Genomic DNA, 57,671 nt, shown 5'->3' with positions numbered 1-57,671 from the left:
GGAACATTGTTTTCTCCAGATGGGGCTTCAATACTTTTGGCTTTTGTATAAGTAGCATCGCTGTCAAAATATAACCAATTTGTTAATTGATATCTAAGACCTAAATCGATACCATACCGTTGTGTTTCTCCTGAAGGCTCTACAATACCTGCATCTCCAACATATACCAATTCATCTTCTGAAAGCAAATACCATACTGCTGAATTTATAGCTATTTTTGAAGTAGGTTTCCAAACTGTTCCTAAATCAACACCGTAGGCTCTAGGCAAAGTTTTTTTATTAGGTTGTGTTGCCACTACCCTAGTATCATTTGAGTGAAACCCTATTCCTGATTTTAAAAACCATTGAATTTTTTGGTTTGGAGTATAGGTTAGATTAATTTTAGGATTGACAACCACTTGCGATTCCGAAAATGTTTTATACTCTTGTAATAAATAATCATTGTAGTTAAATTTTAGATAGTCTAAGCGTAACGCTGGTGCCACCATAAATTTCCCAAACTCAAATTCACTATTTACAAAAGCGTAATAGTTGGTTTGGTTTACCTTTCCTAATTGAATTTGGTCTAATACTTCTTTTCTTTGTAGCGTATGTGATAGCTCTAAATTATCTACGATATCAGCGCGTAACCCTGTTCCAAAAGTTAGTTCTACAGGTGTATTTGACACGTATGTCTTCTTTTTAAACTGTGTATTGAACCCAAAAATATCTCTATTTTCAGTTTGCTTTATTTGATCTCCGTTTACAGGATCGTCTAAAAAGAAAGTAAAGTTTGAAAATAAATTGAAATTATAGTTCGAATAAAAAACATTTGACGTTACGCTAATATCATTCTTTAAAACTTTTGAGTGTTCTAAATTTATGTTTGTTCTCGAGGTTGTTCCTCCTTCAGTATCATCTATTGAACCAAAACGAGTAATATTTCCATTATCAACTTCTCTTTGTGGTATTTGCCCAGAAGCGTCCCATTTACTCGTAAAATGTGAAGCTGATAATGATAAACTACTATTGTCTTTTAAAAAAGTTCTATATTTCGTAAAAATATTAATTCGGCTAAAATTCTGAGGAGACTCTACAAAACCATCTGTTGCTAAATATTCAATAGCTACATAGGCATTATCAGTACTATTTTTGTCTAATAAATTAAACATTCCTAAAGTTCTAAAAGTATTGAACTGCCCTATACCAACTTCAATTTCGCTATTTTCTAAATATGTTTTTGTTTTAAAATCTACATATCCAGCGGTATTAAAATCACCTTTACTAGCGTAGTAAGGCCCTTTTCCGAAGTTTATTTTTTCAATCGTTTCAGGAATAATAAAGTGTAAATCACTATACCCTTGTCCATGTGCATGAGAAACCATATTTACTGGTGTTCCATCTACCGACAATGCTATATCAGTACCATGATCGATATCAAAACCTCTTAAAAATATTTGTTCTGCTTTTCCTCCACCCGCATGTTGACCTATAAAAAGCCCTGGTACTCGTTGTAATATTTGTTGAGATGAACTTACTGGTTTTTTATCTAAATCAACTCTAACAATTGTTTGTAATGGATCTCTTTTATTAGACAGTACCATTTCATCTAATAAAAAACTTTTCATTTCTAAGACAATTACTTTAGATGATCTTAAATCATCACGATCTAATTGTAGCTTGATTTTTTTATATCCTAAAATTCCAAATTCAATAATATCTCCTACTTTTGAATTATCTAAGATAAAATCTCCATTAACTTTCGTGTGTGTATGACTATTACTGGTAGTGTTGTATACGTACACATTTTCTAAAGGCTTTTTATTAGTATTAAATACCTTTCCCTTAAATTGTTGCGAAAATACATGACAACTACCTAGCAATAATGCTAAAAATAAAATATTTGCTTTCAAAATACTGGGGTTTAACTATATACTTAAAATTTTTTCTGTCATCAACGGACCTAATTCAAAAGAGCTTTCTAGCAACTCATCTTTTAAAGCCATAGCTTTATCATTAATTCCATTTGCTTTGTAAATTTCAGCTATATGATATTGTATTTCGGGCTCGAAAGTTTTATCTACTACATGTGTATTAATTACTTCTAAAGCTTTTTTAAACTCTTTATTTTTGTAATAATACCAAGCTAGTAAATCGTATGATTGTGGCGTAGGCCTGCTCTCAATTTCTTTTTCTATGTACGATAATGCGTTAGCTGTATCGTTAAATTCTTCTAGATATAACTTCGCTAAATGCTGATGATACATTACACCATACAAGCTATTTTTCACAGCCGATAAATATACCTCTATATTACTTTCTTTCATTGTTAAATTATTCTTAAACTCAGCTATTTCTGCCTTTAACAAATAGTAATCTGGTGAGGAATGTTCGTCACTTATGATATCTAAAATTCGTAGTGCTTCATCTGCATTTTTATCATGAGAATATACAATCCAAGCAATGCCTTTTTTTGCATACGCATTACTGTTATCTAGTTCTAATGCTTTTAAGTATAAATTATAAGAATCCTTTATTTGACCGTTATGCCCATAAAAGTCAGCTAAATTAGTATAGCTCCAAGCTTTTAATTCCTTGTTATTTGCCTCTTCAGCTTTTTTCATCGCCTTTTCCATAAAACGAATTGCAGAAGACAAATCTCCTTTATAATCATGCCATTTAGAAACTCTAATTAAGTAGTCAAAGTCGGCATAATCCTCAATTTTGGCTAAATATTCTGAAGCTTTGTTAGGTTCTCCTAACTCTAAATAAACATCAAATAGCATTTTTTGAGTCGCTTTTAAATTCTCTCCATTTATTGCTGCTTTTTTTAGCAATTCTAACGATTCTTTAAATCGGTGTTGAGAAATATAGTTTCTTGCTAATGATCGTAAATATGAAGCTTTGTTATAATTTGTTTTTTGATTAATTTGTAACAGCTTTTTCTCCGCTTCTATCAAGTAAGAAATAGTTCCTTTTTCTGAGAAAAGTAACGTATTAGCCTTTGCTATTTTGCTTAAATACGGATATTGTGTTGGCTGATTATTAAGTTTTTTCTGCCAAAAGTTTAGTTCTTTTTGCGCTAACGACTCTGAAGCAGTCATCGTATTCTCTAAGTACTTATTATACTCTTCTTGGTTAGCTACCTTTGTTGTTTTTGAAGTGGTACAACTCACTATGGCGCTACTTAAAATAGCACATATAATTAGGTTAATAGTTTTCATTTTAGAAGGATTTTTAGTTTGTAATTTGTTTAAAAATTGGTTGCTAAAAAGCAACCAATTTCACCCCTAGGAGGGTTAGTCATCCCGTTCTACCAAGGACTTGCCAAATATGGAAAAGAACTTAAGAAGTCTTTATCATTTCCATCTACATGATCATCTGACAATGTTGGGTTTTCGGAAAAATCTTCCCCTCCAAAAATCAATAATAATTCAACTGTAATTACGTCGTCTGCTAAAGCTCTCCCTGTTAACACATTAGTACCGTCATAAAAAGTTGTTGTACCATCTAATGAAACAGTTAGCACGTCAGTTGCTAAAACGCTGGCAAAAGTGGCAGCATCTAAACCTAATGCATTTGCATCACCATCATTTGCGTAGGCTGGACTTAATGCTTTTAAATTCGCTTCAAACATGGCAGCGAAGTTTGCTCCTTGTTCAGACGGTATTGTAACGTTAAACGCATCTTTCATATCACTATTTACAAAAACTGTGTTCACTGCTGGTCTACCCATTTGGTCTTTTTGCATATAACTTCCTGAAAAATCAATAGAAGCCATTGGCGGTACATTGTTATCGTCGTCACTACAACTTGCTAAAGCAAAAGTTGATAGGATTAAAATTGCTAAAATTTTTATATTGTTAAGTTTCATGTCTTTTATTTTTAAAGTTGATTGATTTTTACTGCTTCATTTTAGTTTCTACCCAAGTATTGATGGTTCCTGAACCTCCAATCATAGATTTTGGTACCTCTACTACTACCGATAATACATTTGTACCAGCAAAAGTATCCGCCCCAGGATCGTTAAAACCGCCTGCATTTCCTGCGATGATTTCACCGTATTGAGCAAAATCCATAAAGAAAGGATCGTCTCTAGGTCCTGCAAAAAATTGCATTCCTCCTTTACTTCCAATAATAGCACTAGATCCGTAAGGTGTTATAGACACCCCGTATTCTGAACCATCTTGTGGTAACGTACTACTTAAACCTGTTGTTGATGGACTATAGGGACCAAAAAAGTACATTTTCCCATCTCTTGGAATTGCCTGAATTACCAAGTCTTCAACTTTATCGTCATTGTTGTCAATATTGAACTCTATCAATACATTTTCATCAAAGCTCGCTGATGCTGTAGCAGATGGACTTAACAATCCTTGGATATTTGCTACAAATACAAGATTGCTTGTATTTTCTCCTTGGAAGGCGTAATAGTCTGTAATATCACTTGAACCTCCTGTTACGTTTGGAGCGTCAATGTGATCGGCTGCCAATAAAACTAGTCCTATTAATGCTAAAGCACTAGCTCCAATAATTAATTTCATTTTTTTCATGGTTGTAAATTTTAAAGTTAATTACTCATTCAACCTTACTTACGAGAAAATGATAATAGTGGTTTTCTTTTTTTTAAACTTTTTTTCACGAAAGACTGATAAGCCTTAATTTTACTAGGGTGTATGATGAATATTTTTTTATAATCTTTCTTCTACTCGCCTCATTTTTTTAAAAATGAATGTTTATTTTTGAGTACTATGGCGACTATATTAATTACAGGAGGAACTGGTTTAATTGGAAAAGAGTTAACTAAAAAGTTAACTAGCAAAGGACATGTCGTTAACATTCTTACCAGAACCCCAAAAAAGAATAACGAATTTCGTTGGAATGTTAAAGAAGGGTTTATCGATAAAGATGCTTTTAATAATGTGAGTCATATTGTTCATTTGGCTGGAGCTGGAATTGCTGATAAACGTTGGACCAATGAAAGAAAAAAAGAATTAATTGATAGCCGTGTAAAAACAGCTACTTTACTATTTAATAAAGTACAAGAATATCAAATACCTCTTAAAAAGTTTATTTCTGCTTCTGGTATTGGGTATTATGGAGCAATTACTTCTGATAAGATCTATACAGAAAAAGATAAGCCCGAAAATGATTTTATCTCTAAAATTTGTGTAAAATGGGAAGCGGCTACTCATCAATTTAAACATATTGACATTCCAATAACAATTTTACGAACTGGTGTCGTGCTTTCAAAAAATGGTGGTGCATTGCAAAAAATGAATACCCCTTTGTTTTTATCTGCCTTAGGAAATGGTAAACAATACATGCCTTGGATTCATATTGTTGATTTATGTGAACTGTATACAAAAGCAATAGAAGACAACAGTTTTACTGGAGTTTATAACGCTGTTGCTCCTGAACATCAAACCAATGAAAATTTTACGAAGGTATTAAGTAAGGTTATCAATAAACCCGTACTTCCTATGAATGCTCCTTCGTTTATTTTAAAAGCCGCTTTAGGTGAAATGGCTTATATTTTATTAAAAGGAAGCAGGGTTTCTTCTAAGAAAACAAATAGCAGCTATAATTTTATTTTTTCAGACTTAGTCACAGCTTTAACCAATATTTATAATGGATAACAAACTTGAAAATCCTGTTTGGCATTCGTTGTGTGAAACACATGAAAAATTTGCTATTAATTATGATAACGTAAAGTTTTATAATCCTACTATTTGTCCTTTCGGTGCTTTTACAGAGGCTTCAAAAACTGCAAATGCCCTGAATGAATATGCAACGCTTACAGATAAATTCTTTTTAGTTTCTGAAACAAAAATCCCTACCTACGATAAAGACAAAATTCTTCTATATAAAAAGATTGATGGCTGCCAAATGGTACTTGAAAACTTAACAGATTTTGATATTACAGAAGAAATAATACCATTAACTGAAAAACACGTTGATGACATTTTTAATCTAGTATGGTTAGTAATGCCAGGTTATTACAGGAAAAGAACTTTTGATATGGGGAAGTATTTTGGAATTTTTAAAGACCAAAAGCTTGTTGCTGTAACCGGACAACGGATGCAAACCAATGATTTTATTGAAGTTAGCGCTGTAGTTACCCATCCTAAATACACCAGAAAAGGATTTGCTAAACAACTTTCTCAACATGTTACTAAAGAAATTTTAACCGCTGGAAAACATCCTATTTTGCATACCAACAAAGGAAACCCTGCAATACAACTTTATGAAAAATTAGGGTACAAACTCTCAAGAGATATGAATTGGTGGTTTTTCCATAAAAAATAAGAGCCCAGAAATTCCTGAGCTCTTTCTGTATATATTTATTTAGTCAATTCTGGTACTGATGTGTAAATGTAATCTCCGTGTTTCCCTGTAAAATATTTTCCAATTTGTTTTCCATACTCTTTTCTTTTAGCTTGGTCTGACCAATGCTCCTTAAAAAGTTCATCACTCTTTTTTCTCATTTTATCTAAATCTGCCATTGACTCTACTACATAAGCTCTGGTATATTCTGTTCTATCTGATCCCCAAGCATGTGTATGCTGGTAAAATCCTTTTATAAATTCATTTTTTTGAATAACATTATCTAAATATTGTTTGGATAATGCATCGTATTCTTCCATAGAGCCATCTTCTGGAAAAGCAAAATGTCCTTTTACTACTAACCAAATCATCTCTTTATTTGTTGGTTGCAAGATTTTTGCTCCACCTATAGGTACATAAATCTCATCTGAATGGTTAGGTATGTAATACGCCTCTTTTTTCTTAAAGTACGCTTCTCTTTTATCTTTATCTGGCCAAGCTTTATTTATTAGTTCTCCACTTTTTTTATAAGCTTTATCAATAGCATCCCAAGAAGAGTATGTAGTTACAAAAACTATTTCTGTATTATCTGGTGTAAAGCGATGTAAAAACACAAATGATCTTAAGATAAATTCATTCTTCTTTACCACATTGTCTAAAAACTCTTTTTCTACAGCAATCCATTCCTCTTTATCAAAATTTTCATAGTTAAGGTTCCAGTGTCCTGTCGTGACAGTTATATACTCTGGACGTTGATTCTCTTCTTGTGAAAAGGCAGATATTGGGATAAGCATAAATAATAAAAACCCCATTAATGGCATAAGTTTAACAGTTTTCATAATAGTTAGTTTTAGTTATGATTGAAAAAATGTAATTATGGGTTTGCTTGAATAGTGTATTCTAAACTACCCCATTGCGAGAAGTATAATGAGGGTTTTACAAAATTAACAAATTACAACATATTAAAAACAAGTATTTTAACTGTTTTTAGCATACCAAAAAGCTCAGAATAAATTCTGAGCTTTTCAAATAACTTTATGAGGTATGTTTTTAACCTTTCGTAAACTTGGCTGTCATATTAGTTGTTGCGTCTTGTCCTTGAACCTTCATCGTCATATTAATTTTTGATTCTAAAGGCATGCCAGTACTTCTATCGATATCCATAGCACCGGTAATATCACCATCTGCTGCTCCTGTTATTTTTCCAGAAATATCTATTAAAACATTTTTAGAAGTAATTGATTTTACTTTATAGATAAAACTAAAATTCATTGTTCCATCATTTTTAGTTTTTGTCCAAGTATCACCTACTGCAACAGCTTCTTTAGGGTAAATTACACTCCCTGATTGTTTTGCAAAATCTTTAGCTCCTTGAATAGTACTAGGTTCAACTTTAGTTTCTATAATGTTCCCTAAATTGTCTCCTTTTGTTATAATTGTAGCAGACAACATTGGTTGCATTTTAGCCTTCATCATTTTTCCAGCTTCGTCTAATTCTTCATCTTTTTTGGTCGAATCATAGGATAAGTTCATTCCTCCTTGCTTCATATCCATCGCCATCTTAGTAATTTGTGCACTACTTTCATAGGTGTTATCAGAAACACCAGTAATATTATACTTCATTTGAATATGCATATCGTTGGTCATCATACCTATGCCTATCACTTGGCTCATATTCATATCCATAGTATATGACTGTCCTTTTTCATAGTTTAAACGAAGTAACACTTTTTCTTGTGCTGCACTTATTATGGTTACCCCTAACAAAAGTGCTATTAAAATTTTTTTCATCTTTTTTAATTTCTATTATACTTTTAAGTAGCTAATATAGGTAAAAATTAAAAGGCTTAGGTATTTACCTAAGCCTTTTAAATATTAATATTTATTTTTTAAAAATCTTGATTTATATCCCAAGATTCTAAAATTTCTTTTAATGTTTTTATAAACATACCTCCTAAGGCTCCGTTTACCACTCTATGATCGTAAGAATGCGAAACAATCATTTTATGGCGAATTCCTATAAAATCTCCTTCAGGAGTTTCAATTACTGCAGGTTTCTTAACAATAGCTCCTAAAGCTAAAATTGCAACCTGAGGTTGATTAATAATTGGAGTACCTGTAATGCTTCCAAAACTACCAACATTGGTTACCGTATAAGTTCCTCCTTGAATTTCGTCTGGTTTTAACTTATTAGCACGTGCTCTGGTTGCCAAATCGTTTACTTGTTTTGTCATCCCCACTAAATTTAACATATCAGCATTTTTAATTACTGGTACTATTAAATTTCCATCAGGTAAAGCAGCTGCCATTCCTAAATTTACATTCCCTCTCTTAATGATTTTATCACCATCAACAGAAATGTTTATCATTGGATGCTTCTTAATTGTAGAAGCTACAGCTTGCATAAATATTGGTGTAAATGTTAACTTTTCTCCCTCTCTTTGTTGGTAGGCATTTTTAACTTTATTTCTCCAATTAACTATATTCGTTACATCAATTTCAATAAACGACTGTACGTGTGCCGATGTTTGAATAGAATCAACCATATGTTTAGAGATTAATTTCCCCATACGACTCATTTCTATAATTTCATCTTGACCGCTTAATGAAACTGGCGTTGGTGTAGGTTGAGCTGCTGGCTTCTTTTCTGTTGAAGCCGGTGTTGCAACTTTAGGTTGACTTCCTCTATTTTCTAAATATGATAACATATCATTTTTAGTAACTCTTCCTTCTTTACCCGTTCCTTTTATAATTTCTAACTCTTCTACAGATATTCCTTCTGTTTGCGCAATACTCTTTACTAATGGTGAGTAAAAACGATCACTTGAGGATGTATCGATTGTAGTAGCTACCGTTTCTTTAGCTACTTCGACTGTTTTTTCTACTGCTGCAACAGTTTCTGGTTTTACCTCTTCTTTCTTAGATGCATCAGTTATTGCCGCTTCTTCTCCTTCTGTTTCTATAATTGCAATAGTTTCTCCTACTTGCACAACAGCATCTTTTTCAAATAAGATTTCAACTAAGGTCCCTTCTACTTCACTAGGTACTTCACTATCTACTTTATCGGTAGCTACTTCAACAACGGTGTCATCTATATCAATAGTTTCTCCAACTTCTTTTACCCAAGAAGTTATTGTTGCTTCTGCAACACTTTCGCCCATTTTAGGCAACTTCAATTCGTATCTAGCCATAGTGTATAATTTTAAACGCTTGCGAAGTTACTAAAAAGCAACGATTTTTTCATGATTTTATCCGTTAAATATTTCTGATTTCTTCTTTTGCAATTAAATTATCCTCAATTCAACTCTGAAAAATCATAGTTAGATTATTGTTATCTCTATAATAAACAGATATTGTTACGAATAATCTAATATTAAATTAAAGTTTTGTTTGTTAACTCAAAATTCTATTTTTGAACTCTTTAACCTAATTAAAAATTGTTGAACGAAGCTATTACCAAACTTAACTTCTTATTTGACTGGAGACCTTATCAAGCAAAAGTGCTTCAAAATTTTTCAGTTCATATACAGGATGATCATTTTCATATAGTTGCACCACCTGGCTCGGGAAAAACCATTTTAGGAATAGAAATTATTAAACGAATCGGAAAAAAAACACTGATTTTAGCTCCCACTTTAACCATTAGAAATCAGTGGGAAGATCGTTTGCAAAACTTTTTTACTAGCGATTGTAATTTCACACAGCTTTCATTTGATATTAAACAACCTTCTGATATTACCTTTTCTACTTACCAGGCTTTACACAGTTTTTATAAGTCTTTTGAAACAAAAGAAACTTATTATAATTTCTTTAAAAAACATCAAATAGAAGTTTTGTTATTAGATGAAGCTCACCATTTAAAAAATGCTTGGTGGAAATGTTTATTTGACTTAAAAGAGCAACACATGCAAACGGTTGTTGCTTTAACTGCCACTCCACCCTACGATAGTGAAAACTCAGAAATTCAAAAATATTTTAAGCTTTGCGGAGAAATTGACGATGAAATTGTAGTTCCTGATTTAGTAAAAGAACACAATCTTTGTCCGCATCAAGATTTAGTTTTTCTTTCCAAGCCAGAAGATCAAGGAATCAACTTTATTACCGATTTCCGATTAAAAATTGCTCAGTTTGTTACTGACATTTTAAAAGATGAAGCATTTATTTCTTTTCTAAAGCAGCATCGATTTTATGCGAAAACAGAGGAAAACTTAGAAGAGCTCTACAAGTATTCTGATTTCTTTTCTTCTATGTTAATCTTTTTACACGAAGCAGGAGAAAGGATTCCTTTTGAAAAACTGCGTGTATTAGGTTTTGATAAAGATGAAGAGATTGATTTTCCTTCAATTACAAATGAATGGGTTCAAATTTTGTTTCAACACTTATTGGTAACTGATCGTGAAAATCTTATTGAAGATGAAGTTTATTTAGATGTTTTAGAAAAAAAGCTTCGAAAACTAGCTGTTTTTAGTAACAACAAAGTTAATTTAATAGGGAGTGAACTTTTGTATAAATCACTCAGTAATAGTCCGAGTAAATTAAAAAGTATTACCGCAATTGTTCAACAAGAACAACAAAATTTACAAGACGAATTACGTTGTGTTATTTTATCGGATTATATTAGAAAAGAATACCTAAACGCTACTTTAGCTGAAATAAAAGAAATTAAAAAACTAGGAGTAATTCCTATTTTTCATCATGTTAGAACAACTACTAAAAACAAAAATAGTTTGGCTGTTCTTACAGGTAGTTTGGTAATTATTCATAGTAGTAATATTACTAAGCTTGGTTTAATTGATGCTATTGATAACTACAATTACACTCCTTTAAAATCGGATACTGAGTTTGTAATTCTTACCACTAAAAATTCATCTAAACATAGTATTGTTGAAGTCATTACTCAGCTTTTTGAACTCGGACATATCAAAATTTTAGTGGGTACAAAATCGTTATTAGGAGAAGGTTGGGATGCTCCCTCGATTAACAGTTTAATTTTGGCTTCAGTAGTGGGGTCGTTTGTTACTTCAAACCAAATGCGTGGTCGTGCTATTCGAGTAGATAGTAAAAGCCCTGATAAAGTGGGCTTGATTTGGCATTTGGCTTGTATTGATACTTCGGATGAGTTTGGAGGACGAGATTTTGAAATTCTTGCTCGTCGTTTTAACGCTTTCTTAGGCATTTCTAACAATGAAAAAACTGTTATAACCAGCGGAATAGGACGTTTACAGCTTCCTATTAATTTTATTGATAATGATATTCAACAACAAAACAAAAAGACTTTAGAACTATCTAAAAACAGAAGTTTAATTGCTCAACGATGGAAAAAAGCCACTAGTCATGGAACAGGAGTTAGTAAAGAACTTACCTTTTTTAATGAAAAGAATAAACAATATCCTAAACAGAAAAAGTTGTATTATCAAGATATTGTAAAGTACACGGTTGGTGAAATTATTGTTGGTTTATCCTTTTTTCTTCCTGAGTTTATCATTAAAAACTTTAATGTTTTATTACAAAAGGGAATTGTTTATTTCTTATTTGCTTTGTCTTCTGCCTTAGGACTAACTTTTGGTTATAAAATTTATAAGTCTGTTCAATTGTATGTATACTTCGGTTTGATTCATAAAAAGATAGCTAAAATGGCAACTGCAATTTTGGAATCTCTTCATGAGCTAAATCATTTAACAACGCCTATCAACGAAATACAAATTAATACTGAATTATTAGCTAAAGGAAATGTTTCTTGTACCATTCTCGGAGCAAACAGGTATGAAAGCACATTATTCATAAAGGCTTTGGATGAGTTGTTACAACCTATCGATAACCCTAAATATTTACTGATAAAAACGAGTTGGTTCCGCAGAAAATTAAAACTACATCATTTTTTTCCTGTTCCAGAAATTTTTGGTGTTCGTAAAAAAGAATGTCAAGTTTTTCTATCTCACTGGAACAAACACATGGGTAAATCTAAGTTGGTATATACTCGAACTATGGAGGGAAGAAAACTGTTATTAAAGGCACGTCTTTTCCATATTCATAACGTGAATAATGAACTTACTAAGAAAAATGTTGTTTGGAAATAATAGTAAACTTACACCCAGTTTTTAGGTTTAGCCAATACCTCTAATAATTTTGCTTCTTCAGAACCTTCTTCTGGATGGTGATTGTATTTCCACTGCACTGTTGGTGGTAAACTCATTAAAATACTTTCGATACGTCCGTTCGTTTTTAAACCAAATAAGGTTCCTCTATCGTGTACTAAATTGAATTCTACATAACGACCACGACGTACTTCTTGCCAGTCTTTATGTTCTTGAGTGTACGCTATATCTTTTCTTCTCTCAACAATTGATACATATGAGTTTAAAAAGCTATTTCCTACTTCGGTCACAAAATCATATCGATCTTGCATCGAGAATTCTTCTGTTTCTTTTAAATAATCGAAGAACAAACCTCCTAAACCACGTGCTTCATTTCTGTGTGCATTCCAGAAATAGTTATCACAGGTTTCTTTAAATTTTAGATAAAAGTCTGGGTGATGCTTATCACAAGCTTCTTTACATACCGTGTGAAAATGTTTTGCATCTTCTTCAAATAAGTAATACGGAGTTAAATCTTGTCCACCACCAAACCATTGGGTAACAATGTTTCCATCACCATCATACATTTCAAAATAACGCCAGTTAGCGTGTACTGTAGGTACAAATGGATTCTTTGGATGGATTACTAAACTTAATCCACAAGCGAAAAAGTCTCCACTTTCCACTCCAAATTGCTTTCTTAATGCTTCAGGTAACTCGCCAAAAACTTTAGATATATTTACGCCACCCTTTTCAAAAATATTTCCATTTTCAATCACACGAGTTCTACCTCCTCCACCTTCAGCACGTTTCCACAAATCTTCTTGAAACTTAGCTTTACCGTCTATCACTTCTAATTTAGATGTTATGGTATCTTGTAATTCTTGAATGTAGGCGTAAAATTGTTCTTTCATGTGTTTGTTTCTGTTGAAGTGCAAAAGTACTTATTCTGGTAATTTTTTAAGCTGTATTTTCTTAATAGTTTCTGTAGTAGCTGCGGTTACTGATAATGGTAACACCAGAATTACTCCGACAACAGGAATTAATAAAAATAACATAAATACAACTCCATTTCCTATAGCTAGTCCTTTGTTTTCTTTTACAAAACTGATACTTTCTCTGTATTTAAAATGACGTTCTAGGGTATAATCCATATTTCCAAAACCGGCATAATATGCTTGCATTAAAAACAATAATACAGTTGAAACAATACTAATCACAGGAATGAATCCTAATAATAAGATAGGGATTGTAAATAAAAGTTCTCTAATTAAATTTCTAAGGTTTATTCGTATACCTCTAATTAATTGCTCTTGAAAGGAAGTTATTCTATGCGTATGATCTTCTCCTCTAAGATGATCTTCAATTTTTTCTGAAACTGGACTCATAAAAGGCGCAGATAAAGCCATTACAATATGTTTATACAATACCAAACCTATTACCACAATAAGTAATCCGCTTATAAAAGTACTGATAACCTCAAAGGTTTCTTTTCCAAACTCCCATTTCCAGAAATTGGCTACATAATGACCAATATTATCTGAAAATGTATAGGCCATAAAACCAATAAACGTTGCTGTTAATAGGCTTATAAACATTGGAATAATAAAATACTTCCATAGCTTTAATTTTGAAATCATTCCGAAAGCACCAAAATAGGCTTGAATTCCTTTTACAATATTTTGTATCATATCTTTTTTTTGTGTGAAAATAAAAAACCTCTTTCAATATTGAAAGAGGTTACGAGTAATATTGTCTCAAATGATTTATTTTAATATTGGTGCTAAAAAATCTTCAAAATTTTTGGTATTGATTTCATTAACTTTATCCCAACCTACTTCTTTTGTTGGTGTTGCAGCTCCTCTTTTAACATTAACAAATTGTTTGTCTTTACCAATTAAATATGCTGTTGGATAGTCTAATTTGTGCACAAAACCGCTGATATCTAAAAATCCTTTTTGAACTTTATCGATATCTCTTGCAGGAACTAGCTTAATTCTTTTATCCAACTTTTCAGCCATTCTTTTAACCTTAGCTTCCTTATCCCAGAAAATCATAATAAACTCTAATTGATCATTATATTTTTCTACCATTTTGTTTAAGGCTGGTACATCTCCCCAACAAGGAGCCGACCAAGTAGCATTAGCTATCAACACTATTGGCTTGTTAATTTTGTCTGTACTTACCGTTTTACTGTCTATTGTCGTAAAATTATAATTTAACAAATAAGAGCCTTTAATGCACTTATCAATCAAACCTTCGGCACTTTCTTCTACACAATTGTTTACTGCAAAATTGTAATACGTTTTATTTTGTGCGAAAATAACAGTTGTTAAAAAACACATCAAAACAAAAGATAATTTCTTCATTTTTAATTATTTAAGAGGGGTTATCTGTCGGCTTTATACTCTTTTACCGCATCTATAAATGCTTTTGCATTCTCTAGCGGGATGTTTGGTAAAATTCCGTGCCCCAAGTTAACAATATATTTGTCTTTACCAAACTCATTTATCATTTGGTGTACCATCTTTTTTATTTCAGCCGGTGGAGACAACAATCTTGAAGGATCAAAATTACCTTGTAATGTAATATTTCCTCCTGTTAAATAGCGTGCATTTCTAGCTGAGCATGTCCAGTCCACTCCTAAAGCTGAGGCGTTTGATTGTGCCATTTCATGTAAGGCAAACCAACACCCTTTACCAAAAGCAATTACTGGTGCATCATCTTTTAATGCTTCTATTATCTGATTGATGTACTGCCATGAAAACTCTTGATAGTCTGTTGGAGATAACATTCCTCCCCAAGAATCAAAAACTTGTACAGCATTCACACCTGCTTTTACCTTTTCTTTTAAATAAGCAATTGTGGTATCTGTAATCTTCTGAAGCAATTCGTGTGCCAAAACTGGTTGAGTGAAGCAAAATTCTTTTGCCTTATCAAAATTCTTAGACCCTTGCCCTTGTACAACATAACATAAAATTGTCCATGGAGACCCCGCAAAACCTATTAATGGTATTTCATCATTCAGTTTTTCTTTGGTTGCTTTGATAGCCTCCATTACATAGCCTAATTCTTCATGAATATCAGGTACAATTACACTATCTAATCCTTTTTTATCTCTAACAGGATTTGGCAAATAAGGTCCAAAGTTAGGTTTCATTTCCACTTCAATATTCATGGCTTGTGGAATCACTAAAATATCTGAGAATAATATAGCTGCGTCCATTCCGTACCTACGAATTGGCTGTACTGTAATTTCTGAAGCTAATTCTGGAGTTCTACAACGCGTAAAGAAATCGTACTTTTCACGAATTTCCATAAACTCTGGCAAATACCTACCTGCTTGACGCATCATCCAAACTGGTGGACGGTCAACTGTTTCTCCTTTTAACGCTCTTAAAAATAAATCGTTTTTTATCATATTATAGCTGTTGCTATTAGCTATTAGCTATTAGCTTTTATTTTGTTTATTAATGATTTTTTCTTCTGAAGGTAATTTTTCTGAAAGATTACAAACTTGTTTCACAATCTCAATTCCTTCCTTCCAAATATCTAAACCTCTAAAATTTCTTATCTTTTTTACACTCTTTGTTATAACGTATTATAAGGCTAACAGCCAAAAACTAACAACTAAGAGCAACTTTTTCCATCGACTTATCAATGGCATTAGCTATCTTTTGAATATCCTTCTCTGTTAATGCTGAAGACAAGAACCAAGCTTCGAACTGACTTGGAGGTAAAAACACACCATTTCTAGTCATTTCCCAAAAGAAAGTAGCATATTTCTTCGTATCTGAAGTTTGTGCTTCTTCAAAGTTGGTTACTTTTTTATTGGTAAAGAATGGATTAATCATCGAACCAAATCGGTTAACTGTAATTTCAACTCCATGCTTTTTTGCTGACTCTAACAAGAATACTTCAATAATCTGAGCAATCTCGTTAAACTTTTCGTACGGATTTTGTTTCTTTAATTCTGTTAAAGTTGAAATTCCTGCTGCCATGGCAATTGGGTTCCCTGACAAAGTTCCTGCTTGATACATTCCTCCTAATGGTGCTACTGTTTCCATGATTTCATTACGTGCTCCATAGGCTCCTACTGGAAAACCTCCTCCAATTACTTTTCCTAAACAAGTAATGTCAGCTTCAACACCTAATACTTCTTGAGCTCCTCCAAACTTAGAACGGAAACCTGTCATTACCTCATCAATAATTAATAAAGCTCCTTTTGAGTTTACGTACTCTTTTAATTCTTTTAAGAAGTCATCTTGTGGAGTTACTACCCCCATATTTCCTGCAATAGGTTCTAAAATAACTCCTGCAATATCATCGTGCGCTTCAAAATGTGCTTTTACACTTTCTAAGTCATTATAATTTGCAATCAACGTATTTTTTACAGCTCCTTCTGGCACTCCTTTACTTCCTGGTAAACTCAAGGTAGCTAAACCTGAACCTGCAGCTACTAATAAAGCATCTTGATGACCGTGGTAGCAACCAGCAAACTTTATTATTTTATCTTTTCCTGTATACGCTCTCGCTAAACGGATTCCACTTAATACCGCCTCTGTACCAGAATTTACAAAACGAACCTTGTCCATTCCAGGGAAAGCATCACAAACAATTTTTGCTAATTTAATTTCACCTTTTGTTGATGCTCCAAAAGAATACCCATTTTTCAACGCTTTTCTAATAGCTTTTTCTACTTTTTTATGACGGTGTCCTAAAATCATTGGACCATAAGACAATACTAAATCGATGTATGAATTATTATCTACATCAGTAATCTTACTTCCTTTCGCTTTTTTTATGAATAAAGGGTTTCCTCCTACGGATGCGAATGCACGTACTGGTGAATTTACCGCTCCAACTAAGTTCTCTAATCCTTTGTTATATAATTCTTGTGATTTTTTAAACATTTTATTTAGCTTTTGGCTATTGGCTTTTAGCTATTAGCAAATTGCCAACAGCTAACAACTAACAGCTATTTATTTAAAATCTTCGCTGCTTCTTTCGCAAAATAGGTAATAATGATATCTGCTCCTGCTCTTTTCATAGAAAGCAAGCTCTCCATCATTACTTTTTCACCATCAATCCATCCTTTTTCAGCGGCTGCTTTTACCATTGAATATTCTCCACTTACATTATAGCAAGCGATTGGTCTATCGAAATTATTTTTTAAATCTCTAATGATATCTAAGTATGATAAAGCTGGTTTTACCATTAAAATATCTGCTCCTTCTTCATCATCAAAAGTTGCTTCACGTAATCCTTCATCTCTATTAGAAGGATCCATTTGATAGGTTCTTCTATCTCCAAACGACGGTGCTGAATCTACTGCTTCTCTAAAAGGCCCATAAAACCCTGATGCGTATTTTACAGAATATCCCATGATTGGTAAGTTCGCAAAGCCTGTATTATCTAACGACTCACGCATCATCGTTATAGCACCGTCCATCATTCCTGATGGTGCTACCATGTCTGCTCCAGCCTTCGCATGTGATACGGTTTGCTTTGCTAAGTTTACTAAAGTAGCATCGTTATCTACATCATTATCGTGTATTACTCCGCAGTGGCCATGTGAGGTATATTCACAAAAACACACATCGGTAATTACATATAAACTTGGATAGTTCTTTTTTATGAATCGGATAGCTTGTTGCATGATTCCGTTATCGTTCCAAGTTTCAGTACCTTCATCATCTTTTTTAGATGGGATACCGAATAACAGTACTGCTGGAATTTTTAAGGCTACAACTTCGTCTAATTCTTTAGAAATGGTATCTAATGAGTAACGGTTGATTCCTGGCATGGAAGGAATTTCTGTTTCAATACCTGTTCCTTCTTCTATAAATAATGGATATATAAAATCATCTACCGATAGCTTGTTTTCTCTAACTAAACGACGGATGTTTTCTGTTTTTCTTAGTCTGCGTGTTCTAAACATAGTTTATTCTTTTACAAAGTGAAGGTTTACCAACTCTAGTACACTTTCTACAGTTGGCATCTTTGCTATTTGTACTTCTTTAAAATGTTTTTTTGCTTCATTAGCAGTACTATCTCCAATACAAAAAGCTATTTTATCAGCAGTGTTTTTTTCCATATAGCTCTCAACTGTTGATGGGCTGTAAAACAGTACTCCGTTTACTTTTTCATCAACTTTTGCTGGACTGTACATGGTTTTATAAGCTTCTACTTCATTTACAATAATTTCGTTTGCTTTTAAAATAAGTGGTAAAGTTTCTAAACGTAAATTACTACAGAAGTAAGTTACCTCTTGTCCTTTCAACTCTTTTGATAAATATTCTGATAGTTTTTTAGCGTTTCTTTCTGAATGCGTTACTTTTCCGATACGTTGTTCGATTAACTTTTTAGTTCTTCTTCCAACACAGTAAATATTTTTAAATTGTAATTCATCTGAAGTAAATGAGTTTAGCAATGCTTCTACTCCATTTTTACTGGTAATAATTACATGTTCAATTTCTTCTTTAACTACTTTAGGAGCAATTCTGTTAAAGCGAATTTTAATAAAATCACTATCCTGAACACTCATGTGTGTAGGTAATAATTTCTTTTGCGCTTCAGATAGTTTTTTTGTCGAATAAATTGAAAATTGTTTTTCAATTCCTTCGTCTTCCATCATAATTAACTTCCCTCCTTTATCAATCACATAATTAGCGCAATCTTTTGCAATATATTTATGCTTTCCTACTTTTACTTTTTTACTAACTTCAATTTTCTTTTTACCATCTCTACTCAATAAAATTCCTTTAAAGTTAATTTCTTCTTCTTTTTCATTTATAAAAGCTAATGCCCCAATAGGTGCTGTACATCCACCTTCTAAACGATTTAAGAACTCACGTTCTATACCTGTACAAATCTCAGTGTCTTTGTCATTTAATTCAGCACAAATCTCTTTGATTTCTTCATTCTCCTCTAAAGCAGTAATCATAATTGCACCTTGAGCTGGTGCTGGAATCATCCACGTTAAATTAACGGCTCCTTTTGGTCGTAAGCCAACTCTTTCTAGTCCCGCCGCAGCAAAAATAGCACCGTTCCAATCGTTATCTTCTAACTTTTGTAAACGCGTATTTACATTTCCACGTAAACCTTCTACGGTATGTGTTGGGTAACGGTTTAACCATTGTGCTTTTCTACGTAAACTACCTGTAGCAATTACTCCGTTAGGTTGTGCCATGAACTCTTCATTGTCTTTTAACAACAAAATATCGTTATAATTCGCACGTTTTAAAACCGCTGCTTGTATAATACCTTCTGGCAATACAGTAGGAACATCTTTCATAGAATGTACTGCAATATCAATATCGTCATTCAACATGGCGATATCTAAATTTTTAGTAAAAATTCCTGTGATTCCTAATTCGTAAAGGGGTTTATCTAAAACTAAATCACCCGTTGCTTTAACGGGGATTAATTGAGTTTGATGACCTAATTCTTCTAAAAGTTTTTGAACTTTTTTTGCTTGCCACATAGCCAATTGGCTATCGCGTGTACCTATTCTAATTATCTTCTGCATGGATGGATTCTAAATTTGCTCCGAACACTTTAGCCATTACTTCAATACTCGTATTTACCGAAGTCTCTTCGTCTTTTAAGTGTTTTACAAATTGTGTGGTTATTTTTTGAATAAATCTTGATGTTAATATTTCTGCCTGTTCTTCATCAAAATTTTTAATTTTCTTCTTATGGAAAGCTATTTCTCCTTGTTGAATGCTTTGTAACGATTCTTTTAAAGCAGTAATAGCTGGGGTAAATCTTCTGTGATTTAACCATTCTTGAAATTCTTGATTATGAGTTTCAATAATTGCCTCTGCAAGGGGTACTTCTTGTTGACGAATAGCTAACGTTTCGTCTGTTATTTTTGAAAGATCATCTACATTCACCATCGTTACATTATCTAAATCAGCAACTTCTTTTGATACATTCGCTGGCATTGATAAATCTAAAATCAATAATTCTTTATCTGTTGGAACATGTTCTTTTGTAATTGTAGGAAAACTAGCTCCTGTAGAAACGATTAATACATCGCTATTAGAAACTTCTTCTGCTAAATTTGCATACGACGCTTTTCTAATAGAATTGTGTTCTTTTACAAATTCTGTTGTTTTTTCTTCCGTTCTATTAAGTAAGCTTACCGATGTATTTTGTGTATACTCTGCTAGGTTTTTACAGGTATGCTTCCCCATCTTCCCCAAACCAAATACTAAAATATTTTTCGAGTTATAATCTGACAAATTATTAATCAAGTACTGAACAGCTGCATACGACACCGAAGTAGTCCCTGAACTTAATTTTGTTTCATTTTTAACTCGCTTGCTTGCTTGCATTACATGGTTTAATAAACGCTCAAAGTATGCATTTGTAGTTCCTACTTCTTTAGCCTGTTTAAATGCCTGACGCAACTGACCAACTATTTCGTAGTCACCTAAAATTTGGCTATCCAACCCTGTCCCCATTCTAAACAAGTGACTGATAGCTTCTTTATTTTTATAGACATTTGATACGTTTGCAAACTCTTCTACCGAACCATTTGAGTATTTACACAACATGCTTATTAACTGAAAAGGGTGCTCTGCAAAACCACAAATTTCAGTTCTGTTACAAGTTGACAATACAAAAATTCCGTCTACTCCTTTTTGTTTGGCTTCTTCTAAAAGTTGTATTTGATTTTCTTTAGAAATACTAAACTTCCCCCTAATCGCAGCATCAGCTTTTTTATAACTAACGCCTATATTGTATAAATTACTATGATGTTTATTTTCTACTGTCATTGAGTCTTCTTCAAAAAAGTCGGTCAAAAATATAAATATTGAACAAAAAAAAGTATCGCTAAAAGAACTTTTAATGTCGCTATTTGTTTTTTCACTTAAAAACGCCTTAAAAACTTGCACAAAAGTGTATTTTTGCAGTAAAATAGACTAGGAGAAACATTTTACTTTAGAATCGTTCTAAATAGTAAGCTTTCTAAAAACCACAGAATCCATGTCAAAAAACATCGCAGAAAGTACATTCAGAGAAGTACCTATAGAACAAGGTTTTTTCGTGCTAAAATTCCAAAACAACTCTGACAAAATAGAGTTTTTTAAAAGAGATATCTACAACTCTTATATACAACTACATTACTGTGTTAAAGGGAATTGCAAGTTTCATTTCAACAACAACAGCTATACTTTTAACGTTTTAGACAAGCATTCTATTTTCTTATACAACCCACAGCAAGATCTACCAATTAACTTAGAAATATTACCAAAAACCTCTTTGGTATCCGTACTCATTTCTATTGAAAAATTTCATACATTTTTTTCAAAAGAAGCTAGCTATATCCCTTTTTTAAGTGAAAACAATAAAAACAAAAAGTATTACGACAATGCAGAAATAAACGCTAATGTTTTACTAGTACTTCAACAAATTTTAACGGCAAAAAACCAAAGTTCAATGCGAGACCTTTATATTAAAGGTAAATCATATGAATTGTTGAGTTTACATTTTGACAGTGGTGAAAACACCAATGAAGAATACTGCCCTTTCTTAGTGGATGACCGTGAGGTTTTAAAAATCAGAAAAGCGAAAGATGTTATCATAGCTAGGATGAGTGAGCCGCCAAGTTTACAAGACTTGGCAAATGAAGTGGGGTTAAATCTTAAAAAGTTAAAAGAAGGGTTCAAACAAATTTATGGAGATACAGTGTACAGTTTCTTATTTGACTATAAAATGGATCATGCTAGAAAACTATTAGAAAGCAATCAATACAATGTTAACGAAGTAGGCTTACAGGTTGGCTACAGTACATCTAGTCATTTTATTGCTGCTTTTAAAAAGAAGTTTGGCACGACCCCTAAACAATACGTAATGAGTTTGCAGTAGACAGTAGACAAAATTAAAAACTTACAAAATGAAACAACTCACTCATTATGATATAGAAAACAACCAACAAAACTTTCCAGTAACTATTGTTTGTGACGCTATCCGTACTCCTGAAAATATAGGAATGTGCTTTCGTATTTCTGAAAGTTTCGGAGTATCCAAAATCTATTTACATAAAAATTCTCCTTCTATAGATAACAGAATTGTTAAGAAAACTGCTCGAAATACGATTCAGCAAATATCACATGATACCTATGGAAATTTTGAACAACTTATACAACAATTAAAAGAAGAAGGAAACACTATTATTGGTATTGAAATTACCGATGAAAGTATAAATATTAGCGATTACGATTTTACTTCACATTCTAAAATTGTGTTACTTTTGGGTAGCGAAAGAAACGGTATAGAAAACGTTAGTTTAGTTGATGCAACAGTAGCTATACCAATGTATGGGCGTAATTCTAGCATGAATGTAATTCATAGTTTAGCTATTGCTCTATACGAAACAACAAACCAATTAAAAGAAAAGATTCTGAAATAAATTCAGCCAAAATATGAAAGGAGTTTTATTAGTAAACCTTGGATCACCAGAAAGTACAAACCCGAAAGATGTAAAAAAATACTTAGGAGAGTTTTTAATGGACGAACGCGTTATTGACGTTCCTTATTGGTTAAGAACTTTTATTGTGAAGGGCATCATCTTAAATACTCGTCCTAAAAAATCGGCAGAAGCCTATCAAAAAATTTGGTGGAAAGAAGGCTCTCCTTTAATCGTTTTATCTGAACGTTTACAAAACAAAGTACAAACAAAAACAGAACTTCCTGTTGCTTTAGCAATGCGCTATGGAAACCCTTCCATTAAAAGTGGATTACAGGAATTACATGATAAAGGAGTTACAGATGTTTTATTGGTTCCGTTATATCCTCAGTTTGCTATGGCAACTACTGAAACTATTTTGGTATTAACTGAAGAGTTACGAAAAGAATTCTTTCCGAACATGAAAATTACAGATGTTCCTGCTTTTTATAATAAACCAGAATATATCAAGGCACTATCCAACAGCATAAAAGATTATTTGGCTGACAAAGATTACGACCATATTTTATTCTCGTACCATGGAGTTCCAGAGCGCCACATTAGAAAATCTGACATTACAAAATCGCACTGTACCCCTCTCCCAGGGAACTTAAGTTGCTGCAATACATCTTCTGAAGCTCATAAGTATTGCTACCGCCACCAATGTTATCAAACTACTAAAAATGTGATTTCTGAATTAGGTTTAGACGAAAATAAAGTATCAACGTCATTCCAATCACGCTTAGGAGTAGACCCTTGGTTACAACCGTATACCGACAGAACGATTGTAAATAAAGCTGAGAAAGACGGTATTAAAAAATTAGCTATTGTAACTCCTGCCTTTGTTTCTGATTGTTTAGAAACATTAGAGGAAATAGCTATGGAAGGTAAACACGAGTTCTTAGAAGCTGGTGGTGAAGAGTTTCATACAGTTCCTTGTATTAACGATAATGATGAATGGGTAGATGTTTTAGCAGGATGGATTAACGATTTCAATAAGAATTAATTATGGACTTTTTATACGTAAAAGCATTACATATCATATTTGTAGTAACTTGGTTTGCCGGGTTATTTTACATAGGTCGCTTATTTATTTACCATGTAGAGGCAGAAAAAAAAGACGAGCCAGCCAAGTCTATATTACAAACCCAATACAAGCTAATGTCTAAACGTTTATGGTACATTATTACTTGGCCTTCTTTATTTTTAGCTAGTTTTTTTGCTTTTTGGATGCTATATAAAAATCCTTTTTATTTAAAAATGCCTTGGATGCATGTAAAATTAGCCTTTGTATTAGCGCTGTATTTTTACCACGGATTTTGTCATAAAATCTACAAAGAACTACAACGTGATGAGATTAAATACACTCCTAATAAACTTCGCATGTTTAATGAAATTCCAACAGTAATTTTATTTGCTGTTGTATTTTTAGTCGTTTTAAAAAGTGCTATTAACTGGATTTGGGGTGTGGTAGGAATTATATTATTTGGAGTATTATTGATGATTGGTATTCGTTACTATAAAAAAGTAAGAGCTAAAAAATCATGGGATAAATACGAGCAAGAGTTGATTGATGAGGATAAAAAAACTAGCAATTAATTTCTTTTTTTCTAACGAGTAACTTTACTATTTTCGCGAAAAATTTTAAATCTTAAACTATGAAAAAAAATTTAATTTTAACAATTGCTATGTTTAGCTTACTAGCTTGTTCTTCCGACGATGAAAACAATTTAGATCCTATTGTAGGAACTTGGTATTTCTTTTCTGATAGTGGAGTAGAAGTCGATGAATGTAATAAAAGATCTACTATACTTTTTAATGATAATGGTACTTTTTCGAGTACCAATTATGGAAATCAAGACGACCCAAATAATTGTGTTATAGAAAACAAAGACAGTGGCACATGGATAAATAATAGTAATAACAAATATCAAATAACTGACATTAAAACTAATACAAAACAAATTTACACTATAACTTTTAGTGACAATGGAAATAGTTTTATGTCAGAAACTAATGGATTTGGAGACACCATAAATATTCAAGTTTTTAAAAGGAAGTAACACAAAAAGCGAAGTTTTAAAACTTCGTTTTTTTTACCCTTTTATCGACTGTTCAAAAGGTATCCTATTTACAATACTTCGTCCAAGCGTCACCTCATCTGCATATTCTAACTCATCTCCTACCGAGATTCCTCTGGCAATCGTTGAAGTTGTAATTCCGTATTGTTCTATCTGTTTGTAAATATAAAAGTTGGTCGTATCACCTTCCATCGTAGAACTTAAGGCAAAAATCAACTCTTTAATTTCGCCTTCTTTTACTTTTTCTACTAAGGATTCAATTTGTAGATTCTGAGGACCAATTCCTTCAATAGGTGAAATTTTTCCTCCTAACACATGATACAGACCTCTGTATTGTGCTGTATTTTCAATCGCCATCACATCACGAATATCTTCTACCACACATACAATCTCTGCATTTCGCTTCGGATTACTACAAATATCACACAACACTGTATCAGAAATATTATGACATTTTTTACACGATTTTACATCGTTACGTAAGTGCGTTAAAGCCTCTGCCAAATACTTCGTGTTCTCTTTCGGTTGTTTTAATAAATGTAACACCAAACGAAGTGCTGTTCGCTTACCAATTCCTGGTAATCGACTTACTTCATTTACTGCATTTTCTAATAATTTCGACGAAAAATCCATGCTGCGAATTTACAATTTTTCAATAAGGATTAAGTATCTTCGTAACTTTAAAATTAAAACTTCAATTCACATGAATTCAGAGATAAGAAACCTAGAACCAAAAGCTGTTTGGAAAAATTTTGCCGACTTAAATGCTGTACCTCGTCCTTCAAAAAAAGAGGAAAGAGTAATACAGTTCATGGTAGATTTTGGTAAAAAACTAAATCTTGAAACCATGGTTGACAAGGTAGGAAACGTAATTATTCGCAAACCTGCTTCAACTGGAATGGAAGACAGAAAAACAGTCGTTATGCAAAGCCATTTAGATATGGTACACCAGAAAAACGCAGATACAGTTTTTGATTTTGATACCGAAGGAATTAAAATGTTTGTAGATGGTGATTGGGTTAAAGCTGATGGAACTACCTTAGGAGCAGACAACGGTTTAGGTGTTGCCGCTATCATGGGAGTTTTAGAATCTACTGATATTCCTCATCCTGCTATCGAAGCTTTATTTACAATTGATGAAGAAACAGGTATGACAGGTGCAATGGGACTTGAAGGTGGATTGTTAGAAGGTGAAATTTTGTTAAATCTTGATACCGAAGAAGACGATGAAATAGGTATGGGATGTGCTGGTGGTGTAGATGTTACTGCTACAAGAAGTTATAATGAAGAAGCTACTCCTGAAAACACTATCGCTTATGAAATTTCTGTCACTGGATTAAATGGTGGTCACTCAGGAATGGACATCATCAAAGGCTTAGGAAACGCTAATAAAATTATGAACCGTTTGTTATTTGACGGTTTTACGAATTTCGGATTACGTGTTTCGGAAATTAACGGAGGTAGTTTACGTAACGCTATTCCTCGTGAAAGTTTTTCAACTGTAGTTATTGATGCTGTTTCTAAAGAACCTTTCTTATTTGAAATACATGAGCTTATTAACAATATTAAAGCTGAGTTCTCAACATTAGAGCCTAAGCTTACTATTGAATTAAAAGAAGTTAACACTCCTGATACTGTAATGGACTTAGGTGTTCAAGAAGGATTAATTAAAGCGGTTTACGCTGCGTTGAATGGTGTATACCGTATGAGTCCTGATATCGAAGGATTGGTAGAAACTTCAAACAATATTGCTCGTATTATTGTAAAAGACGGAGCTATTAAAGTTGGATGTTTAACGCGTTCTTCTTCTGAAACTAATAAATGGGATTTAGCTAATTCATTACGTTCATCTTTTGAATTAGCAGGTTTTGACGTAGAGTTTTCTGGTTCGTATCCAGGATGGTTACCAAACGTAAATTCTGAAATTTTAAAAACTGTAACTGATTTATATGAAGATTTACACGATGAGAAACCTATTGTAGCTGCATGTCATGCAGGATTAGAATGCGGTATTTTAGGTCAAAACTATCCAGAAATGGACATGGTTTCATTTGGTCCAAATATTAAAGGAGCTCACTCACCTGATGAACGTGCACAAATATCATCAACACAAAAATTCTGGAAATTTTTATTAGAGATTTTAAAGAATACTCCAGTTAAGAGTTAAAGACTTACACATAAACTTTAAAACCACAGCTTTTCAGTTGTGGTTTTTTGTTTACATTTATAAAATGAATTTTTTAGCGCACTTATACCTTTCTGAAAGTAATACAAATGTTATGATTGGTAATTTTATAGCAGATCACGTGAAAGGGAATAAATTTTCCCACTTTCATGAAGATATTCAAAAAGGGATTTTACTACATCGCGAAATTGACACCTATACAGATGCGCATGAAATTGTTAGAATAAGTAAACGACGTTTACATGAACGTTACCGACACTACGATGGAGTTATTATTGACATTTTCTACGATCATTATCTAGCAAAAAACTGGAGAATCTACTCAGAAATCCCACTAAACATTTATGTAAGCTCCGTATATCAATTACTCCAAGATAATATGGAGATTCTTCCTGATAAAACACAAAAAATGCTACCCTACATGGTACAGTTTAATTGGTTGTACAATTATCAATTTGCCAAAGGAATTCAAGAAGTATTGAGTGGAATGAACAGACGTACTAACGGAAAATCAAAAATGAACTTAGCTACAGAAGACTTGTTGGAGCATTATCAAACTTTTGAAAATGATTTCACTACTTTTTTTGAAGATCTTCGTTCGTTTTCCCATCAAAAACTAAAAGACCTAAGTTAATAATACATGAAAAAAGCATTCTTATTTTTTTTAACACTCACAGCATTATACAGCTGTAAAAAAGAAAAAGCTGTAGGTACAATTACCGAAAAAGCCATGGTGGTTTCTGCCCGTAAAGAAGCTTCACAAATTGGTTCGGATATCTTACAAAAAGGAGGAAATGCTTTCGACGCTATGGTAGCCACAGAGTTAGCCTTAGCAGTAGCCTACCCTTATGCTGGGAATCTTGGTGGTGGTGGTTTTATGGTTTATCGGAAAAATACGGGCGAAATCGGTGCATTAGATTATCGCGAAAAAGCCCCACTTGCTGCTCACAAAAACATGTATGTAGATAGTTTAGGAAATGTGATTGAAAACAAAAGTACGTTGGGAGCCTTGGCAGTAGGAATCCCAGGAACAGTAGCGGGAGTTTTTGCAACCCATGAAAAATTCGGTTCATTGCCTATTCAAGAAATTTTAAAACCAGTTATAGCTTTAGCAAAAAAAGGCGTTGTAGTTACTCAAAAACAAGAGGATCGTATAAAAAAGTACCAACATTATTTTTTAGAAGTAAACAAAGACTCTATTCTTTTTGACAAACCTTGGAAAAAAGGTGATACTATTAAATACCCTGCTTTAGCAGCAACTTTAGAACGTATTGCAAAAAACGGTCGTGATGAGTTTTACAATGGAGAAACCGCTAAACGCTTGGTTGCTTTTATGCAAAACAATGGAGGAATTATAACCGAAGAAGATTTGACTAAGTACGAAGCTAAATGGAGAACTCCGATTACCTTTACCTACGACGATTTACGAATTATTTCTATGTCTCCACCAGCCAGTGGAGGGATTTGTTTAGCCCAAATAATGAATGGAATTGAACCTTTTGATTTAGATAAATACGGACATAATTCAACAAAAACCATACAGGTAATTACTGAAGCAGAACGCAGAGCTTATGCTGATAGAAGTTTTTATTTAGGAGATCCTGATTTTGTAAAAATCCCTATTAAAACACTTATAAGTAAAGAGTACACAAAAAATCGAATGGCTAATTTTTCTTTTAAAAAAGCTACTTCTTCTGCTGATGTTTCTCACGGAAATATTACCATGGTTGAAAGCGATGAAACCACCCACTACTCTATTGTTGATCAATTTGGAAATGCAATTTCTGCCACTACAACAATTAACGGAGCTTATGGTTCTAAGTTGTACTGCGCTGATTTAGGGTTCTTCCTAAACAATGAAATGGACGATTTTTCAAGCAAGCCCGGTGTACCAAACATGTTTGGTTTAATAGGAGCTGAAGCTAATAAAATTGAACCCGAAAAACGTATGTTAAGCTCTATGACTCCTACCATTGTAGAGAAAAATGGTCAACTACATATGGTTGTAGGAACTCCAGGAGGCTCAACCATCATCACATCTGTATTACAAACCATTTTAAATGTGCATGAATTTGACATGGGAATGCAAGAAGCCGTAAATCAACCACGTTTTCACCATCAATGGTTACCCGATGTAATTAAAATGGAACCCAAAGGTTTTGACAAACAAGTAAAAAAAGACTTACAACAGTTAGGGTATAAATTAGACGAAACCAACTCTCCAGTAATTGGTAAAGTAGATGCTATCTTAGTGCTCCCAAATGGGAAATTAGAAGGTGGTGCCGATCCCAGAGGGGATGATACAGCTCTAGGATTTTAGTTTTTTAACTCAAGCTTTTTATTGCTTAAGGTTTTAACAATTTTTTCACTCCCTTTAACAGTTAATTAAGTAGTTTTAAGGTTTAAAATTTCAACAAAGCATGAAAAAAATACTAACCTTACTTACTTTAGCTATTTGCTATACTGGTTTTTCCCAAGGAACACGCCTTTTAAGGCAACCTACAATATCGAATTCTGAAGTCGTTTTTGTATATGCGAACGACTTATGGAAAGCTCCTATTCAAGGAGGTGATGCTATACGACTTACGAGCGATGAGGGCTATGAATCGAACCCGCATTTTTCTAATGATGGTACTATGATTGCCTTTACTGCACAGTACGATGGGAATACTGATGTATATGTAATTCCAGCTACCGGAGGTGAACCTAAGCGATTAACCTACCACCCAAGTGGTGATTTTGTACAAGGCTGGACTTCTGATAACAAAATTTTATTTCGTTCATCTAGAGAAGGCAGGCCAACTCAAACAAATAAATTTTATACTGTTTCACTAAAAGGAGGATTACCTGAAGTTGTAAATGTTCCAAGAGCCGCTTATGGAGAATTTTCAAAAGACGGCAAATATCTTGCCTATACTCCTATTACAAGTTGGGATGCGGAATGGAGAAATTATCGCGGTGGTCAGGCAATGCCTATTTGGATTTTGAATATGCAAAATCAAAAACTAGTAAAAACCCCTCAAAAAGATAAAGAAAGGCATTTAGAGCCTGTTTGGTACAACGGTAATATTTACTATATTTCTGAAAGAGACTATACCAGTAACATTTGGTCGTACAATCTAGCTACCAAACAAGAAAAGCAACTTACATTTCATAAAAGATTTGACGTAAAAAGCTTAGATGCTAATTCAAACGGAATTGTTTACGAACAAGGAGGATATATTCATTTTTTAACTCCTGAAACTTCTATTACCAAACAAATACCAATAACAGTTCATGGTGATTTAAATTATGCGAGAACTCGTTGGATGGATGTAAAAGGAAGAAATTTAACCAACCCGAATATTTCTCCTAAAGGAAAAAGAGCCATTTTTGAATACCGAGGCGAAATTTTTACCGTTCCAAAAGAAAACGGTACTTGGAGAAACTTAACTAACTCTTCTGGTGTTGCTGATAGATTTCCTGTTTGGTCTCCAAAAGGAGATAAAATTGCTTGGTTTTCTGATAAAAACGGAGAATACGAATTGGTAATTTCCGACCAAAATGGAGATAATAAATCATATATTAAAATTCCTAATCCTACATTTTATTTCAAACCTGATTGGTCTCCAGATGGAAAGTATGTATCATTTACTGATACACATTTTAATATTTGGGTTTTGAATTTAGAAACTAAAAAAGCTGAAAAAGTAGCGACTGATAATTTTGCACACCCTAATAGAACTATGAACCCGAAATGGTCACCTGATAGTGATTGGATTGCTTATGCTAAACAAAACGAAAATCATTTTAAGTCTATTTATGCATACCAAATCAGCACCCAAAAAACAATTCAAATCACAGATCCTTTAGCAGATGCCATTTCACCTGTTTGGGATGCTTCAGGAAAATATATGTATACCTTGGCTAGTACCAACTACGGGTTAGCTTCTGGGTGGCTAGACATGAGTTCTTACGACCCTTCAGTAACACGTAGTTTATATGCAATTGTTCTGAACAGCAAAGACAAAGCTCCTAACCTACCGAAAACTGACGAAGAGAAAGCTGAGAAAAAAGATTCAGAAGAAAAGAATAAAAAAGAAGAAAAAGACAATAAAAAAACATCAAAAGAAGCTGATAAAATAAAAGTTGTAATTGACGAGAAAGGCATTTTCAATAGAGCCATTGCCTTACAATTGCCTGCTAAAAACTACACTGCTTTATACAAAGCCCCCAAAAATCATGTTTTCATAGCTGAAGCTATTCAAAACACTCCTAGTGTAATTATCCATGACTATGATGTTTCTAAAGAAAAAGCTACTGAATTTACTGAAGGAATCAGTTCAATAACTGTTTCAGAAGATAGAGAATCTGTATTGTTATCAAATAAAGGAAACTGGAGCATTGTAAGCAGTAAATCTCCAGCAAAACCTGGCAAAGGATCTATAAAAACCAATTTAAAAATTAAGGTAGACCCTAAAGCTGAAGCGCATCAAATCTTTAAAGAAGGTTGGCGCTATATGAGAGATTTTTTATATGTTGACAATGTACACGGTGCACCATGGGACAAAATATACCAATGGTACGCTCCTTGGATTGATCATGTAAAGCACAGAACTGATTTAAACTATGTGGTAGACATTATGAGCGGTGAAGTTGCTATTGGTCATTCATACGTTTACGGAGGCGATACTCCCAAAACCAACTACGTTCCTGTTGGATTATTAGGTTGTGATTTTGAAAAAGCAAATGGTTTGTACAAGTTTTCTAAAATATACAAAGGAGAACGTTGGAATCCTTCTATTAAAGCCCCATTAGGGCTTCCGGGAATTGATGTTAAAGAAGGAGATTACCTACTGGAAGTTAATGGCGTTCCTGTAACTTCAAAAGACAATCCGTATAAGTTCTTAGAGCAAACCGCTGGTAGGGAAATTTATATCAAAGTAAACTCTAAACCTACTTCTAAAGGAGCTAAAACTATTTTAATAAAACCAGTAGCTAACGAAAGAAATTTGCGCTCTATAGACTGGGTAGAAGAAAACAGAAGAAAGGTAGATAAACTATCTAACGGAAAATTAGCGTATGTATATGTTCCAAACACATCAAACAACGGATTTACCTCTTTTAATCGCTATTACTTTTCTCAGCAAGATAAAAAAGGAGTTATTATAGATGAAAGAAATAATGGTGGTGGTAGTGCTGCTGACTATATGATTGATATCTTATCAAGAAAACCTTTTGGTTATTTTAATAGTAAGGCTAACAAAAGAAAACCATGGACAACGCCTATTGCTGGTATTTGGGGGCCAAAAGTGATGATTATTAACGAACGTGCCGGATCAGGAGGTGATTTGTTTCCATATATGTTTAAAGAAAGAAAAATAGGCCCTTTAGTAGGAACTCGTACGTGGGGAGGTTTAGTAGGAACTTGGGATACACCTGCTTTTATAGATGGTGGTAGAATGGTTGCTCCTCGTGGTGGATTTTTTGATTTAGATGGTAATTGGGCTGTTGAAGGTGAAGGTGTGGCTCCTGATATTGAAGTACACCAAGAGCCAAGTAAGGTTTTAAAAGGAAAAGATCCTCAACTCGAAAAGGCTGTTGATGAAGCTTTACGCTTGCTAAAAACTAATGAATTTATTCCTAAACCTGAGCCTGCTCCACCTGTTCGATGGAAAAGACCTAATGGATATTAAAAATAAAAAAAAGGATAGTTAATTAACTATCCTTTTTTTATATCATACAACTCGTTACCATGCTAAACTATACTTAGCTTCATACTTTTTACTTTGAGAATTATATCCATAAACTCCCCAATGTTGCTCAAAAAGACCGGCATCAGTTAGCTTCTTATCTTCATCATACATTTCAAAAATAAAACAAGGAATTTTAACATTAAGGTTACGTGGTGTTCCATTTCCACTTTTACAATGATTAATTAAATGCTGATTAAATGTTCGTGCATTTGCTTTTGTTGCTGTAGAGTAAGTAGCAGTAGGTTCTGTAGGCCATCCTGCTTCACCAATAACAATAGGTAAGCTTCCATATCCATTATTTCCTAATGCCACATATAACGCATCATACATTGCGTCAAAAATATTTTTATATGTGTAACTTCCATCATGAACCCAATGCTTTTCACCTGCAGTAAACAAACAATAATCTAAATGAACATTTTTCGGTTGATTTTTTTGAGTAATAAATGGATATACATTAACCATAAATACTGAATTATCTTCTTTTAAAATAGCACAAACATCTAAAATTGTATTCTTAAGACTACCATTGAAAGTTCCTGCTGAAGGAGGATATGAATTTCCCATAATAGCATAGTTAAAAGGTACCGTTACTTTGGTGGCTAGTCCTTTCGCTATAATGGCATTTTTAATGTTTTTTAAAGCATTTACAAGATCTCCAGTAAACTTTTTTCCCCACCAACTTCCTAGAGGTTCATTTCCTACACATATCATTGGAATAGTAGTTGAGTAATCTGATAATACTTTTATAATGGCACTTATAGTAGCTGTATCATGACTAGCACAGGCTTTTAAATCTCCATTAGGAATATCGACTAAAACTTGTAATCCTTCCTTAGCAAAAGCACTAATACAATCTGTCTGATTGTAGGTAAACATCTTAACCGCTTTAACGCCTGTTGCTTTTATTTGCGTTGCTGCAGTTGTTGCACTTACTTGTTTTCCAGTACTTTGAAAGGTATTGCTAAAGTTAACACCTATAGTAGAGCTAAAAATTGAAGCATTCATAATAGTTAGTTTTTATGGTTGTTTGGTTATTAAAGTTATACTATAACTAGGTACTATTTTTTTAAGTTACTTTAAGCGTATGAAAAGAGGGTAGGAGTGTTGTTTATATTAATTTTTGAAAATATAAACTTTTATTATATTTCTTCGTCGGAACTCTCTTCCCAGTCTGAGGCTTCTCCATCACTATAAATAATACGAGGATCATCAGTATCTGATTCATATCCGTCTTCTTCAGGAATAAATGAAAAACGCGTGTTAAATGGTTTTAAACCTTTTTCTGCTCTTTCTTCATCTCCGTCAATTGTGTCTGGGTTTCCTCCTTTTAATACGTTTCTTGGCTGTTTAGCCCTTTTTACTCTGACTTTATAACCTGTAGATTTAGCTAAATCATGTAATTCATCAGGAGCAATTGTTAAATAAGGATTTGCATTTGAGCCTTCATATTTTTCTTTAGCTTTAAGAACTTGTTGTACTTCTTCCTTTGTTCTTCTTCCTTTTTTTCCTGTACTAGGAATATTACCAACGGCGGCATCTCTTAACATATTACTTCTACCATATAACTCTACTGAACCACCTGGTCTTAATAAAGGTTTGGCACTTTTTAAGAACCTATTATCGGGTAAATATCTCTGTTTACCACTACCTCCAGGGTTCTCTTTACTTAAACCATAACTAGCACCTCCAACTCCTTTAACTCCAAATGGATTTGCCCCAACGATGCGATCTATAGTACCTTTATGAAATTTTTCACTTATTTCGTTGGCATTAACCCCAAACTTTGTTTGTACTCCAATTTTTTTTGAAAAGCTTAAAAACCCATTTGGACCTTCTTCATTTGCGATATCTGTTGCCACATAGTTTTTTCCAAATTTTTTACGAAAAGATTTAGAAAAACGTCCTTCACCTGCACCCGTTTCTATTACAGAAGGAGGTGCAAACCTTTTTTCACGTGCTGTTAGACTTTCATACCCTTCTTTTTTTAGTTTTTCACGAACCCTAGCTCTTAAACTCTTTTTTTTTACCATTTGAATTGGAGTTTTTTGAGTTCTAAAAAGTTTTTTTTGAGCAATATTATTGGGTCTATTATCTTTAAAATAAAAACCTTCGGTATTTCTTTTTTGTTTGATGTTACTGTTTATTTGTGCATCTTTTTTTTCTTCGTGTATTTTATTTATATGAGTTTGCATCTGGTTTAATTTTTGTCTACATAGAGTATTAGTGGTTTGTATATTTTTGTGTAATTGATTTTTCTAGTTTTACCGTTTTTCATTTAGGAGTAATAGAATAAATATATTTAAAGGATTAAAAATGTAAATTTGTTTTAAATTAAACTCAATTACATTGCTTCAGTTATCTCTTTAGCACTGGCGGTATTTGGATTTAAGCCTAAAGCATTAATTATCTTTAATTCATCTTGAACACCAGAAGTAGAGTCGCTTAATTTTCCTCCTGCACTGCTTCTTACTAAGTCATGAGCTAAAATCTTTTCATAGAACTTAGGGTGATACCACTTTTTACTCGATTTTATTCCTTGATTTAATTCATCTTGATCCATTATATTATTATATTCGCCAGACATTGCTCTTTTACCGTGTTTGTATTTCCTCCACGTTTGATAACCTTTAACACCTAACCCTGCAAGTGCAGCACCTCCTAAAAGTCCCCAACCTATAGGACCAGTTCCGGCTAAAAGAGCAGCACCACCAGCTAAGCCTAATCCTCCTTTTACGACATTTGCTATACTGCTTTTCTTTTTGGTTTCTTGACTATCTTCTGCAAATGAAGCTATTTCTCGTGTTAATGCACTACCGGCATTTTGAGTACCGATCTCTCCCAACATTCTTTCTCTATCACTAGCTACTTTAGCCCCAACTCCACCTCTTATCATTTCAAAGAGACCTCCTGCCGCTGCAAATGGACCAGCTGCTAAAGCAGAACTAGTAACAGTAGCTGTATTTCCAACTGCTGATGCAAAACCTCCTACAGAACTGGCAATACTAGTTCCAACATTAGTTAAATTAGATGCAATGTCTAATTTAAGTAAGTTTTTATCTCCAGATAATTGATTTCCCGTTTGATGTTTATGTAAATTTACACCAGCATCAATTAATGAACCTGTAGCACCAATAATACCTCCAATTCCTCCGGCAGTTCCACTTATTTTTAAAGCTTCAGCTCCTGTTCCTGACTGAGATAATTTACCAACTAGATCAGCAGGTTTACCAATAGCGGTAGCTAATCCACTACCAATAGAACTTGCCATAGATGCTTTAACCCCGACATTACTTTCTAAACGTTGTTGTGCATCTTCTAAATCAACTTCCATGTTTAAAGGAGACATTTGAGGATCTTGCAATAACCTTTGCCCTTCATTTTTTTCATGTTGGGTTATTCCAAAAGCGCGTCGAAATCTGTTCATAAAACTTCTTTGAACTATTTCTTTATGATTAGCTTTATAGTTGTTTTTTTTTTGTATTGTAGAACCTTGTTTTTTTTTCATTTGAAGTGCTTTTGCACCCATTATATCTGCTTCATTTTCCAATCCTACGTTATCATTTATTTGAGTTCCGTCTATAGACATTGTTGGTTGAACCCTTCCTTGTTTTTGCTGTACCACATGCCATGTTTCATGTGCTAAATGTTTCTCTTGCCCGCTTGCTATATGAATATCCGTTCCTTGAGCATAGGCATGGGCATTGAGCTGTGCTGGTTTGCTAGAGTTGTAATGTACGTTGACATCATCCATCGAATAGCCGGATATATTTTCTATTCCTGATTTTAATGTGTCAGGAAGTCCTGTGTTATTTTCTTTTTTCTGTACAGTAAAATTAGATCGGTTATCCGTCAAAATACATCCCTTAGAAGTAGCTTCTTTTCTTTGACCTACATATTCACTAGATGACTGCTTAATAGAGTTGTTTGTTTTATTCTTTGAAATATGAGATTGTTCTTTCATGAAATTATTCTCTTTTAATTAATACTTTGAAAGTTTCAATGATTTCATCTAACTTTCATTCTTGAATTCTCATTTATACGAATCTAAACTTCTTTAAAATTTGACTTACTTTTAGCAAAATAAGGCCCGGCAGAATCATAATCGGTCGTTATTTCTTCTCCTTGATGAATAGTTCTCTCCGTCTTTAGAAAAAAATCGCTACCTTTTTTATTTATTTTAGCATTTGCTTTCTTCATTGATTGATGATTAATTAAAGAACCAAAATTAGAGGTGATATTAATATTCTTTTCATTTAAGGTTGCTACCTTTCCTAACTCTTTCTCTTTATTTAATTTTTTGCCTGCTATTACACCTTTACCATGTATTGATGACTCACCTATAAGCCATGATTCATTTCCTACAGGTTCTTTCGATACAGTTTCATTAAAAGATTTTTTTTGAATATCTTTTCTACTCGAAAAAGAATTATTTTCTATCCTTATAACTGACCTATTGTCTGTATAACAAACACCTTTACTTCTTTTTTGTGCAACAAAATCTATGTTTTTATTGTTTTCAAACTTTTTACTATTTGTATACATAACAAACTTTTTTTTTTACAGTTATTCCCCGAAATTAAATAAGTTTTTAACCCTATTGTAAATACGGTGTGCTTTAATTCCAGTATCTCCAAGCTTACTTTTTGATCCTTCATAAGGAAACCTTGCGGCATAATCATTTTCTTGGTGAAATGTTTTTACAGGACATTGATCCTCCGGTATATCATCTAATAACTTTTTATGTTGCGGATCTCTATAAGCTCCATCAAACTGTGCTCCCATAAATGGTATAAAACCTTTTCCTGGTCCCGGAACCCAAAAAGGTTTGGAAGTTTCTTCTACTAACTGAGTTACATTGGTTGGTGTTTTTTCTTTTAATTGTGTTATATTGGTAGACTGTGAATCACTAAATCTTGAGCGATTATCTTTTAATTGTATTGCATTTTTGCCTACTCTTTCCCAGTCATTATTCTTTTGCTGAATTATTTTTTCTTTCTTGTATTCCATAAGTTGATGTTGTTATTTAAAAGATTTTTCTAAGCTAAGATACCTCCTCCTCCTCCAGCACTATCATCATCATCTTTCTTATATCTGAAAGGAGCGTAAAATCCTGAATTTTCTGGCTCCTCACTATCTGTCATATATCCTTCTTCATCATCGTCACTCTCATAATCTATATGCTTTGTACTTTCGTATTTATGACTTTCATTGCATTTTTTACATAAAGCTCTTAGTCTATCTTCATCATTATAATCATCTTTCATTTCTTGATCCGTAGCATTTCTGCTTTCTAATTTACGTAGTCTTCCTGCCCAAGGCGGGGAATGATCTAATGTTAATGCCCTTTGACTTTTTAAATTATTATTCTTACTTGTATAAGAAAACTTAGTCAAATTCATTTTTTGAGACCCTTTATTTATATATCCTAGAGGTCTCCTACAGGCTGGACATGTATAAACTGCATCATATTTTTCTTTGTCATAATGTTTTCTTTTATGAGCTGTTTTTTTGATCAGTTTAGTAGGTTTATCTGCTGTAAATGCAAATGTTTTTTGTTTTTTCGCCCATGGTGGTTGATAATCATCTTCACTATCGTCATTTTTATTTTTTTTGCCTCTTTGAATGGGTGGTAAATTTTGACCTCTATTATCTTCTAGAAAACTTCCATTACCTTCTCTTCTTTGAAAAATGTTTGATTCTTTTTCTTTCTTATGTTTTATATATTCTCCCATCTTAGAAAATAGTTATTGTCTTATTCTCTTTTTTAAACTCTTTTCGAATTCCTTCTAAAAGTTCTTCTTTTGTAACTACTGTATCATTACGGGTAATAGCCGATAAAGCACAAAAACGGAGTACATTAATTATTGCTCCCCCCGCCAATTCATATGCTTCCGCTATTTTCCACACATCTATATTTGGATGCAGTGTACATTTTCCTGAAAAAGCATTTTTCCATAATTGATAGCGCTCATTAACTTCTGGCATGCTAAAATGAATCATGGATTGAAACCTTCTGGTAAAAGCAGCATCCATGTTTCCTTTTAAATTGGAAGCCAAAATAACTACTCCAGGGAAGTCTTCTATTCGCTGTAACAAATAAGATGTTTGTTGATTGGCATGCCGATCATTAGAGCTAGTAGCTTCTGTACGTTTTCCAAACAGTGCATCTGCTTCATCAAAAAAGAGTATCCAATCTTTGTACTGCGCGATATCGAAAATTTTTGATAAGTTTTTCTCAGTTTCTCCAATATATTTTGAAACAATCATCGATAAATCTACCCGATATACTTCTCGTTTTGATACTTTTCCTAACAGAGAAACCGTTAAGGTTTTTCCTGTTCCAGGTGGACCATAAAAAAGCGCCCTATAGCCTGGTTTAATTTTTTTAAACAATTCCCATTCCTTCATCAAAGTGTTTCCATGTTGCAACCATGATTTTAATTCTAATACCTGATCCATTACCACATCGTTCAAAACCACATCTTCCCATTCTAAATGGGTTGTAATTTTTTGAGCAGGAAAACTACTACTATGCTCTAGTTTTGGTTTTTCTCCAGTAACAAAAAAGTGAAACCATCGTTTGCTAAAAGCTAATATTCCATTATACTCAGGTATAAAACTTTCTGTTTCTTCAATACATATTACTTGTTCTTTTATGAGGATGTTTTCCTTGCTAAAAATTTCTATAACCTTATTTCTTAAATGTGGTTCTGTTGCAGTAATTAAAAATAGTAATGTTTGCCCTGTAGGTAAAAAACCGCTATGATTCTTTTCTATTACTCCGCCAAATTCTGTAAAACCACGATCATAAATTTTATTCCTCCCAAAGAAAACATCTAAAATTTCTGGTTTTAATTGCGGAGCTAGCGCCAATGCTAATGCTAATCTCTGATAGCTATTTAGTTCCCATGCTTGTACACATTCAGCGTAAGTGGATTCTTCTTTTCTTATATTGGGTTGTGGTATTTGTGTCCAATGAGGTCTTTCCCCTTCATGCTCTAAATAAGTACTTATAACATTATGTATGACTTCTTGTAACCACAAAACTTCATTATATAACGCTTGTATGTTATTTTTAATCTCCATAAGAAATAAATAATTTTTCTACATCATCTAAACTCGCATTTTCCCATGTAAAATATTGTAATGCTGTGTTCGGATTTAACTGATTTGCTTGTAGCATATCTAATACAGATATCGGTTTATTTTTAGGAATAGCAACAGTAAATGTTTCATTATGAAAGCTATTTTTAAACATACGATTTGCCCAATCTATTACACCAGTTCTTTCTCTTATTAAATTACTTATAAAAACTTCTAGCTTTTCTGGTTGTACTATGAGTTTCTTTGCTTTAAAAAAAGACGGAATTCTTTTGTTTTCCCTGTTATAGTATTCTATGTCTCTTGCTTGAATTGTTTTTGAACTTGCTTTTCCAAATAGTTCAATTAATCCTGAACTCTCTGCTTCTGAAGCTATTTCTAACTCTCCTTTATCAGATCCTGAAACTGCTAATGCCCAAGCGTTGGTAGTTACACTCTCTGTAACGACATACAGTTCTCTAAAAGAATACAAAACTTGTGTAAGTTTGATGATTAATTCTGAAGCTATTTCGTTCCAATTTAAAATTCTAACCGCCTCTGGTTGTTCGCTTGTAAAAAAAAAGCTTCCAAACTCTTGAAAAGCTAGTATTTGCTTACTATAACCAAAGTTTCCTTCAATAGGATTTTTACCGCTATCTCTACCAGAGTATGGTTTTGTAACTCCATTACTAAAATTCCAATTATATGAGCTGAGCTCTATTCCATATTCTAACTCTACTTCATCAATAGCTACAATGTTGTTTTTAAAAATATTACCCAATACAATCACTTCTCCTTTGTGTATTTGAAAAAAATCACCCGGGTATATGTGTTGATTTAATGGTTTTGAAGGAATAAAACCATTAGTTCTATTATAAAAATCGATGTAAAACTTTTTGGTGATATTTTTCATGGTTATAATGTTTTTATAAAGTTATGTGTACTGTAATGGTTTTACTTTTTGACTAGCTTTTTTTTTGACTTTTTACGTCTACCTTTTAATCTTTTTTGAGCTTTAACATCTGTTTTAAAATTTTTCCTTTGTTCTTTTACAAGTTCTCTAGCTTCTTTACTTATTTTTTTTGTTACTGTTTCTCGTGTATACCTTCTTTTAGATTTGTGAGCACTTTTTGATAAAATCTCTAAATTACCTTCAAAATTATATAAGTAGTTTTTAAACTCTTCTGTTTCATCTGATGAAAGATCACTATCATCGTATTTATTAACTTCATCATCAATAGCCACAAAATCTATGATATGATCTATATCCGGCTGTTTGTTCTTTGTTGATTTCTTATTATGTTCTCTTATCTCTCTTCCTTTACTATCTAATTTTATCACAGGACCATCGCCATAAAATCCTGAATGTAATTCTCCATCAGAACCTGTTTGACGCTCAATAAGATTCTTTCTAGTGTCTTGATCTTTGCTTGTGTAAAAAAAACGAGAGCCTCTATATGGTTTATCATAAAAAATTTCTTCTGAATCAATCCTTTCATCCTCTGATTCTGGTTCATACTCATTTTCAGAATCATCTTCAAAATCACCTTCATAACCATCTTCAGAATCGCTATGCATTTTCTGAATTATATTCTCTGATTCTAAGCCTTTTCTATTGTCTACCAACTGAAACGCCTTAGTCCCGGCTCTATCTAGCACATTTGTCGAAGCCTTACCTACTTTAAGGTTCTTTTTATTGAGATACATTCTAACTAGTTATCTATTAAAAAGAGGTTGCCTTTATAATAAAATTATCATAAAGACAATCTCTTACCTTTTTCATTTAACATTAAGAAGCTAAAGCTGCTGCATTTGCTGCTGCTAATCCCGATTGCAATGAGTTTAAAACCCCCATTTCTTTGCTTAAAGCCGTTTCTGCTTCACTAAGCTGTTTCGCAGCATCATTACTAGCTGTTAATACTTGCTTGTATCTTAAAGATGCTCTATTATAGGCTTTGTATATCAACTCTTTAATACTTGCCTTTTCTGGCTCATTCACAATAGTTTCTTCTTCGATGATGATAATTTTTCTCTTATTAAGCCTAATTTTATCTAATATGTTAAGTATCTTTTTTGAAGTTTCATCAGCAGGATCATCTGATAGGTCTTCTCCCGTAATAAACTCGTACAACTTAATTGCATATAAATACTCTAACGACATAGTTCCTTCTGATTCTACTGTAGTTGCCTGTGAAGCAAACACTGAGTTTAATGCTGTTAGTGTTAATGCTACTGCATTATTAGCATCTTTTCCTGCATTGGTAACCATCGTTATTAATTCATCAGAAATCAATGGGTTTTGTGCTTTTTTTCTGATTACTAAATTTGATAATTTATTAACTACTTCCGCGGAGTAAATCAACTTATCTGTAACGTTTTTGATACTATTAGAAACTTCCTTAATTTTTGAATCTGAATACACCACTTTATCAAAAGCACCATGAGAGGCTGTTAGCAAATCAATTACATTATCTACTACTTGATCTAACAACTCTTTATTGCTTAACGCTAAACCTTTATTTGCTTTCTCAGTAGCTAACTGCGTCTGCAATAATTGTGATTTTTCTGTTAGTGAATTTACAATAGCTTGTAATTGTTCAACTCTGTCTTGTGCATACAAAACTTGATTGGTTAATGCATCTAATTCTGATTTCTTTTTTTCTGTAATTCCGTATCTATTAGGAATCGTGTTAATTATATTTAATGTTGCCATGGTTCGTTTTATTTTTTAGGTGTATAAGTAAAGTCTTTGGTTTTTTGAAAGTCTGATAACGCTCCAACAATCTGTTTATTCACTACTTCTCCTTCATCAGGCATTGCTAATACTACTGGAATATATTTATCATCTTCATGCAATCGATTCCCAAAATTATCTGTGGTACTTGTTGTTATTTCAACCTCCCATTCATTTTCTTTATCCGTTTTCTGAGCAAGCGAATAGGTTTCTATATTCAACCCAGAAGCAACTGTGTAATTAAAAAAGAATCCTGGTTGAATATGTTTTGGTGTTTCAATGCTATTGATTGCTTGTTGCTTTCTGCGTTCAACTATTTTTAACTCTTTTTCTAACTTTGCTATTTGCGAAGTAGTTTTATCCTGATCTAATTTTAGCTTTTTACGCTCGTCTTTTAACTTTTTAAGTTCTTTTGTTTCTAAATCATCTGATGACAGCTCTTCTTGATTTGTTAGCAACAAATCTTCAACACCTCCTTTTTCTGAAGTAAGGTTGTTTATTTCCGATTCTAACTTCGCTATAATTGGATCATACTTATCGGCTATTCTTTCTAACTTCCTTGTTTCACTTTCAATTGTTTTCAACCCTTCTACAGTTAATAATCCTTTTACAAACTTCTTATTATTTGGTAAAAACATACAACGGTATTCTACTTCATTACCATCATTTTCATCAATGTGAAATATCATTTTATTTTCTACCACCTTAATTGTTTCTGAAGCTGGAGCAGCCAATTGTTTTGTTAAGCTAAACACAGCTGACGGTGCCGATAAATAATCATCAAAAGTGTTTAGTAGTTTCTTGTATTCATTATTTAGCAATGCAAAAACAAATACTACATAGTTTTCTCCTAACTCCATAGATGCACCATCGACATCTTTTAACTGCGATTGGTAAATATCTATTTCATTTTTTGCACTTCTTTCACTTGGCATTTCTACATACCTCTTAGAAGTTGGTTCCGTTAAAATTAATGCTTCTGCATCTGAAATTGAAAAAGTATCTTTCCTGTCATTTTTTACTAAAAAGATATAATAACCTTTTACGGGGTATCCTCCTTTTCTTTTGTTCGTAAATGGACTTTGGTAGCTGTTAAAACTCACTTTATAATTACTTCGTTCCCCAACCACATCAGGTACTTTCACTAACAAGTTTAAGTTCAACTCTTTATTGTACAAAGCGTAGGCCTGTACCTCAGAATTATAAACTGTATTTGTGTTTTCTAAAGTTCCTTCTGCTACTTTTTCTTTTGAGTTTGTACCTGCAAGTGATGCTGATGAGGCTGCTACGTTAGCTGAAGCTGTATTAAAGTTAGTTGTAACTGCTTCTAACAAACTTTTAATAGAAGCGTCTGTTGTTTGCGCTTTTTTAGATAGTGTGTTGGAAGGTACTTCTGCTATTAAAGTTGAAGCTTCCATGCTATATTGTGAAGTTTGCTCTGCTAAATACGCTGTTTTGTTCATCAACTCATAGGCTTCCTTGCTTTGATCGTAAATTTCTGTACCGTAATCGGCCGCATTAACCATACTAAAAATACTTCCTGTATCACTTGCTAGTTTTAAAATAGCATTGGACGCTATTTGTACATTGGCCGCAGCAACAGAAGTATTTGTTACCGACTTTGCTACTAATTCATTTCCTAAATTAGCAGATGCTAATACATTGGTAGCTAAATCGCTATCAATAACTGCTTGTTCTTTTACTAATTGTTGAAAGTTGAATTGCTCATTAGCTTTATGTAAGTTTTCAGCTGCGGTTATTCGAGCTCCTTCAGCATAGTATAGTGAAAACATCGAAGCGTCAAGAGTGGCTTTTGTTTTCTGAAGTTTTAATTCCTGCTCATTCAATGCCGAAACGACACTAGAATGCAGATTTTCATTGTAAGAATTCATAAAATTTGGTTTAGGTTATTATTTATTTTATCGCTCTACCGAGCATTTAGCTCCTCTTTTTTTCTTTAAAAAGGCCACGTTACATGAAGTGGCTTTGGCATCCATGGTAATTTTATAATAGAAAAAGAAAAAGGAGATTTTAACATCAAAATATCATACGGCCTTTTTTCAACTATCAAACTCCAACGATCTTCCTCTTCTCTTAAAACGCCATTACGCACCAACCAGTTTCCTCTAAAGCCTTGTATTGAAGTTGCTCCAATAGCACTCCAATACCCAATACCCGCTTCAATAAGCCCTTCTATTAAATGCTTATGTTCACTTAACATTTGTATTTCTTCACGTATCGGTTGAGACAACGAAACACCACATAGTACTTTATTCAGTGCTAAAAAAGATTCTTCAGTCTTGGTCATTCCTGTTACTATATATTGTAAATAATGAATGGCATCTAAACGAGCTTCATCTGAAACAAAGCTGTTATCTTCTACCAGTTTGAGTCGCTCAAATAGTATTAAAAAGTAACTGTTCAACAATACTACTCCTGCATTTGGAACGGCTATACCAACAGCTAATCTAGCTTCACTTTGTTGGTTTGTATTTTCTTGTTTATCCACTTTTTTTTGAGTTGTTTTTTTAATTTTTTCCGATTTTCCCAATTCATTATAACTCATTTGTAACTGCATTGGTAATTGTATTTTCACACTCTCTAAGGCCTCTAAAAAAAGAGATTCCTCTACATCTTTCTTAGTACACACTTCCCATAACAATTCTTTCCATATTGAAGCTGCTCCTATAAGCTTCCAATTAGAAGTTACCCAGCTTTTTAGTACTTTTTTTAGAAGTATTTGCTGAATTTCTTCTGCCTTAATATTTTTTATTGAAATAGCTCTTATTGCCTTGTGCAATTTCTCTATAGCTGTTAACTGGATTTGTTGATTAGGATATAATTCTTTTAATATTTTAATTAGAGTTAAAACCTCTATTTTTTCAGCCAGTTTATACAGTTGAGTATCGGTTATTGCTTTTCTTCTTAATACTGATACTATTGTTAACGGGCTATTTCTTAAAATGTCATTCAATACTTCCTCAAATGTGATTGGTGTTGTGTGTAAAAACCAAGACGGTATTTTCCTTTCTACACATAAAGATGTTACCAGTTTTTCTAAACTAGCGGCTTTGTATTTTGATGTGATAATTTCAAACTCATACTTTTCTTTAATTGGTTTCTCTAACAACTCAAATGCGAAGCTATCTTCCTCCAATAGTTCTCGTAAAACACTGGATATTTCCATACTTTTATCTTTTATAACATGTACTACTTCCAAAGCTTTTATTTCTTTCTTTGAAAACTCTTCCAGAACTACCCTAACTAACTTTTTTAATTCTTTTCTTTCCTTACTTCCTCTAATTAGTTGTATAATGCTATTCCAAAATTTGGCTTCTATTTCTTTTGTCACTTCAGCTAACTCCTCCAGCAAACAGTATAATATTAAACCATCTTTCATGACACTACTAAGGCTATTATTTACTACATTTCGTACAATTAATGCGGTAAACTGTTTGAAAGAAATAATTAATTGTAGCTTTTCAAGTTGGTTGACTCTTATAGATTTATCCTTTAATAGCTCAAATACCAATACTGGACATTCTTCTAGAAGTAAAAGCAGTACTTCTTCTAATTGCAGTTTTTTCTTTTTTATAACGATTTCCAGAACTCCTTTTTGAATCGCTTCTTTTACATGAAATACTACTTCTTTTACTAAAAAGGTTTCTCTTTTTAGCTTTACACGATTCATTACTGTTTTTTCTTCTATAAACCGTTTTTTGTTTTTTTGTATTTGCTTTTTTTCTCTCTTATAAGCACCTAAAAACTGTAAAACGGACCTCTTAAAGAGTGTTTCAAATTTTGCTTTATCTCCTTTATAACTTTGATAGTCTGCGATACTTAACCAATAAATTTCTGTAATGATTTTCTCGAGTTCTAAAGTTGTGTAGCTCTTATAAAGTCGATTTCTTTTTTCTTGGTACTCTTTTATTAAGTTTTCTTGCAATATCCCTCCCTCTCTTAATAAGTATTGACTTATTATAGTTTCATGTTTTTTAAAGTCATTCGTATTTATCTTTTTCTCGCGAATCAAAAGAGTTAAGATTCCTGCTACCTCTTTTTGTTTGTTATGATGCTCTTTTATATACCTAGTTAACTCCTCTAGTTTAGACGATACCTTCATTGTACGAACAAGTATTTTCAACTCTCTCTTTTGAGCATTTGAAAACTCTTGACGCTCTTCTAAAAATGAGGATACAGCGCTGACAATTAACTCTTCATACAATTTATTATTTAATTGTTCTTTTTGAATACTCACTCGTACTAAAACTAGTTTTATAAAAGAAGTGGTATCTAGTTTTTGTTTGGTTATTAAGATTTTTATTCCTTCAAATAATACTAGCTTTTTTACGGTTTGTAGATTTTGAGATAACATCGAGTTTCTACGAACAACCTCATCAATACTAAGTTCTAGTTTGGTTAGTATCTCATACTGTTTGGGAAATACTTTTTTAAATAGCGGAATAACTGTTGTGATATCGTCTAGTAATTCAAGTAGTAATTCTTTAACAAATTTTTGCTTTTCATAAGCTTTCAATATTTTCCATAAAGATTTTGGATCTTCTTTAAGCCATACACGAAGAATTTTATAATATTTTTCTTTAACGTTTCCTTCTTTTCTTTTTTTCGAACCAGTTTCTAATTCATTAAGAATTTCCATCAGTTTTTCTTCGGAAAAAACAGGGATCTCTTTGGTTAGCTCTAACCTGTATAGCTGTTTTAACTCTTTAAAAACACTCAACGTTTCAGTGCTTTTATCTGTTGTTAAAATTGGAGTATTTAATATCTTTTCAAAAATTTTTATTTTTGATGTTCTTTGAGTTTTATTCAGTTCTGTTATGATATAGTTCGAAAATTCTTTACTTGAAAATACTCCATTTTTCTTTTTCAAATACTGAATTCCTTTCGAAAGCAACCATCTTTTTGACGTCTTAAAATGTTTTTCTAATTCTAATTTCTCCAAAAATGCTATCTGATTTATTATTTTTTCCGCGCAGGTAGGAGACAGTGTTTCAAATAGTATTTGCAAAGACTCTTTTGATATATTGTTACTAAGTGCTACTTCATTTAATGAATTCTTATTCAATGAGGTAATTATTTCTTTAAACCGAACTGGATTTTTGATTGATAAATGATGTATGAGTTCTTCGAGTTGCTTTTTTTGATGCGGTGTATTACGATTGTTAGCTAATTGTAATAAATGCTCTAACAACTGCCATTGCTTTTCTATTTGCTTTTTAGTTGAAGGATTTTTATAAAAAGTATTTTGCTGCTTTTGAGAAAGAATAGAAAGAATTAAAATAAAATTGTTTTTAACATACGAATGCTCGTGTACTTTATCAACAGCCTCCTCAATCAGCGCAAAGAGTTCGAGGTATTCCATGTTAAAATGCTTTGCCATTTGCTCAATATTGCTTTGTACAAATTCTATTTTATTAAACATGGTTCCTCTTTCTACAAATAGGTAATTGAGAATCCAAAACAGTAAATTCTTTTTAAAATCATGAAGTCCTGTTTTAACCATGGCTTCTCGTTCTTGGACTTTCACAAACTCTTCAGAAAACTCTATAATATAATTGTCATTACTTCTTTCTAAGCTCTTAATAATCTCTTTAACATTTTCTTCTTTTAACTGCCACGCTATTCTTTTTCTCACATATTCATGAATCCCAACTACCTTTATCATGTGCATCATTTCATACTTGTTATGCAACAACTGATGTTCAAAAATTTCATTAATCGATCCTTTTATTTTTTGATAGTTCCAAGGCATGACACCTTTTAATAAAAAGTATTTTAACGTTGCTAAATGGGTACTCTCTTTTGTCACAACTTCAATACTTTGGGCATATTTGTTTGGATGCATTAAAATATCGCTAAGTTTTAATAGCAGTTGCTCTTTTAATTTCAGATGTAAATCTTCTTGTAAATTTTTATACCTTATAACTCCTAAATCGAGTTCTAAACTTTTAATTTTAAGAGTTTGCTCTTCTGGACATACAACATCAAAAACACTCTTTATTTTTCTAGGCATGTGATGCTCACTCCAGTTACTAATCGCATTTTGAAGTTCTACCCCCTTGTCTTTATCATTAAAAGAAGTACTCCAATAGCAACGTGCTATGATATGATTGTTGTTTTTAATCACGATCTAATCCATTTAATTTAACTAGTATTTTAATCAACTTTCTTGCACTAATTGTTAAATCGGCACCATGTAATTCACCATTTTCTTGATTAAAACGTAAATTATTATACCATTTTGCATACGCAACTATTAACTCTTTGAGTAAATTGTTTTTCACAAAAAAGTTCTTTGTCGTTACTTGTACTGGTAGTTCACTTTCTAAAAAACAAGACAGCCTATTTTTAAAATCTGAAATTTTAAAACTCGAAGTCCCTTCAAAAAAATCAGGAAAAATTAACAGAAGTTCATTATCAAAAAACGAAGCTGTTATTGGTAATGAATATTCTTCTAAAGGTATTTTAACTAGCCATTTGTACACAGAATGCTCTATGTTTAGAAAAGCACTTTTCTTACAGTAGCTTTTTTCCACTTTTACGAGGGGATATATTTTTTTTAATTCTGCAAAGCCAATTTGCTTTTTTAGCAAAAGCTCTAATTTTAAAAGTTCATTATACGTTAGTTTTTGACCTAGTTTCCAGTATAATTCTCCTGTAAAATCTTCCGTAATTATTATTTCATAATCTGCCGACTCTTTTAGCAAATTAGTTTCTATACATAAAAAACCTTTTCGTTGTGTAATCAACCAATACGCATAGGCATCGTTATAGTTTATCAAGTAATCTTGATAATAAATATTCAAAGCAAATAGTAGATTTAATTTTAGCTCTATTGCCGAAAAATCTGTAAAATCTATTTGGGTTATTTTTTGCTCTTTTTCTACGTTAAGAGTATCAAAAATGAAGTTTTTTTGATTTCCCTGAATTAGCTTTTTTTGCAGCTCTTTATATTCTTTCTCTGGTAACTCATAAGAGTGTTCTATATAATTTATTGTTAATGGTGAGGCCCCTATGAAATTATATGCTTTGGTTCTGTAATACGATAAAAGCCCTAAATTTTGCAAATACAAGCTTTTGATAATGACTTTATCTTTTTGCGAATTTCCCGAATACACCGTGCCTTCAATAATAGTATCTATTAATATTGGCGACTCACCATGTCTTGCCAATAAATGATTTAGTATTTTGTTTCTTCTTTCTAAATTTACCTCTTCATCTTCCATAAAAGACATCAATCCCCACATATAAGAGTTATAAGGATCATTTTGATACTTTTCCCAACTATTATTTACTGTTTGTGTAATAGGTTGAATTTCATAACCGAACTCATGCTTTTTAAAATTGCGTAGTAAAGGACGTATATGAGGAACCTCCTTATACAATGATTGATAATAGTAGGTTGGTGAAAAACAAACAAAAGGTGATGGATACTCAGGATGTTCTTTTTCAAAAGCTGTTTGAACACTATAAAATTGTTCTTCATCAGCGGGTGCTCCTGTTACAGCGTTTTCAAAAGAAAATAGCTTATTAATACTAGCCAGTTGCATAAACTGATTAGTTAATACTTGATCGAACAATGTTAAATATCCTTTTAGCTGTCTAGATTGTGCTATTTGAAAAGCAGTTGCATTAGCACTTACTCCTTCATTACCCACAGTGTAGATGCTTGGAAATGTATTTTGAATAGAATAATAACTATTAATATCTCTATAGGTTCCTTTGGGTAACGCTGGAGCCATTTTAACCGTAGACACTTTACTAATTTGACTATTAGCATCGTCTGATCCTGATAATTCTTTTACAACGGAAGCTTTTATACTAGCACTGATATCTTTTCCTTTTGTAAAAACCTGCAAACTGTTGCTTTTATTCTCTGATGAATCAATAAAACCAAACACCAATATTTCATCCTCAGAAGAACATACTTCATACATTGTCTCAGTACCTCCAAATGACACATTTGAAATGGACAACACTCCTTTTATCGATTGAATAACTTTTGTTAATTCATAAGCTTGAACTCTGTTTTTCTTTGGAAGCATGTTACTTTCTGCAATCCATCCATTAGTTAATTTTGGTCCATTAAAAATAGTATTTGTCGTTTCTTCTTCCTTTAACTCATTATATCCTGCTTGAATTAACTTTGGAAATACATAGTTGTTTATTGCTGTTTCTATTTCTATTAAAATACTATTTACATCATGTCCGTTTTCTATTTCTAGCTCTCCATATACCTGATGCTTTTTAGTGCTAAGAGAAGTTGGATACAAAAACAATTCTCCTAGGTTTCTACAAGAATTCAGAACAAAAAAAGTATGTTCTAAAATAATGGCTTCTTGACTCTTTTTAGTTCCTTCTTTTTCTTCATTATTGGGAAAAAGTATTTCAACCTGTTTGTTTTTATCAATTCTTCGATTTATCAGTACTTCTACCTTGTAAACATTATGCTGACTTTGCAGAGGGCTTATTTGTAAGTTTACTAGTTCTTTTACTTGATCAACCACATATTTTCTAAAATCATTAATTGTAACTGGCGATGTTGTTAGTATATTTTCTGGTAGATAAAATTGATTTTTTACTATTAACTCTCCGTTCTTATCGGTTAAAATATCTTTGATTGAAAAATTAGTACAGTATCCCAATTCCGTTAAAGCAAAGCACAACTGATCTAAAATCGTAACTCCTGGATCACTTGGATTAAGATTCGTCCAAGTATTATTGTTGTTTTTTTGAATATAAGCAAGTCCCAATGCTTTGAGCTCTTCAAAGTTAAGTTCTATAGGTAATCTGGTATTTTCTATACAATTCAATGCTTCCATTACATGTAAATTATTTCTGTGTTATTTAATGATGGGACTAGTAAGTTTGATAGTTTTATATCTAAAACACTTACCGCATGATAGGGCATGCTTTTGTATATAATTTTTCCAGAGTCGTGCTCTTTTTTTCCTAGATAAAATTCTAAAAATGTAATATTCTCAACTTCTTTAAAGCTCTTTATAAACTCGGAAAGCTGGGCAACACTCACTCCTTTATTGATGGTTATTTGTTTTTGTGAAGTCGTTATCCAAGGTGATAAAAAAACATTAATACCTGTATTTATTTTCTGAGCCACTCCTTTAGGTTCGTACCCAGCAACAACTTTAACTTCTCCTTTTATTTTGACATAAATCAATTCAAAATTACTTACCTGAATATTAGCAAACCCAGAAGCTCTATGTTCTAAATATGTGTGTATTTTTTCTTGATAACATTGATTTACGAGAGGTCTGAACGCCATTGAATCGGTACTTTTTTGACTTTTTTTAACTACATATACCATCGTTTTCTTTAGCTGGTTTTCATAGCTCGTTTTTACGTAGTATACTTCGGAAAACACTTCCTTGACTTCTCTGTAATAATCTTGACTTGTTACTACCCTAGCTTTCGTTTTTAACCGTACACTTACTCGTTTGTTCATTTGCTTTTCTGTTTCAGCCATCTTTCCTCCAAAAGAAGGAAATGGTTGCACAACGGTAGCAATTTCGGGGATGGATGTATACGGACTTTCAATTACATCTGCCTTTATTTCTGGTCTTTCCAAAGTACTTTTATACGTTTCTCCTGTTCGTTGTAATTCAAAACCGTTTGTCTTTAAAAAAGTAGTTTCACAATATGCATCTGGATTGTTTTTCACTCCAATACATATCCAATACTTATCATTGGGCATTGTGGTATGTGTAGTTGCGATACTTGACGGAATGTTACAGGTAACAATACCTGAACAACCAAATCCACCAGTTGTGTCTGAAAGTAAAGGCAATGCTTCCCAACTATATTGTGCTAAATATTTATAGTTAATTTCTTGTTTACCGTGATTTGGGACTGTATAACTTTGTGCCAGCTCAAAATAAAAACTCACTGCTGCGGGGGCTTTTACTTTTTCTAATGCTAAAAACAAGTTTCCTTTATTTTCAACTTTTGGTAACAATGCAGGGAAACCATTTCGTATCTCAGCATTTCTTTTCTTCGTTAAACTAGTATCATATACTTTATAGTTTTTAAAAACATCGTAATAAAAACATTGTAATGGATATTCATTTTCTTTATGTAAAAAGTTATACGTTACGCTACTTGTATATTCTCCTTTAAATACGCCTACAACAGGTGTATAGGGTTCATTTGCCGGTTTAGCTAATGGGTACTTAATCTTTCCATCTTTAAAGTTCAACGCTATACCGTCGGCATTATATAAGGCTATAGCACTAACTATTTTTGAATACAATGCTGATCCAAACCCGTATTTTGGACCTATCAATTGCATACGTATAAATCCTGTTGACGTTTGTTCAGTAAATTCTATAGGTACATTTTGAATCGTAGGATTTATATCTTTTTGAACTTTTGAAATTTTTGTAGATCCAAAAACACTATCGCTATTAAGTTTACTTATTCGAACTGTGGCATTTTTTTCAATTCGCTGAATGTTTATATTAACAACTTCTTGAAAAGAAAATCTTTCTTGGATCTTTATGGTATGTTCTATACCCACATCTCCTTCAAACTGCAACTTTCCATGAATATCAAAATTAGTAGTACCTTTTAGTTCATCTTCAAGAACTAAGTTTCCTACACAATTTATGTGAGTACTTGAGTTTTCTGGATGTAGTATTAATAAATCGTTTAAATTTATGTCTTTTTTTAACCTAACAATTTCTTTTCCTCTAGCTGTTAGCAAATCGCTTACTGTCAAATTCTTATTAACTTCAAAAACGTCTTCAATTTTTAAGTGAGCATTGATAGATAGTTGGTTTTTAACTTCTAAATCTAATGAGGCTACTTTATGATTTTTATAAAACACTATTTTCGAACTCTTTAAGTGGTTTTGAATTTCTAATGTATTATCCACGCTTACTTTTTCATTTAATAGAAAAACATCAGCTGCCTTTAAGTCTTGATTAAACTCAAAAAGTTCGGTTACCTTTACTTTTTCTTGATTTTTTGTTAAGTAATTAATACTTAAATCTTCTTTTATTTTTAAAATATCACTGACAACTAATCGTTCTTCTATTTTTAAAAATCCTTTTATTTTTAGAGCAACTTCTATCGATAATTTGTCATTTATATTTAGGTTCGCCCTCACCTTTAAAACCTCTTTAATCGTAAATAACTCATCAACTTCTAGTTGCTTTTTTATGGTTAATACATCTCTAACTTTTATACTGGCATTGACATAGTGTATCTTTTGAAACAATTCTCTTTTGTAGGTATCGGACTTCTTTTTTAGAAGTAAACTATCTAAAAAAGAGTTACTTGTATTCATTTCAAACGGAATCCATTCTTTATTTTGAAGTAATTGAAATACTACTTCAAAGCACTCATCATTAAATGGCGTATCGTAAATGGGGGTTGTTATTACTCTCTTCTTTTTATTAAAAGGCCATATTCTGCTAAAAAATGGTGTTTCCTTTTTTTCTTTAGCTTCAATAATACTAGGTAAGTCATTATAATAACCTGCCAAATATTTGTTGTACTGTTGGTAGTAACTTGTAAAAGCAGTGGGTAAATTATTCCAGTTTAATTGTATTGAAAATTTTTTTACTGGCTTGCTAAAAATTTCAGAACTGCCAATCATAAAACTTTGGTCTTTTTCGGGCGTGGGACCTAAAGGTTGAAAAGGTTTTTCCGTTGCTAACAATCCATAATCGTTATACAGTTGAAAAGAGTTTATTTCTTTTACAGCTACTTTTATTTCTAACGATTTAATTTGGGGAGGGTTTGTGATATCCACAAATTCATCATAACTCATTTTAAACATAGGCCACGAACTTACTATGCCATCTGGATTTTCTTGAAAAGAGACTATTGCAGGACTAGTTTTTCCAAGAGTAATTTTAAAATGAACTTGGTATTTGTTGTTACTATTGCTAGTTATTTCAATATTCTCTTTAGATAGCGCATACCACGCTTCTTCTGTGCTTAAATAATATTTTCCTCTTTTAAAAAAACTCAGACTATTTACTTTAGTTAAAAAAGTAAAGCTTAGATGTACCTCTCTATCTCCTTCTTTTAGTTGTAATACAGGAGATGCTATTGCAAAACCTAATCGTACGTCTTTTCCTTCGGGAGTATTTTGTGAACCAAACGTTTTCCAACCTTCAATGTTTCCTCCTTCATTTCTTTGTACTGTTCCTACGTCTTCAACTTGCTTTTTATAGAGTTTAGATAAACCGTTCTCTTTGTTTTTTTGAGTAAGTGTATATGCTTCTGAAATACTAGCTGGATTCAAGGAAACATTATTTATAGCTTTAAATAAAATTGTTGATTCATCAGCATACTGTCCAGCTGTAAATAATGTATCTTTTTTTAACTGAAAAGGAATCTTTACTTCAGACAAATCTGCACATACAAAAACTGAATCGGCTTTAGCTAACTGTTTTTTTTGACGTAAAATGTCTTTATAATAAAATCTTAAATGTTTTTCTGTGAGTCCATTCAATTGATTTTTATAAATTTTCATCAATTCTGTGAATGTTTGAAGTAACAAAGTATCAGGAAATAAACTTTTCTCTTTTTTTATGTTTTTAAATTCTACAAATGAATATTCTATAATACTATTGAAGAATGAAAAAATAATTTCTCCTGTTGTTTTTAACGAATTGTAAAAATCATATGCTGTATTTTCTTTTAATGGATAGGCAAGTGCTAGCAATTCCGAGTACGGAATTTTCACATCAGCTTGTTTCCAAATTTTTGGATTGAATGTGGTATAAAAATATTTGTTTACTGAAGTTATGCCTTGTATTTGTTTGCTTATGTGTAGTTGCTCTTTTAACCAAAGAAGTGCCCACAAAAACTGACTATACTTTTCTTTTACTTGGTTAATCGTATAGTTTTTTAAATTATAGGTAAGGGGTGATTCTAACATATAATGAATCCATCTTTCAACGAGATGAAAAACACTTAGTAGTTGATTAAATAACTGGTTAAAACAATTTGCGATGCTTTTGTGCTGTTTGTTGGCTTCTGGAGTAGTTTTTTTACACACCAGTAACTCTTCTAAACTTATACAAGTTTGTACGAACAAAGAATGTATTTTTTGATAAGGTGTCTTTGCTATTGAAGCAATTAAAAACACTGGATCTTTGAGTAAAAAAGGACTCCAATCTCCATTTACTGAATTTGTTTTATCATAAAAATTAAGTAACGATGCGAAGTTGGCCAAAAAATTCAAATCATCTTTCTCTGTTCGACTATCAATCAAACGAGTGTGATTCTCTAGCGCTAATTCTAGCGAGTTAAGTATTTTATTTTGGTCAATTACATTCATTTATTACAAGTTGGTTCCTTCTTTTAAATAGAAAGGATATACATAGTTATGTCGTGTATTTGTTTGGTTGTATTCATAATCTATCGTAACCTCTACTAGGCCCTCTAAAACATCAATATACTCTACTTCAACATTTAAAACACTTATTCTAGGTTCATTATTTAGTAAGCTATTTGTTACTGTGTCTTTTATTTCAGCTTTAAGAGTTTCATTCATTTCTTGAAAAAAATACTGCTGAAGACCAGAACCAAATTGTGGATTCATAGGTCGTTCACCAAAATTGGTTTGCATAATTACCTCTATAGAATCTTTAATATTATTCTCATATCTAGTAATTTCAAGTTGGTAATTTCCTACTGAAAATGTTACTGGGAAAGCCCAACCTGCCCCTAAAAATTCCTTCTTTCTATTTACATTAATATTACCCACCTATCATTACATTAAAAGCTCCTAGCATTATTTTTCCACCATGTGCTGTTGGGTCTCCCATTCTGGCTGCTGGCATTCCTCCTATTTTTACAGTTGCAGAGCCTTTTACAATTGTATCTGGAGGCCCTACACATACTAACATATCTCCTACTTTTGCTGCAGGTAATTTTCCTATTAATACATTTGGTTGCCCTGGGCCAACAATCGGACCTCCAACATGTGGTATGGGTGAAGGTACCGCTGGTGTTTGCATAGGACATTCATGAAAATCTGTTAATCTTGCTGCTGGTGGCATATTTTTGTTTTTATTAATTAATCATTACCATTGCTCCTTTAATGGTCGTTTGAGCTCCTGCTTGTAATTCTGCTTGAGCGTTTCCTTTGGCTGAAAACTTAACATTGGCTGTTTGTTTAATATTGGTTCCTTTTACAGTAACATCTCCTGGAGAACTGTCTACAACAACCCCTTGTTTTCCTTTTATTGTTACTTTTTGAGTGGCTTCTATTGAAATATTTTTTGCACTTTTAATAGCTATCCCGCTAGAAGACATTACAATACTGTTACTATGTTGATCTTTTATGGTTACCTCTTTTGTTTTGTCATTAAAAATGGCTGTGTTTTTACTAGGGGTTTCTATGGTAAACACTTTATTTTCATCATCAAACTCAATAAAAACTCCCTGTTTAGATACAATTGCTTTCTTTGTGTTTTTTTGGTTTGGTGCTAAGCTCTTAAAGGGTTTGTTTTTTGTGCTACTGTATAAGCTTCCTAAGATTATAGGGTATCTTGGGTCTTCATTTAAAAAACCTACCACCACCTCATCCCCCACTTCAGGTAAAAAAAAGGCTCCTGCTCCTGATGTTGCATAAAAATTGGCTAAACGAGCCCAAACTCCTTGTCCTTTCGAATCAAATAATGGGATATCTATTAGTATCCTATATTGATTATCCGGGTCTTCATACAGCTTCTTAACCGTGGCATTAAAGAGTCCTTGAACACCAGGTAACAATCCTGAAGCAGGAGGCGCCATTACATCTGGTTCTTCCGTAAACCAACTAGGAGATAATCCTACGGTTACTTCAGTTATCCAATTTCCTTCTGCGATAGTGTGTATAATATTAGACATTAAATGATCTCCATTAAATCGATCTCCCAAGCCAGTTAACGTTATATATTTTCCCGGATTTACATTATTACTTCCTTGAAACTTAACCTCTCCTCTTATTTTTGAAAACTCACTTTTAAGGAGTG

45 protein-coding genes (2 of these 45 only partly in view) are annotated in these 57,671 nt (G+C 32.6%); 12 read left to right on the top strand and 33 right to left on the bottom strand.

Annotation, left to right across the window (positions count from 1 at the left end; genetic code table 11):
• The 4 genes from ACN0WY_RS03925 to ACN0WY_RS03910 all read right to left on the bottom strand — a co-directional run.
• A protein-coding gene (locus tag ACN0WY_RS03925; RefSeq protein ID WP_417799623.1) for a TonB-dependent receptor crosses the window boundary here: on the bottom strand, positions 1–1,892 show its 5' portion. 337 nt of this gene lie to the left of the window's left edge; 1,892 of the gene's 2,229 nt are visible here — the first part of the coding sequence; its start codon is at positions 1,890–1,892; the stop codon falls past the left edge of the window.
• A 15-nt stretch (positions 1,893–1,907) separates the two neighbouring features.
• Positions 1,908–3,203 carry a tetratricopeptide repeat protein gene (locus ACN0WY_RS03920; RefSeq protein WP_417799622.1) on the bottom strand — a complete coding sequence of 432 codons (1,296 nt, stop codon included), beginning with the start codon at positions 3,201–3,203 and terminating at the stop codon, positions 1,908–1,910.
• Between the two features lie 89 nt (positions 3,204–3,292).
• A complete protein-coding gene (locus ACN0WY_RS03915) occupies positions 3,293–3,853 on the bottom strand; it encodes a DUF4331 family protein (protein WP_330488145.1) in 561 nt (186 codons plus the stop codon).
• A gap of 28 nt (positions 3,854–3,881) precedes the next feature.
• Positions 3,882–4,532, bottom strand: coding sequence for a DUF4331 family protein (locus ACN0WY_RS03910; protein ID WP_330488146.1), 651 nt, complete (start codon positions 4,530–4,532; stop codon positions 3,882–3,884).
• 198 nt (positions 4,533–4,730) lie between these two features.
• Between ACN0WY_RS03910 and ACN0WY_RS03905 the strand changes: the two genes are divergently transcribed.
• Together ACN0WY_RS03905 and ACN0WY_RS03900 are read left to right on the top strand one after the other, a co-directional pair.
• Complete coding sequence (locus ACN0WY_RS03905; protein ID WP_417799621.1) at positions 4,731–5,618, top strand: TIGR01777 family oxidoreductase; 888 nt, start codon at positions 4,731–4,733, stop codon at positions 5,616–5,618.
• On the top strand, positions 5,611–6,288 hold the full coding sequence (locus ACN0WY_RS03900; protein WP_417799620.1) for a GNAT family N-acetyltransferase: 678 nt from the start codon (positions 5,611–5,613) through the stop codon (positions 6,286–6,288). Before ACN0WY_RS03905 ends, ACN0WY_RS03900 begins: the two co-directional genes overlap by 8 nt.
• Positions 6,289–6,323: 35 nt before the next feature.
• Here ACN0WY_RS03900 and ACN0WY_RS03895 read toward each other — a convergent pair whose 3' ends face one another.
• The 3 genes from ACN0WY_RS03895 to ACN0WY_RS03885 form a co-directional block, all read right to left on the bottom strand.
• Complete coding sequence (locus ACN0WY_RS03895; RefSeq protein WP_417799619.1) at positions 6,324–7,145, bottom strand: hypothetical protein; 822 nt, start codon at positions 7,143–7,145, stop codon at positions 6,324–6,326.
• A 211-nt stretch (positions 7,146–7,356) separates the two neighbouring features.
• Positions 7,357–8,097 (bottom strand): DUF6263 family protein, encoded by a 741-nt coding sequence (locus ACN0WY_RS03890; RefSeq protein WP_330488150.1) that lies wholly within the window; start codon positions 8,095–8,097, stop codon positions 7,357–7,359.
• A gap of 98 nt (positions 8,098–8,195) precedes the next feature.
• Entirely contained in the window at positions 8,196–9,497 is a 1,302-nt protein-coding gene (locus ACN0WY_RS03885; RefSeq protein ID WP_417799618.1) for a dihydrolipoamide acetyltransferase family protein, read from the bottom strand.
• Positions 9,498–9,746: 249 nt separating this feature from the next.
• Between ACN0WY_RS03885 and ACN0WY_RS03880 the strand changes: the two genes are divergently transcribed.
• Positions 9,747–12,383: a DEAD/DEAH box helicase family protein gene (locus ACN0WY_RS03880; RefSeq protein ID WP_417799617.1), complete on the top strand. Its 2,637-nt coding sequence runs from the start codon at positions 9,747–9,749 to the stop codon at positions 12,381–12,383.
• 8 nt (positions 12,384–12,391) lie between these two features.
• On the opposite strand, the gene hemF is transcribed toward ACN0WY_RS03880, so the two are convergent.
• The 8 genes from hemF to hemA form a co-directional block, all read right to left on the bottom strand.
• Positions 12,392–13,294 carry an oxygen-dependent coproporphyrinogen oxidase gene (gene hemF, locus ACN0WY_RS03875; RefSeq protein ID WP_417799616.1) on the bottom strand — a complete coding sequence of 301 codons (903 nt, stop codon included), beginning with the start codon at positions 13,292–13,294 and terminating at the stop codon, positions 12,392–12,394.
• 30 nt (positions 13,295–13,324) lie between these two features.
• On the bottom strand, positions 13,325–14,071 hold the full coding sequence (locus tag ACN0WY_RS03870; protein ID WP_417799615.1) for an EI24 domain-containing protein: 747 nt from the start codon (positions 14,069–14,071) through the stop codon (positions 13,325–13,327).
• 75 nt (positions 14,072–14,146) lie between these two features.
• Positions 14,147–14,749, bottom strand: coding sequence for a TlpA family protein disulfide reductase (locus ACN0WY_RS03865; protein ID WP_417799614.1), 603 nt, complete (start codon positions 14,747–14,749; stop codon positions 14,147–14,149).
• Positions 14,750–14,769: 20 nt separating this feature from the next.
• On the bottom strand, positions 14,770–15,801 hold the full coding sequence (gene hemE, locus ACN0WY_RS03860) for a uroporphyrinogen decarboxylase (protein ID WP_417799613.1): 1,032 nt from the start codon (positions 15,799–15,801) through the stop codon (positions 14,770–14,772).
• Positions 15,802–16,003: 202 nt separating this feature from the next.
• Entirely contained in the window at positions 16,004–17,293 is a 1,290-nt protein-coding gene (hemL, locus tag ACN0WY_RS03855; RefSeq protein WP_417799612.1) for a glutamate-1-semialdehyde 2,1-aminomutase, read from the bottom strand.
• A gap of 65 nt (positions 17,294–17,358) precedes the next feature.
• The gene (hemB, locus tag ACN0WY_RS03850; protein WP_167714015.1) at positions 17,359–18,321 is read right to left on the bottom strand and encodes a porphobilinogen synthase; all 963 of its coding nucleotides are present in this window, start codon (positions 18,319–18,321) and stop codon (positions 17,359–17,361) included.
• 3 nt (positions 18,322–18,324) lie between these two features.
• Positions 18,325–19,911, bottom strand: coding sequence for a hydroxymethylbilane synthase (gene hemC / locus ACN0WY_RS03845; RefSeq protein ID WP_167714016.1), 1,587 nt, complete (start codon positions 19,909–19,911; stop codon positions 18,325–18,327).
• Positions 19,895–21,166: a glutamyl-tRNA reductase gene (gene hemA / locus ACN0WY_RS03840; protein WP_330488320.1), complete on the bottom strand. Its 1,272-nt coding sequence runs from the start codon at positions 21,164–21,166 to the stop codon at positions 19,895–19,897. Before hemA ends, hemC begins: the two co-directional genes overlap by 17 nt.
• 211 nt (positions 21,167–21,377) lie before the next feature.
• Here hemA and ACN0WY_RS03835 point away from each other — a divergent pair, with 211 nt between their 5' ends.
• The 5 genes from ACN0WY_RS03835 to ACN0WY_RS03815 are packed head-to-tail and all read left to right on the top strand — an operon-like array spanning position 21,378 to position 24,902.
• The gene (locus tag ACN0WY_RS03835; RefSeq protein ID WP_417799611.1) at positions 21,378–22,259 is read left to right on the top strand and encodes a helix-turn-helix transcriptional regulator; all 882 of its coding nucleotides are present in this window, start codon (positions 21,378–21,380) and stop codon (positions 22,257–22,259) included.
• 28 nt (positions 22,260–22,287) lie between these two features.
• On the top strand, positions 22,288–22,803 hold the full coding sequence (locus ACN0WY_RS03830) for a TrmH family RNA methyltransferase (protein ID WP_417799610.1): 516 nt from the start codon (positions 22,288–22,290) through the stop codon (positions 22,801–22,803).
• A 13-nt stretch (positions 22,804–22,816) separates the two neighbouring features.
• Entirely contained in the window at positions 22,817–23,845 is a 1,029-nt protein-coding gene (gene hemH / locus ACN0WY_RS03825; protein WP_417799609.1) for a ferrochelatase, read from the top strand.
• A 2-nt stretch (positions 23,846–23,847) separates the two neighbouring features.
• Positions 23,848–24,438, top strand: coding sequence for a CopD family protein (locus ACN0WY_RS03820; protein ID WP_417799608.1), 591 nt, complete (start codon positions 23,848–23,850; stop codon positions 24,436–24,438).
• 59 nt (positions 24,439–24,497) lie between these two features.
• Positions 24,498–24,902: a lipocalin family protein gene (locus tag ACN0WY_RS03815; RefSeq protein WP_330488165.1), complete on the top strand. Its 405-nt coding sequence runs from the start codon at positions 24,498–24,500 to the stop codon at positions 24,900–24,902.
• Positions 24,903–24,935: 33 nt separating this feature from the next.
• Here the strand turns inward: ACN0WY_RS03815 and recR are convergent, their stop codons facing one another.
• Positions 24,936–25,553 carry a recombination mediator RecR gene (gene recR / locus ACN0WY_RS03810; protein ID WP_330488166.1) on the bottom strand — a complete coding sequence of 206 codons (618 nt, stop codon included), beginning with the start codon at positions 25,551–25,553 and terminating at the stop codon, positions 24,936–24,938.
• A 70-nt stretch (positions 25,554–25,623) separates the two neighbouring features.
• On the opposite strand from recR, the gene ACN0WY_RS03805 reads away from it, so the two are divergent.
• From ACN0WY_RS03805 to ACN0WY_RS03790, 4 genes are all read left to right on the top strand, one after another.
• Positions 25,624–27,087, top strand: a complete 1,464-nt coding sequence (locus ACN0WY_RS03805; RefSeq protein ID WP_330488167.1) for an aminoacyl-histidine dipeptidase — start codon at positions 25,624–25,626, stop codon at positions 27,085–27,087.
• A 64-nt stretch (positions 27,088–27,151) separates the two neighbouring features.
• Positions 27,152–27,739, top strand: a complete 588-nt coding sequence (locus tag ACN0WY_RS03800) for an acyl carrier protein phosphodiesterase (RefSeq protein ID WP_330488168.1) — start codon at positions 27,152–27,154, stop codon at positions 27,737–27,739.
• Positions 27,740–27,745: 6 nt separating this feature from the next.
• Positions 27,746–29,425, top strand: a complete 1,680-nt coding sequence (gene ggt, locus ACN0WY_RS03795) for a gamma-glutamyltransferase (RefSeq protein ID WP_417799607.1) — start codon at positions 27,746–27,748, stop codon at positions 29,423–29,425.
• A 100-nt stretch (positions 29,426–29,525) separates the two neighbouring features.
• Entirely contained in the window at positions 29,526–32,780 is a 3,255-nt protein-coding gene (locus ACN0WY_RS03790) for a S41 family peptidase (RefSeq protein WP_417799606.1), read from the top strand.
• A gap of 54 nt (positions 32,781–32,834) precedes the next feature.
• Here the strand turns inward: ACN0WY_RS03790 and ACN0WY_RS03785 are convergent, their stop codons facing one another.
• The 17 genes from ACN0WY_RS03785 to vgrG all read right to left on the bottom strand — a co-directional run.
• Positions 32,835–33,848 carry a glycosyl hydrolase family 17 protein gene (locus ACN0WY_RS03785; RefSeq protein ID WP_417799605.1) on the bottom strand — a complete coding sequence of 338 codons (1,014 nt, stop codon included), beginning with the start codon at positions 33,846–33,848 and terminating at the stop codon, positions 32,835–32,837.
• A gap of 134 nt (positions 33,849–33,982) precedes the next feature.
• Positions 33,983–35,035, bottom strand: coding sequence for a hypothetical protein (locus ACN0WY_RS03780; protein WP_417799604.1), 1,053 nt, complete (start codon positions 35,033–35,035; stop codon positions 33,983–33,985).
• A gap of 149 nt (positions 35,036–35,184) precedes the next feature.
• The gene (locus ACN0WY_RS03775) at positions 35,185–36,804 is read right to left on the bottom strand and encodes a DUF4157 domain-containing protein (RefSeq protein WP_417799603.1); all 1,620 of its coding nucleotides are present in this window, start codon (positions 36,802–36,804) and stop codon (positions 35,185–35,187) included.
• An 83-nt stretch (positions 36,805–36,887) separates the two neighbouring features.
• The gene (locus ACN0WY_RS03770; RefSeq protein WP_417799602.1) at positions 36,888–37,385 is read right to left on the bottom strand and encodes an SET domain-containing protein-lysine N-methyltransferase; all 498 of its coding nucleotides are present in this window, start codon (positions 37,383–37,385) and stop codon (positions 36,888–36,890) included.
• Positions 37,386–37,406: 21 nt separating this feature from the next.
• A complete protein-coding gene (locus ACN0WY_RS03765) occupies positions 37,407–37,850 on the bottom strand; it encodes a hypothetical protein (RefSeq protein ID WP_417799601.1) in 444 nt (147 codons plus the stop codon).
• A gap of 29 nt (positions 37,851–37,879) precedes the next feature.
• A complete protein-coding gene (locus ACN0WY_RS03760) occupies positions 37,880–38,575 on the bottom strand; it encodes a GH-E family nuclease (RefSeq protein WP_417799600.1) in 696 nt (231 codons plus the stop codon).
• Position 38,576: 1 nt separating this feature from the next.
• A complete protein-coding gene (locus ACN0WY_RS03755) occupies positions 38,577–39,929 on the bottom strand; it encodes an ATP-binding protein (protein ID WP_417799599.1) in 1,353 nt (450 codons plus the stop codon).
• Positions 39,919–40,836 carry a hypothetical protein gene (locus tag ACN0WY_RS03750; RefSeq protein WP_330488178.1) on the bottom strand — a complete coding sequence of 306 codons (918 nt, stop codon included), beginning with the start codon at positions 40,834–40,836 and terminating at the stop codon, positions 39,919–39,921. Before ACN0WY_RS03750 ends, ACN0WY_RS03755 begins: the two co-directional genes overlap by 11 nt.
• A 41-nt stretch (positions 40,837–40,877) precedes the next feature.
• Positions 40,878–41,630: a hypothetical protein gene (locus ACN0WY_RS03745; RefSeq protein ID WP_417799598.1), complete on the bottom strand. Its 753-nt coding sequence runs from the start codon at positions 41,628–41,630 to the stop codon at positions 40,878–40,880.
• A gap of 82 nt (positions 41,631–41,712) precedes the next feature.
• The gene (locus ACN0WY_RS03740; RefSeq protein WP_417799597.1) at positions 41,713–42,636 is read right to left on the bottom strand and encodes a hypothetical protein; all 924 of its coding nucleotides are present in this window, start codon (positions 42,634–42,636) and stop codon (positions 41,713–41,715) included.
• Between the two features lie 8 nt (positions 42,637–42,644).
• The gene (locus ACN0WY_RS03735; RefSeq protein WP_417799596.1) at positions 42,645–44,549 is read right to left on the bottom strand and encodes a hypothetical protein; all 1,905 of its coding nucleotides are present in this window, start codon (positions 44,547–44,549) and stop codon (positions 42,645–42,647) included.
• A gap of 65 nt (positions 44,550–44,614) precedes the next feature.
• Positions 44,615–48,805: a contractile injection system tape measure protein gene (locus ACN0WY_RS03730; protein WP_417799595.1), complete on the bottom strand. Its 4,191-nt coding sequence runs from the start codon at positions 48,803–48,805 to the stop codon at positions 44,615–44,617.
• A complete protein-coding gene (locus ACN0WY_RS03725; RefSeq protein WP_417799594.1) occupies positions 48,798–51,500 on the bottom strand; it encodes a hypothetical protein in 2,703 nt (900 codons plus the stop codon). Before ACN0WY_RS03725 ends, ACN0WY_RS03730 begins: the two co-directional genes overlap by 8 nt.
• Entirely contained in the window at positions 51,500–55,990 is a 4,491-nt protein-coding gene (locus tag ACN0WY_RS03720) for a hypothetical protein (RefSeq protein ID WP_417799593.1), read from the bottom strand. Before ACN0WY_RS03720 ends, ACN0WY_RS03725 begins: the two co-directional genes overlap by 1 nt.
• Before the next feature lie 3 nt (positions 55,991–55,993).
• Positions 55,994–56,419, bottom strand: a complete 426-nt coding sequence (locus ACN0WY_RS03715) for a GPW/gp25 family protein (protein WP_330488185.1) — start codon at positions 56,417–56,419, stop codon at positions 55,994–55,996.
• Complete coding sequence (locus ACN0WY_RS03710) at positions 56,412–56,714, bottom strand: PAAR domain-containing protein (RefSeq protein ID WP_330488186.1); 303 nt, start codon at positions 56,712–56,714, stop codon at positions 56,412–56,414. The genes ACN0WY_RS03715 and ACN0WY_RS03710 overlap by 8 nt, the downstream gene beginning before the upstream one ends.
• 13 nt (positions 56,715–56,727) lie before the next feature.
• On the bottom strand, positions 56,728–57,671 hold the 3' portion of the coding sequence (gene vgrG, locus ACN0WY_RS03705; RefSeq protein WP_417799592.1) for a type VI secretion system tip protein VgrG. 856 nt of this gene lie beyond the right edge of the window; only the last 944 of its 1,800 coding nucleotides appear in the window; its start codon lies off the right edge, out of view — the gene reads right to left on this strand; it ends in the stop codon at positions 56,728–56,730.

Source organism: Tenacibaculum sp. (assembly GCF_048269885.1).
Classification (GTDB): domain Bacteria; phylum Bacteroidota; class Bacteroidia; order Flavobacteriales; family Flavobacteriaceae; genus Polaribacter.
The sequence above is the reverse complement of the archived record's forward strand: the minus strand, read 5'-3'. Positions and strand labels throughout refer to the sequence as shown.

Coding starts and splice junctions, on each gene's coding strand:
- ACN0WY_RS03735 (WP_417799596.1), bottom strand. CDS start 44,549: ATGAATTCTTACAATGAAAATCTGCATTCTAGTGTCGTTTCGGCATTG.
- ACN0WY_RS03790 (WP_417799606.1), top strand. CDS start 29,526: ATGAAAAAAATACTAACCTTACTTACTTTAGCTATTTGCTATACTGGT.
- ACN0WY_RS03915 (WP_330488145.1), bottom strand. CDS start 3,853: ATGAAACTTAACAATATAAAAATTTTAGCAATTTTAATCCTATCAACT.
- ACN0WY_RS03780 (WP_417799604.1), bottom strand. CDS start 35,035: ATGCAAACTCATATAAATAAAATACACGAAGAAAAAAAAGATGCACAA.
- hemE (WP_417799613.1), bottom strand. CDS start 15,801: ATGATAAAAAACGATTTATTTTTAAGAGCGTTAAAAGGAGAAACAGTT.
- ACN0WY_RS03900 (WP_417799620.1), top strand. CDS start 5,611: ATGGATAACAAACTTGAAAATCCTGTTTGGCATTCGTTGTGTGAAACA.
- ACN0WY_RS03895 (WP_417799619.1), bottom strand. CDS start 7,145: ATGAAAACTGTTAAACTTATGCCATTAATGGGGTTTTTATTATTTATG.
- ACN0WY_RS03710 (WP_330488186.1), bottom strand. CDS start 56,714: ATGCCACCAGCAGCAAGATTAACAGATTTTCATGAATGTCCTATGCAA.
- ACN0WY_RS03740 (WP_417799597.1), bottom strand. CDS start 42,636: ATGGCAACATTAAATATAATTAACACGATTCCTAATAGATACGGAATT.
- ACN0WY_RS03760 (WP_417799600.1), bottom strand. CDS start 38,575: ATGGGAGAATATATAAAACATAAGAAAGAAAAAGAATCAAACATTTTT.
- ACN0WY_RS03765 (WP_417799601.1), bottom strand. CDS start 37,850: ATGGAATACAAGAAAGAAAAAATAATTCAGCAAAAGAATAATGACTGG.
- ACN0WY_RS03885 (WP_417799618.1), bottom strand. CDS start 9,497: ATGGCTAGATACGAATTGAAGTTGCCTAAAATGGGCGAAAGTGTTGCA.
- ACN0WY_RS03805 (WP_330488167.1), top strand. CDS start 25,624: ATGAATTCAGAGATAAGAAACCTAGAACCAAAAGCTGTTTGGAAAAAT.
- hemA (WP_330488320.1), bottom strand. CDS start 21,166: ATGACAGTAGAAAATAAACATCATAGTAATTTATACAATATAGGCGTT.
- ACN0WY_RS03920 (WP_417799622.1), bottom strand. CDS start 3,203: ATGAAAACTATTAACCTAATTATATGTGCTATTTTAAGTAGCGCCATA.
- ggt (WP_417799607.1), top strand. CDS start 27,746: ATGAAAAAAGCATTCTTATTTTTTTTAACACTCACAGCATTATACAGC.
- hemC (WP_167714016.1), bottom strand. CDS start 19,911: ATGCAGAAGATAATTAGAATAGGTACACGCGATAGCCAATTGGCTATG.
- hemF (WP_417799616.1), bottom strand. CDS start 13,294: ATGAAAGAACAATTTTACGCCTACATTCAAGAATTACAAGATACCATA.
- ACN0WY_RS03815 (WP_330488165.1), top strand. CDS start 24,498: ATGAAAAAAAATTTAATTTTAACAATTGCTATGTTTAGCTTACTAGCT.
- recR (WP_330488166.1), bottom strand. CDS start 25,553: ATGGATTTTTCGTCGAAATTATTAGAAAATGCAGTAAATGAAGTAAGT.
- ACN0WY_RS03770 (WP_417799602.1), bottom strand. CDS start 37,385: ATGTATACAAATAGTAAAAAGTTTGAAAACAATAAAAACATAGATTTT.
- ACN0WY_RS03745 (WP_417799598.1), bottom strand. CDS start 41,630: ATGTATCTCAATAAAAAGAACCTTAAAGTAGGTAAGGCTTCGACAAAT.
- ACN0WY_RS03870 (WP_417799615.1), bottom strand. CDS start 14,071: ATGATACAAAATATTGTAAAAGGAATTCAAGCCTATTTTGGTGCTTTC.
- ACN0WY_RS03750 (WP_330488178.1), bottom strand. CDS start 40,836: ATGAAAAATATCACCAAAAAGTTTTACATCGATTTTTATAATAGAACT.
- hemB (WP_167714015.1), bottom strand. CDS start 18,321: ATGTTTAGAACACGCAGACTAAGAAAAACAGAAAACATCCGTCGTTTA.
- ACN0WY_RS03820 (WP_417799608.1), top strand. CDS start 23,848: ATGGACTTTTTATACGTAAAAGCATTACATATCATATTTGTAGTAACT.
- hemL (WP_417799612.1), bottom strand. CDS start 17,293: ATGTTTAAAAAATCACAAGAATTATATAACAAAGGATTAGAGAACTTA.
- ACN0WY_RS03830 (WP_417799610.1), top strand. CDS start 22,288: ATGAAACAACTCACTCATTATGATATAGAAAACAACCAACAAAACTTT.
- ACN0WY_RS03800 (WP_330488168.1), top strand. CDS start 27,152: ATGAATTTTTTAGCGCACTTATACCTTTCTGAAAGTAATACAAATGTT.
- ACN0WY_RS03865 (WP_417799614.1), bottom strand. CDS start 14,749: ATGAAGAAATTATCTTTTGTTTTGATGTGTTTTTTAACAACTGTTATT.
- ACN0WY_RS03890 (WP_330488150.1), bottom strand. CDS start 8,097: ATGAAAAAAATTTTAATAGCACTTTTGTTAGGGGTAACCATAATAAGT.
- ACN0WY_RS03720 (WP_417799593.1), bottom strand. CDS start 55,990: ATGAATGTAATTGACCAAAATAAAATACTTAACTCGCTAGAATTAGCG.
- ACN0WY_RS03785 (WP_417799605.1), bottom strand. CDS start 33,848: ATGAATGCTTCAATTTTTAGCTCTACTATAGGTGTTAACTTTAGCAAT.
- hemH (WP_417799609.1), top strand. CDS start 22,817: ATGAAAGGAGTTTTATTAGTAAACCTTGGATCACCAGAAAGTACAAAC.
- ACN0WY_RS03905 (WP_417799621.1), top strand. CDS start 4,731: ATGGCGACTATATTAATTACAGGAGGAACTGGTTTAATTGGAAAAGAG.
- ACN0WY_RS03725 (WP_417799594.1), bottom strand. CDS start 51,500: ATGGAAGCATTGAATTGTATAGAAAATACCAGATTACCTATAGAACTT.
- ACN0WY_RS03775 (WP_417799603.1), bottom strand. CDS start 36,804: ATGAAAGAACAATCTCATATTTCAAAGAATAAAACAAACAACTCTATT.
- ACN0WY_RS03755 (WP_417799599.1), bottom strand. CDS start 39,929: ATGGAGATTAAAAATAACATACAAGCGTTATATAATGAAGTTTTGTGG.
- ACN0WY_RS03835 (WP_417799611.1), top strand. CDS start 21,378: ATGTCAAAAAACATCGCAGAAAGTACATTCAGAGAAGTACCTATAGAA.
- ACN0WY_RS03910 (WP_330488146.1), bottom strand. CDS start 4,532: ATGAAAAAAATGAAATTAATTATTGGAGCTAGTGCTTTAGCATTAATA.